At 46.0% G+C, this 57,671-nt stretch carries 52 protein-coding genes, 1 tRNA gene, 1 other RNA gene and 1 riboswitch (2 of these 55 cut by a window edge); of the genes, 37 read left to right on the top strand and 17 right to left on the bottom strand.

Going from position 1 to position 57,671, the window contains the following annotated elements:
* From RS891_RS10090 to RS891_RS10105, 4 genes are all read right to left on the bottom strand, one after another.
* On the bottom strand, nucleotides 1-978 hold the 5' portion of the coding sequence (locus tag RS891_RS10090) for an oligosaccharide flippase family protein (protein ID WP_315795197.1). It extends 492 nt beyond the left edge of the window; 978 of the gene's 1,470 nt are visible here — the first part of the coding sequence; its start codon is at nucleotides 976-978; the stop codon falls past the left edge of the window.
* 83 nt (nucleotides 979-1,061) lie between these two features.
* Nucleotides 1,062-2,162 carry an amidase domain-containing protein gene (locus RS891_RS10095; RefSeq protein WP_315795198.1) on the bottom strand — a complete coding sequence of 367 codons (1,101 nt, stop codon included), beginning with the start codon at nucleotides 2,160-2,162 and terminating at the stop codon, nucleotides 1,062-1,064.
* Nucleotides 2,163-2,181: 19 nt separating this feature from the next.
* Complete coding sequence (locus tag RS891_RS10100; protein ID WP_113052782.1) at nucleotides 2,182-2,796, bottom strand: class F sortase; 615 nt, start codon at nucleotides 2,794-2,796, stop codon at nucleotides 2,182-2,184.
* 77 nt (nucleotides 2,797-2,873) lie between these two features.
* Complete coding sequence (locus RS891_RS10105) at nucleotides 2,874-3,155, bottom strand: hypothetical protein (RefSeq protein WP_113052781.1); 282 nt, start codon at nucleotides 3,153-3,155, stop codon at nucleotides 2,874-2,876.
* Nucleotides 3,156-3,460: 305 nt separating this feature from the next.
* On the opposite strand from RS891_RS10105, the gene RS891_RS10110 reads away from it, so the two are divergent.
* Both RS891_RS10110 and pfkA read left to right on the top strand, forming a co-directional pair.
* Nucleotides 3,461-4,540, top strand: a complete 1,080-nt coding sequence (locus RS891_RS10110; RefSeq protein WP_181586527.1) for a tetraprenyl-beta-curcumene synthase family protein — start codon at nucleotides 3,461-3,463, stop codon at nucleotides 4,538-4,540.
* Between the two features lie 54 nt (nucleotides 4,541-4,594).
* On the top strand, nucleotides 4,595-5,566 hold the full coding sequence (gene pfkA / locus RS891_RS10115; RefSeq protein WP_076292040.1) for a 6-phosphofructokinase: 972 nt from the start codon (nucleotides 4,595-4,597) through the stop codon (nucleotides 5,564-5,566).
* A 79-nt stretch (nucleotides 5,567-5,645) separates the two neighbouring features.
* On the opposite strand, the gene RS891_RS10120 is transcribed toward pfkA, so the two are convergent.
* The 4 genes from RS891_RS10120 to RS891_RS10135 form a co-directional block, all read right to left on the bottom strand.
* Nucleotides 5,646-7,007 (bottom strand): MATE family efflux transporter, encoded by a 1,362-nt coding sequence (locus RS891_RS10120; protein ID WP_315796260.1) that lies wholly within the window; start codon nucleotides 7,005-7,007, stop codon nucleotides 5,646-5,648.
* Nucleotides 7,008-7,217: 210 nt separating this feature from the next.
* Complete coding sequence (locus RS891_RS10125; RefSeq protein ID WP_315795199.1) at nucleotides 7,218-8,399, bottom strand: putative glycoside hydrolase; 1,182 nt, start codon at nucleotides 8,397-8,399, stop codon at nucleotides 7,218-7,220.
* A gap of 160 nt (nucleotides 8,400-8,559) precedes the next feature.
* Nucleotides 8,560-8,748, bottom strand: a complete 189-nt coding sequence (locus RS891_RS10130; protein ID WP_029880762.1) for a hypothetical protein — start codon at nucleotides 8,746-8,748, stop codon at nucleotides 8,560-8,562.
* 175 nt (nucleotides 8,749-8,923) lie between these two features.
* The gene (locus RS891_RS10135) at nucleotides 8,924-9,745 is read right to left on the bottom strand and encodes a YitT family protein (RefSeq protein ID WP_181586526.1); all 822 of its coding nucleotides are present in this window, start codon (nucleotides 9,743-9,745) and stop codon (nucleotides 8,924-8,926) included.
* A 303-nt stretch (nucleotides 9,746-10,048) separates the two neighbouring features.
* Between RS891_RS10135 and RS891_RS10140 the strand changes: the two genes are divergently transcribed.
* From RS891_RS10140 to RS891_RS10155, 4 genes are all read left to right on the top strand, one after another.
* A complete protein-coding gene (locus RS891_RS10140) occupies nucleotides 10,049-11,632 on the top strand; it encodes a degradosome RNA helicase CshA (protein ID WP_090895601.1) in 1,584 nt (527 codons plus the stop codon).
* A 183-nt stretch (nucleotides 11,633-11,815) separates the two neighbouring features.
* Nucleotides 11,816-12,652, top strand: coding sequence for a YesL family protein (locus RS891_RS10145; RefSeq protein ID WP_315795200.1), 837 nt, complete (start codon nucleotides 11,816-11,818; stop codon nucleotides 12,650-12,652).
* Nucleotides 12,653-12,703: 51 nt separating this feature from the next.
* Nucleotides 12,704-12,896, top strand: a non-coding RNA gene (gene ssrS / locus RS891_RS10150) — 6S RNA.
* Nucleotides 12,897-13,081: 185 nt separating this feature from the next.
* Nucleotides 13,082-13,474 (top strand): DUF1499 domain-containing protein, encoded by a 393-nt coding sequence (locus RS891_RS10155; RefSeq protein WP_024629239.1) that lies wholly within the window; start codon nucleotides 13,082-13,084, stop codon nucleotides 13,472-13,474.
* A gap of 72 nt (nucleotides 13,475-13,546) precedes the next feature.
* On the opposite strand, the gene tpx is transcribed toward RS891_RS10155, so the two are convergent.
* On the bottom strand, nucleotides 13,547-14,065 hold the full coding sequence (gene tpx / locus RS891_RS10160; RefSeq protein WP_315795201.1) for a thiol peroxidase: 519 nt from the start codon (nucleotides 14,063-14,065) through the stop codon (nucleotides 13,547-13,549).
* 148 nt (nucleotides 14,066-14,213) lie between these two features.
* Between tpx and RS891_RS10165 the strand changes: the two genes are divergently transcribed.
* Nucleotides 14,214-14,840 (top strand): rhomboid family intramembrane serine protease, encoded by a 627-nt coding sequence (locus tag RS891_RS10165; RefSeq protein ID WP_076292034.1) that lies wholly within the window; start codon nucleotides 14,214-14,216, stop codon nucleotides 14,838-14,840.
* A gap of 70 nt (nucleotides 14,841-14,910) precedes the next feature.
* Complete coding sequence (locus tag RS891_RS10170; RefSeq protein ID WP_024629242.1) at nucleotides 14,911-15,822, top strand: glutamate biosynthesis transcriptional regulator GltC; 912 nt, start codon at nucleotides 14,911-14,913, stop codon at nucleotides 15,820-15,822.
* A 33-nt stretch (nucleotides 15,823-15,855) separates the two neighbouring features.
* Here RS891_RS10170 and RS891_RS10175 read toward each other — a convergent pair whose 3' ends face one another.
* Nucleotides 15,856-16,536 (bottom strand): zinc metallopeptidase, encoded by a 681-nt coding sequence (locus RS891_RS10175; RefSeq protein WP_113052777.1) that lies wholly within the window; start codon nucleotides 16,534-16,536, stop codon nucleotides 15,856-15,858.
* A 29-nt stretch (nucleotides 16,537-16,565) separates the two neighbouring features.
* Entirely contained in the window at nucleotides 16,566-16,994 is a 429-nt protein-coding gene (locus tag RS891_RS10180; RefSeq protein WP_076292098.1) for a MerR family transcriptional regulator, read from the bottom strand.
* A 354-nt stretch (nucleotides 16,995-17,348) separates the two neighbouring features.
* Here RS891_RS10180 and RS891_RS10185 point away from each other — a divergent pair, with 354 nt between their 5' ends.
* Genes RS891_RS10185 through RS891_RS10195 form a run of 3 tightly spaced genes read left to right on the top strand, consistent with a single transcriptional unit; the run spans nucleotide 17,349 to nucleotide 20,611 of the window.
* Nucleotides 17,349-18,749 carry an ammonium transporter gene (locus RS891_RS10185; RefSeq protein WP_076292032.1) on the top strand — a complete coding sequence of 467 codons (1,401 nt, stop codon included), beginning with the start codon at nucleotides 17,349-17,351 and terminating at the stop codon, nucleotides 18,747-18,749.
* 33 nt (nucleotides 18,750-18,782) lie between these two features.
* Nucleotides 18,783-19,877, top strand: coding sequence for a DUF294 nucleotidyltransferase-like domain-containing protein (locus RS891_RS10190; RefSeq protein WP_397386943.1), 1,095 nt, complete (start codon nucleotides 18,783-18,785; stop codon nucleotides 19,875-19,877).
* Nucleotides 19,874-20,611 carry an exonuclease domain-containing protein gene (locus RS891_RS10195; RefSeq protein ID WP_113052776.1) on the top strand — a complete coding sequence of 246 codons (738 nt, stop codon included), beginning with the start codon at nucleotides 19,874-19,876 and terminating at the stop codon, nucleotides 20,609-20,611. Before RS891_RS10190 ends, RS891_RS10195 begins: the two co-directional genes overlap by 4 nt.
* Here RS891_RS10195 and RS891_RS10200 read toward each other — a convergent pair.
* Nucleotides 20,597-21,085 (bottom strand): Mov34/MPN/PAD-1 family protein, encoded by a 489-nt coding sequence (locus RS891_RS10200; RefSeq protein ID WP_315795202.1) that lies wholly within the window; start codon nucleotides 21,083-21,085, stop codon nucleotides 20,597-20,599. The genes RS891_RS10195 and RS891_RS10200 overlap by 15 nt on opposite strands.
* 184 nt (nucleotides 21,086-21,269) lie before the next feature.
* Between RS891_RS10200 and RS891_RS10205 the strand changes: the two genes are divergently transcribed.
* A complete protein-coding gene (locus tag RS891_RS10205; protein WP_315795203.1) occupies nucleotides 21,270-21,821 on the top strand; it encodes a TlpA family protein disulfide reductase in 552 nt (183 codons plus the stop codon).
* Nucleotides 21,822-21,914: 93 nt separating this feature from the next.
* Here RS891_RS10205 and cimA read toward each other — a convergent pair whose 3' ends face one another.
* On the bottom strand, nucleotides 21,915-23,534 hold the full coding sequence (cimA, locus tag RS891_RS10210; RefSeq protein WP_315795204.1) for a citramalate synthase: 1,620 nt from the start codon (nucleotides 23,532-23,534) through the stop codon (nucleotides 21,915-21,917).
* 546 nt (nucleotides 23,535-24,080) lie between these two features.
* Here cimA and RS891_RS10215 point away from each other — a divergent pair.
* The 3 genes from RS891_RS10215 (at nucleotide 24,081) to RS891_RS10225 (ending at nucleotide 27,358) form a co-directional block, all read left to right on the top strand.
* Nucleotides 24,081-25,385: a DNA polymerase IV gene (locus tag RS891_RS10215; RefSeq protein ID WP_315795205.1), complete on the top strand. Its 1,305-nt coding sequence runs from the start codon at nucleotides 24,081-24,083 to the stop codon at nucleotides 25,383-25,385.
* 119 nt (nucleotides 25,386-25,504) lie between these two features.
* Nucleotides 25,505-25,747 (top strand): ferredoxin, encoded by a 243-nt coding sequence (locus tag RS891_RS10220; RefSeq protein WP_053783645.1) that lies wholly within the window; start codon nucleotides 25,505-25,507, stop codon nucleotides 25,745-25,747.
* 171 nt (nucleotides 25,748-25,918) lie between these two features.
* On the top strand, nucleotides 25,919-27,358 hold the full coding sequence (locus tag RS891_RS10225; protein WP_315795206.1) for a L,D-transpeptidase family protein: 1,440 nt from the start codon (nucleotides 25,919-25,921) through the stop codon (nucleotides 27,356-27,358).
* Between the two features lie 86 nt (nucleotides 27,359-27,444).
* Here the strand turns inward: RS891_RS10225 and RS891_RS10230 are convergent, their stop codons facing one another.
* Entirely contained in the window at nucleotides 27,445-27,582 is a 138-nt protein-coding gene (locus RS891_RS10230; RefSeq protein ID WP_162842436.1) for a hypothetical protein, read from the bottom strand.
* 255 nt (nucleotides 27,583-27,837) lie between these two features.
* Here RS891_RS10230 and RS891_RS10235 point away from each other — a divergent pair, with 255 nt between their 5' ends.
* The 3 genes from RS891_RS10235 to RS891_RS10245 all read left to right on the top strand — a co-directional run bounded on the left by RS891_RS10235 (nucleotide 27,838) and on the right by RS891_RS10245 (nucleotide 30,367).
* Nucleotides 27,838-28,935, top strand: a complete 1,098-nt coding sequence (locus RS891_RS10235) for a quinone-dependent dihydroorotate dehydrogenase (protein WP_113052771.1) — start codon at nucleotides 27,838-27,840, stop codon at nucleotides 28,933-28,935.
* A gap of 135 nt (nucleotides 28,936-29,070) precedes the next feature.
* The gene (locus tag RS891_RS10240; RefSeq protein ID WP_113052770.1) at nucleotides 29,071-29,886 is read left to right on the top strand and encodes a GTP diphosphokinase; all 816 of its coding nucleotides are present in this window, start codon (nucleotides 29,071-29,073) and stop codon (nucleotides 29,884-29,886) included.
* On the top strand, nucleotides 29,873-30,367 hold the full coding sequence (locus RS891_RS10245; RefSeq protein ID WP_315795207.1) for a DUF309 domain-containing protein: 495 nt from the start codon (nucleotides 29,873-29,875) through the stop codon (nucleotides 30,365-30,367). The genes RS891_RS10240 and RS891_RS10245 overlap by 14 nt, the downstream gene beginning before the upstream one ends.
* Nucleotides 30,368-30,582: 215 nt before the next feature.
* On the opposite strand, the gene RS891_RS10250 is transcribed toward RS891_RS10245, so the two are convergent.
* Entirely contained in the window at nucleotides 30,583-31,131 is a 549-nt protein-coding gene (locus tag RS891_RS10250; protein ID WP_113052768.1) for a thioredoxin family protein, read from the bottom strand.
* Nucleotides 31,132-31,353: 222 nt separating this feature from the next.
* Here RS891_RS10250 and RS891_RS10255 point away from each other — a divergent pair, with 222 nt between their 5' ends.
* The 6 genes from RS891_RS10255 (at nucleotide 31,354) to RS891_RS10280 (ending at nucleotide 38,189) form a co-directional block, all read left to right on the top strand.
* A complete protein-coding gene (locus RS891_RS10255) occupies nucleotides 31,354-33,051 on the top strand; it encodes an RsmB/NOP family class I SAM-dependent RNA methyltransferase (RefSeq protein WP_113052767.1) in 1,698 nt (565 codons plus the stop codon).
* A complete protein-coding gene (locus RS891_RS10260; RefSeq protein ID WP_113052766.1) occupies nucleotides 33,048-33,794 on the top strand; it encodes a pseudouridine synthase in 747 nt (248 codons plus the stop codon). Before RS891_RS10255 ends, RS891_RS10260 begins: the two co-directional genes overlap by 4 nt.
* A 270-nt stretch (nucleotides 33,795-34,064) precedes the next feature.
* Complete coding sequence (locus tag RS891_RS10265) at nucleotides 34,065-34,868, top strand: Cof-type HAD-IIB family hydrolase (protein ID WP_315795208.1); 804 nt, start codon at nucleotides 34,065-34,067, stop codon at nucleotides 34,866-34,868.
* Between the two features lie 99 nt (nucleotides 34,869-34,967).
* Nucleotides 34,968-36,023 carry a hypothetical protein gene (locus tag RS891_RS10270; RefSeq protein WP_113052765.1) on the top strand — a complete coding sequence of 352 codons (1,056 nt, stop codon included), beginning with the start codon at nucleotides 34,968-34,970 and terminating at the stop codon, nucleotides 36,021-36,023.
* A gap of 101 nt (nucleotides 36,024-36,124) precedes the next feature.
* Entirely contained in the window at nucleotides 36,125-36,679 is a 555-nt protein-coding gene (locus RS891_RS10275; RefSeq protein ID WP_113052764.1) for a GNAT family N-acetyltransferase, read from the top strand.
* A 379-nt stretch (nucleotides 36,680-37,058) separates the two neighbouring features.
* Entirely contained in the window at nucleotides 37,059-38,189 is a 1,131-nt protein-coding gene (locus RS891_RS10280; RefSeq protein ID WP_315795209.1) for a glycosyltransferase family 4 protein, read from the top strand.
* A gap of 87 nt (nucleotides 38,190-38,276) precedes the next feature.
* Here RS891_RS10280 and RS891_RS10285 read toward each other — a convergent pair whose 3' ends face one another.
* Entirely contained in the window at nucleotides 38,277-39,335 is a 1,059-nt protein-coding gene (locus RS891_RS10285) for a YkvI family membrane protein (protein WP_113052762.1), read from the bottom strand.
* A 204-nt stretch (nucleotides 39,336-39,539) separates the two neighbouring features.
* Here RS891_RS10285 and RS891_RS10290 point away from each other — a divergent pair, with 204 nt between their 5' ends.
* The 4 genes from RS891_RS10290 (at nucleotide 39,540) to RS891_RS10305 (ending at nucleotide 41,337) form a co-directional block, all read left to right on the top strand.
* The gene (locus RS891_RS10290; protein ID WP_063564778.1) at nucleotides 39,540-40,121 is read left to right on the top strand and encodes a xanthine phosphoribosyltransferase; all 582 of its coding nucleotides are present in this window, start codon (nucleotides 39,540-39,542) and stop codon (nucleotides 40,119-40,121) included.
* Nucleotides 40,122-40,219: 98 nt separating this feature from the next.
* The gene (locus RS891_RS10295; protein WP_024629266.1) at nucleotides 40,220-40,549 is read left to right on the top strand and encodes a hypothetical protein; all 330 of its coding nucleotides are present in this window, start codon (nucleotides 40,220-40,222) and stop codon (nucleotides 40,547-40,549) included.
* A 123-nt stretch (nucleotides 40,550-40,672) separates the two neighbouring features.
* Entirely contained in the window at nucleotides 40,673-40,891 is a 219-nt protein-coding gene (locus tag RS891_RS10300) for a hypothetical protein (protein ID WP_076289379.1), read from the top strand.
* 116 nt (nucleotides 40,892-41,007) lie between these two features.
* Nucleotides 41,008-41,337, top strand: coding sequence for a carboxymuconolactone decarboxylase family protein (locus RS891_RS10305; protein WP_113052760.1), 330 nt, complete (start codon nucleotides 41,008-41,010; stop codon nucleotides 41,335-41,337).
* A gap of 79 nt (nucleotides 41,338-41,416) precedes the next feature.
* On the opposite strand, the gene RS891_RS10310 is transcribed toward RS891_RS10305, so the two are convergent.
* Nucleotides 41,417-41,881: a C40 family peptidase gene (locus RS891_RS10310; protein WP_090895654.1), complete on the bottom strand. Its 465-nt coding sequence runs from the start codon at nucleotides 41,879-41,881 to the stop codon at nucleotides 41,417-41,419.
* Nucleotides 41,882-41,886: 5 nt separating this feature from the next.
* Nucleotides 41,887-42,018: riboswitch (cyclic di-AMP (ydaO/yuaA leader) on the bottom strand.
* Nucleotides 42,019-42,431: 413 nt separating this feature from the next.
* On the opposite strand from RS891_RS10310, the gene pelA reads away from it, so the two are divergent.
* The 9 genes from pelA to RS891_RS10355 form a co-directional block, all read left to right on the top strand.
* A complete protein-coding gene (gene pelA, locus RS891_RS10315; RefSeq protein WP_315795210.1) occupies nucleotides 42,432-43,391 on the top strand; it encodes a pectate lyase in 960 nt (319 codons plus the stop codon).
* Nucleotides 43,392-43,507: 116 nt separating this feature from the next.
* Nucleotides 43,508-43,591 (top strand) — tRNA-Leu (locus tag RS891_RS10320).
* A gap of 332 nt (nucleotides 43,592-43,923) precedes the next feature.
* Nucleotides 43,924-47,853 (top strand): X2-like carbohydrate binding domain-containing protein, encoded by a 3,930-nt coding sequence (locus RS891_RS10325; RefSeq protein ID WP_315795211.1) that lies wholly within the window; start codon nucleotides 43,924-43,926, stop codon nucleotides 47,851-47,853.
* A gap of 465 nt (nucleotides 47,854-48,318) precedes the next feature.
* On the top strand, nucleotides 48,319-50,433 hold the full coding sequence (locus RS891_RS10330; RefSeq protein ID WP_315795212.1) for a helix-turn-helix domain-containing protein: 2,115 nt from the start codon (nucleotides 48,319-48,321) through the stop codon (nucleotides 50,431-50,433).
* A gap of 355 nt (nucleotides 50,434-50,788) precedes the next feature.
* Nucleotides 50,789-51,643: an ABC transporter permease gene (locus RS891_RS10335; RefSeq protein WP_024629272.1), complete on the top strand. Its 855-nt coding sequence runs from the start codon at nucleotides 50,789-50,791 to the stop codon at nucleotides 51,641-51,643.
* Between the two features lie 15 nt (nucleotides 51,644-51,658).
* The gene (locus RS891_RS10340; RefSeq protein ID WP_315795213.1) at nucleotides 51,659-52,558 is read left to right on the top strand and encodes a carbohydrate ABC transporter permease; all 900 of its coding nucleotides are present in this window, start codon (nucleotides 51,659-51,661) and stop codon (nucleotides 52,556-52,558) included.
* Between the two features lie 97 nt (nucleotides 52,559-52,655).
* A complete protein-coding gene (locus RS891_RS10345; RefSeq protein WP_113052755.1) occupies nucleotides 52,656-54,299 on the top strand; it encodes an extracellular solute-binding protein in 1,644 nt (547 codons plus the stop codon).
* 113 nt (nucleotides 54,300-54,412) lie between these two features.
* The gene (locus tag RS891_RS10350; protein ID WP_315795214.1) at nucleotides 54,413-56,176 is read left to right on the top strand and encodes a right-handed parallel beta-helix repeat-containing protein; all 1,764 of its coding nucleotides are present in this window, start codon (nucleotides 54,413-54,415) and stop codon (nucleotides 56,174-56,176) included.
* Between the two features lie 29 nt (nucleotides 56,177-56,205).
* Nucleotides 56,206-57,671 carry the 5' portion of a glycoside hydrolase family 95 protein gene (locus RS891_RS10355; RefSeq protein ID WP_315795215.1) on the top strand. The gene runs 910 nt beyond the window's last position, so only the first 1,466 of its 2,376 coding nucleotides appear in the window; its start codon is at nucleotides 56,206-56,208; its stop codon lies beyond the right edge, outside the window.

Below are 57,671 nucleotides of genomic sequence, written 5' to 3' on the forward strand. Positions count from 1 at the left end.
GGAGCTGGAGGTCAGTCCCCAAATCCACACTATTTCCATGGTTAGTCGGCTTTTCTTGGCAAAATAATTATAACGAAGCTCCTTCCAGGAGAGAGCCAGCTTCATGGTCAGGGTATGTGATATGGCCGCGGTTACGATGGTAGGCATATACACTACCAGCATGGCCATACCCATAAGAAGACCGTACATTGCAGTGGCTTGTGTGGAGGTATAGCCAGCGGTTTGCAATCGAGAAGGGATAATGACCGCATCAAGCATATCGGAGAACGGAATCAGTAGCCGTGTGAGGGAAATGACTATGGAGCTCTTAATAAACCAAGAGCCGTCCGATCTCTCTATGGGAACACAATCTATTTCATTCTTTTGACCGGTATGGCGCAAGAAAAGAAGCAGCATAACAAAAGCGACAATCCCGCCCATTGCTGTTCCAATCAAACTTCTCCCCACTGCATACATTACACCTTCAGAAAGCCACAGCCATGTGATACCTAGCATCAGACCGATCCGAACCGCTTGCTCCATTACCTCGGAGACAGCAATGGCGCCGTAATATTCAAGACCTTGCATATACCCCCGCAGCAGGCTTAGAAGAGGTACGACGAGTATAGCAAGGGACAATGAGCGCAAAAACGGCTCCAGAACTGGATTACCTAACCATGTGGAAATGGTTGAGGAATAGGCGAGGGTAAGTAAACTGAGGATTGCACCAATAAGCGAGAGCATGATTGACAATCGCTTGAACCAGAACCAGCCATTTGCTGGCTGTCTGGCGGTGTACATACCCAGGGAGGTAGGAATCCCTCCTGTTATTAGCATAAGTATGAAGCCAAAATAGGAATAGGCGATCTGAAATAATCCTATACCTTCAGGCCCCGCCATGCGGGTAAGGATGATACGTCCGGTCAGACCTATCACTTTGACCAGAGAGACAGCACCGATACGAATACCCGTCTGCTTGAGACCGGGAGGGATGTTCATCCAGTTCACTCCATCCAACACAAACACATCTTGTCCAACATTTATATGAGCAAAGGAGGGCAAGTATGTGTGTTGTGCTGCGATCAGTCCCGAATATGAATGAGGATATACTTTGTTTTATTGTCCCAGCCCAAGTCAAACGGCGCCTGAAATCGGTCGGCAGTGTGGGAATTGACGAGAGGATAGCCGCGTTGATCGAATCCGGTAACTATGGAGAAATGGTCTACATCGTTATGCATGACATGGGCGATCAGATCGCCAGCCGCGAGTTCGCCTATTGACCCGTGGGGGTGAGTCTCTGTTTTTTCCACCAGCTTCGAAAAAGATTCTGTCGCGATTCGTTTCCCATACCCGGAATACAGAATGAAATTTTTGAATGCATCCGTTTGTACCCATGTTCTGGTGCCACCCTTGGGAAAATGGTATCTCCACGCGCCTTTCATCGGTAACCCGCCGCCTTCCGCCTGGTCTCCAAGAGCCTGGGAAGCAAAATTGGTACAGTCGCCCCCGAGATTATTGTAATTTTTATATTTGGCATTATATCTGACATTATCGTTCACTCTCCAAGCGATCCCTGCATATTTGTTTGCGTAGGCCACCGCTTGTTTTCGTTTGTAATTCTTGCCGTCCTTCAGTACAGGACGATGGGGCGGTGGAGAAGGCATTCCCTTTGCAATCATACTAGGGTTTTCTTCCAGAGGATCGAGGTACCATTCCTTCCAAACGATCCATTGATCATTCATTTTTTTCAGTGTGACCGCATGCCACGTTCCGAGTCCAAACGAATGGGTTGATGATAACTGGTCATTATAGGCGTATGAGATCTGCTGCGAATGCCCCAAAGAAACGGTTGCCGTGTTATCTCTAAGACGAATTTTGGAGATATGGATTTTGGACAGTACATCGGTAATTTTCATGTTACGATGATCAGCCCATGCATGAAGATAGGTTTTGCGATTGACTTCCATGGTGTGAGCGTGACGGCTCAAGGGAGATTTAATATCATAATAGCGGTCCATATTATTATTTTGTGCGGCTAAGTATTTCGATCTTTCTGAAAAAAGGGATTCAAGATGTTGAGTGATTTCACGTTCTGTTGGGATGGAAGAAGCCTCGACAGGCCTTATTTGTTGCATATTCATAAACAAACAGCTAACCAGGAGTATGATTATCCATTTATACATGGTTATCTCCTCTTAAATGTTATTCAACCCATCGGGTATACACGACGAGACGCTTTTCGTGCTCTTTTTTTCTGCGATCGTACTTTCCAGTACATGTGATCAGATTCAACTGTTTTTCAGGGCTGTCACCAAATATTTTGTCCAAAGGAGCTTCTTGCGTATAATAAGATTGAACCTCCAGGACCTCGTATTTCATATATTGGTTGTTCTGGTCAAACAAAAAAACAAAAGCACCTGGTTTCAGATGTTTGAGTGGGTAGAATATGGCTGGACCTGTGTAGTTGTCCACATGACCGGCAACAATTGCATTTCCGTTTTCTCCCGGCAAAACTCCATCTGCATATAAGCCTGCCACCTCACTGGACTTGGGTGCTTTCAGTTGTCCATCCTCTGAAAGATGAATAGGAATAATTGAAGTACTCAAATGAACCGATGGAATGCATAAACGGACCGGCTTCTTCATGACCATGGTTTGGCGAATCTTTGTTTTTATCTCGGTACCAGCACCAATGTGATCGTTAAGAGCTGTTATTCGGAAAGCGGTCTGTTCCTTCAAGCCATGTGCTGGAGATAAGATCAGGGACATGATAATTACATAAATGACAATAGCGGCTAATGAAGTGTAGTTTTTCATGCGCTTCTCATCCTTATTAATAAATTAAAGAACAAGAGAAAAGAAAATAGCTTTTTTCTTTTCTCTTGTTACTTTTTTTACTCGCTTACACCGCCATATCCTGTTTTGGGAAGGGCTTTTGGTGTAACGCTTTTCGCATGGATTTTATGCTCTTTGCTGACCGATTCCTGATGTAACTTGTGTTCCTTGCCTTTATGCGATTTCATGTGCATCTTGTGTTCTGCCTTATGCTCTGCTTTGTGTATGGATTTCTCCATTTTGTGCATTGGTTCAGTTGCAGCGGATGCAGATGCACCAGATGCACCAGATACAGCCAGCATTAGGCAAGCAGATAGAGAAACAATGGTTGCTTTATTCATACTTGAATTCCTCCTTGTGGGTAATTTGCAATGCAGAATTTAATATCCCCGAGTCGCGCATGATTATGGATTGTATTTTTTGACAGCTATTGTGGAAGTAGTCCATGTCAATCGTGAATGTTGTAAAGTTGAATTACGAGTGACGCAAATGGGTGATGAGTGATTTTGCAAAAAGTTGTTCACGAATGTGATTTTTTGCTGTGATTATGCGGGAGATCATTTGTACAATTAAGGGGATCATATTATAATAGGATTGGTTAAAAATCGCTCTAATACGTATTCAACCAAGTGGAGGCACATTTATTTTGAGCCAATCAAATCGAAATCGTCATCAATATCCGCGTGGACCGTTGGCATTGATGAGAGGGGTGTACAAATACACCATTCCGGAAACGCGGAAGGAATTGGATGGATGGCGTGCCCAAGCTGAAAAAATTCCGAATGAGGAATTGCGCAATCAGGCACTGGCCAGTCTCAGGGACAAGCAGTTCCACTGCGAAGGCGGGACCGTTTATGCTTTACCTGATTTGCCGAACAGGCACATTCTGATTCCACTGATCGTTTCATATCAGACTATTAGTGATTATTTGGACAATCTGTGTGATCGCAGTACATCGATGGACCCGAATGACTTTCGGCTTCTCCATCAATCTATGCTTGATGCGGTAGATCCCGAAGCAACCCCTGTCAATTATTACGCGCTCCGTGAGGAGCAGGATGATGGTGGATACCTAAGGAATCTGGTTACCTCATGTCAGGAGCTGACTCGTCAGCTGCCAGGTTATGCATCCGCCAAGCCTCAAATTCAGGATCTGGCAGGCCTATACACGGACCTGCAGGTATATAAGCACATCAAGCCGGAACTGAGAGAAACAGCATTGCTGGAATGGTGGTCGGAACATCGCCACCGCACACCTCAGTTCCGTTGGAACGAATTTGCCGCCGCAACCGGCTCTACGCTGGGCGTATTCATGCTGTTTCTGGCTGCGAGTGATGAACAGCTGACAGAAGAGCAGGCGGCTTCGATCCACACTGCCTATTTTCCTCATGTATGCGCACTGCACATCATGCTCGATTATTTAATCGATCAGGATGAAGATCGTATCGGAGGAGATCTCAACTTCTGCAATTATTATGAGAATGTGGAGACAATGCTGGACCGAATTGCTTTTATTGTGGAGATGGCCCGCAGTGATGTGCAGAAGATTCCGGGAAGTTCGTTCCACCGGATGATTATCGAAGGACTGCTTGCCATTTACCTGTCTGATCCCAAAGTCAGCGAACAGCAGGAAGTTCGCGTCGTTTCCAAGCGTTTGATGAAGAATAGTCCGATGACAAGAGTATTTTTCTTTATCTTTAGCCGCTGGATTCGTAAGCATATGTAAGTCAGGCGTGATTTGGTGGGAGCCTGAAGTGAAACTAGAGGAGGAAGAAACATCATGACAGCAGTAAAGAAAATCGCAGTTTTAACGAGCGGTGGTGATTCACAAGGGATGAACGCGGCTGTTCGTGCGGTTGTTCGCAGCGGACTGTTTCACGGTCTCGAAGTGTACGGGGTTCAACGTGGATACCAGGGGCTTTTGAATAACGATATTTTCCCAATGGACTTGCGGAGTGTAGGGGATATCATCCAGCGTGGGGGAACGGTTCTGCAATCGGCACGCTGTAAGGAATTCTATACCGCTGAAGGTCAGCAAAAAGGTGCAGACATTCTGCGTGCACGCGGCATTGACGGCCTGGTTGTTATTGGTGGGGACGGTTCATATAACGGCGCCAACAAACTGAGCAAGTTGGGCATCAACACGATGGGTCTTCCGGGAACGATTGATAATGACGTTTCTTTCACCGATTACACGATCGGATTCGATACAGCAGTAAGCGTAGTAGTAGATGCAGTTAACAAATTGCGCGATACCATGTCTTCACACGAACGTTCTTCCATCGTTGAAGTCATGGGTCGTCACTGTGGCGATATCGCTTTACATGCAGGACTCGCTTCGGGTGCAGAAACAATTCTTGTACCGGAAGTTCCGTTTGACATGGACGAAGTGGCAGATCGCATGAAAGCCAACTTTGCACATGGCAAACGCCACAGTATCATCATCGTTGCTGAAGGTGTGGGTAAAGGTGAGGATGTAGCGAAAGAACTGATGGAACGCTGCCCAACATATGAGCCACGTGTAACTGTCTTGGGTCACATTCAGCGTGGAGGTACGCCAACTCCGTTTGACCGTAACCTTGCCAGTCGTTTGGGAGATTTCGCCGTACGCAGTCTGATCGCAGGAGAGACAGACAAAGGTTGCGGTATTATCAAGGGTGAGCTGACCCTGACCGACATTGATAAAGTTGTTAATACCAAAAAAGACTTCGATATGGAGACTTACCAGCTTGCACAGCGTTTGTCCCAATAATCAAGTCATCACCAAAAGTTAAAATCAAAGGAGCACAGCCCGTTTTATCACGGGCTGTGCTCTTTTTGTTATATTTCCATTATTTGTTTTCAGCCAAACGTACCGATGCTTGTTTCTGCACAAGGAACAATCTCCAGAGAAGCGCTGTTGCTCCAACGGCGAGGCCAGTAATGAGTCCAACCCAGTATCCAAATGCACCGAGTGAGGTATACGTAGCCGTGATGTAGCCGACAGGTAGACCGATGATCCAGTACGCAACAAACGTTATAATCAATGCAGGATTCACGTCTTTGTAGCCCCGAAGTGCTCCCTGTGTTGGGGTGGCAATGGCATCAGAGATTTGAAAGAAGATGGCGTAAATCAGGAAATGCTGTGTCAAAGCAATAACTTCACGATCATTCGAGTACACGCCCGCAATTTGTTCCCCGAATACCAGTAATACCACAGCGGTTAACAGAGAAAGCCCAATGGCACCTCCGATACCAAGGAGACTGTATTGCTTTGCATCTCTCACACGCCCTGCACCCGCCTCATAGCCGACAAGAATCGTAAGGGCCATACATATGCTCACAGGCAGCATATACAGCGTAGAAGCGAAATTCAGGGCCGCCTGGTGTGCAGCAATCGTAATGGTGTCGAACCGGCTCATTAATAATGTAACTGCTGCAAAGATAGAGGTTTCAAAAAAAGTAGCGAAACCGATGGGAACGCCGATCTTGAGCAGCTCTTTCCATTTGTTCAATGAAATTTTGGGCATTTTTCGAAAAATCCCATATTGGGCAAAGGGCTCAATCCGGTGTACGAAAAAGAGGCTGAGGAGAAAAATGAGCCAATATGTACTGGCAGTAGCCACCCCTGCTCCGACACCTCCCAGTTGGGGAAAGCCCCAGCGTCCAAAGATAAGCAAATAGTTCAGAAAGATGTTTACAGGCAGCGAAACCAGCGTAATCATCATGGTGATCCGTGTCTGGCCCAGTGCATCCATAAAACTGCGCAGCACAGTGTAGCCGAAAAGGGGGATAACCCCAAAAGCCAAAGCACACAGAAAATAGAAGGCGACTTGGGCAACCCGCGGCTCCAAAGGCATTCCGTTTAGAATCGGACTAAGCAGCAATGTGCCTGCTGCAAGAACGACGATTCCGACCGCCACACCGAGATATAAGGCTTGAATGACGCTATGACCGATCTTGTCGTTATGCTTTGAGCCGAGCAGGTGGGAGACGACAGGTGTAATGCCAATCAGTATACCACTTAGTCCTGTTTGCACCGGCAACCACAGACTTGTGCCAATGGCAACACCCGCGAGATCAGCCGGGGAGAACTTGCCTGACATATTCGTATCGAAAAACGACATCGCAGATAGGGCAATTTGTGTTGTAAAGATGGGTAAAAATATAATCAGAAATTGCTTTACTTTTTGAGAAAAACTGGTGGTGGTCATGTTCACTGGCAGTGCCTCACTATTCTTAAGAGTTATCACTAAACTGTCATGTACGGACAGCTATTTATTGTAGTGGATTTTGAGCGATTTGAATAGGGAGGGGGGGATGTGGTTGTGCGGAAGGTAAGGTTAAGAGAGTAGTAAAAAACCTCGCTCCAGATGAGGACGGAACGAGGTTATTGGAGTAAACTGAACAAAAATAAGAGTGCATTATTTATAGTTTACGTCTGGCGTATACCGATTGGACGCATTCCAGAGCAGGTACTCATTCACATTCATGTCCTTCATCGCACGAATTTGGTCCTCTACCTGTTTTTTACCGTATTTGATGTAATGTCCACTGCCTAGCCAGCTTGCGGTAAAGTCCTGAATCCATGGGCGGATAACGGGTTTTAGCTCTTTGGTTGGATCAAGTTTCTTATGTGTATCTTTCATGGAGCCTTTGATGGTTGTATAGGGATCTTTGTCTGGGTCCTTTACACCGTACCAGCCGGTGGAGTAGTGACTTGGGTAAACCATCGGCGAGATGACATCCACGTTTTCAGATATCTTCACAAAATCCTGTCCAATACCTTCGGCTGCGGGTACTGAGGCCGCGTAACCGAATATATCAACCGAGACTCGGACACCCAGCGGTGCCAGCTCCTTGCGTGCATACTGCACGAATTCGGCTACAATGTCGACCCGGGACTTGTCGGACTTAGTGTATTTTAATGCGTCTGCACGTGTTTCAAAACCTTCCGGAAAACGAACATAGTCGAACTGAATTTCTTTAAATCCCAATTTAGCAGCTTCCTTGGCGATCTCTATGTTGTAATCCCATACTTCCTTGCTGTAGGGATTCACGAAGCTGTCGCCTTTGCCATTGGCCCATACAGAACCGTCCTTGTTGCGGAAAGAGATCTCCGGATTTTTTTTGGCGAGAATTGTATCCTTGAATACAACGACTCGTGCGATCGGGTATACATCATGTTTTTGCAGACGTTTCATCAAGGCATCCATATCACGGATAAAAGGCTGAGATTTGCCCATTTTCTGTAACGTCTTGTTCTCCGTAGGGTAAGTTATGTATCCAAGATCGTCTTTGATATCGATGACCATGGAATTGAGCTCTGTGTTATCCATTAGATCGAGTAATGATGTCATGCGTGCGCCACCGGCGCTGTAAGCCGTCACATAAATGCCTTTGACAACGGGTGCATCAGGCTGTGGGTCAATTTTGGCAGGCGGGTTATCCGCATCAATAACGATCTGATCTTTTTGAGATTGAATGATGGCCGTGTTGAAACTGTTCGTTAATGATTGAAAAGGTTGATTCCCTTGATCCGCAGTAGCTGGTGTACCACTGAAGGTTCCCCACGCCATAGCCAGTAAAGCCCAAAACAGGTTCATTCATTTCCACTCCCCTATGTGCATTCCATGTTTGAATTATACAATAAAGCCTCTGGGCTTTTAACCATATTATTCAAGGGATGAAACACATGGGAAAAATGAAAACCGCTTCCTGTTGAGGGTAACCCCCACAAGAAGCGGCGTGATCAATCTAAAAAAATTATTGAATGTAAATCTCATTTTGATGCTCACAAATACTGTACTGAATGATTTCCATTGCGTCTCCCTGTTCCAGGATGCCCAGCCCATCCCGGAGAACAATCAGTGAGTCGAGCTCATTCGGTTTTAAGAAAGGGAGCATTTCCGGGCACCATCTGTTGACGATTTCAAACAGTTTTACCGTTTCCATATCCACAATAATCACCCTTCCCTACTCGAATTCCAAAATGGTAAGTCATTCGGCGCGATTCGGAAAAGCACATGGTTCTGTGAAATTGAAGGGTACATCCTGCTATACAACATATTTAGGAGCCGTACACCGTTATTATACCACAATGTTTAGAATTGTTAACCGTACATCTGTCTCAACTTCGGCGGAAAGAGCCCATAACTCCAACCGTTTCCACAATATTAACAAAAGCGTTCGGATCCGTTTCCTTGATAATTCGTTTGATTTCAACGAGTTCGTAGCGAGTAGTCACTGTCATTAACATGTCCTTTTCGATGTCTGTATATGCTCCCTGGGTTTTGATTTTGGTGACCCCACGAGGGCGAACAAGCAATTTTTTCAACATCGCTTCGGTTTCATTGGTAATGATGTACAAGGTGACTTTGACATGGCTGATGTGAATCAGATCCAGCACTTTGCCTGTGATATAGATCGATACCATGGAGGCAAGCGCGATGTTCCAGTCATCATTCAGATACCCTGCTAGCATAATAATGGCTCCGTTCATGCCAGCCATTACCGTACCAATCGGGAAATCACGATTACGGGTGAAAATGGAACCAACAATGTCGAGCCCGCCCGTCGAGCCGCCGACTCGGAAGGAAACTCCTGTACCTAATCCCACTAAAACACCGCCAAAAACACAGCTCAGAAGGGGATCTGTTGCCACAGCAAAAACAGGCAGAAGCCCGATGAACCATGAAGTGGCTGCTACCGAAACAATACTTAATGTAATGAAACGTCGTCCAAGAATAAACCAACCTGCAATGAGCAGAGGAATGTTTAGAACAAAATACATTATACTAAGATTCAAATTCGTAAAATAGCCGAGAAGCATGGAAATACCGGATACCCCGCCGCTGAGAAGCTGATGGGGAACCAAAAACCAGTTGAAGCCGCAGGCAATAGCTGCAGCACCCAATACGATCACTAAACAGTGCCAAACCATTTTGGGCAATTTAATCACCTCATTTATATTTAAAACCAGATTGCTGGTAATCTTGAATTGTTTTGTGATATAATGATTTGTGGATATTCTTGAGTAGGAAACTTTTTCCAAATGGAACGATAAAATTTGAAATGTTTCAAACGCATGTATGTAGTTTTAGTCTTATGTTGGGGACCCATTCACGAATTATGTTCGTTTGTGAAAATAATTCGACTTGATGGGATAACCTATAAATATTAACGCTACTTAAGAATACAGACAACAAAGTGGATTGTCCACCATGTCCACCATATAGAAGGAGTATGAATAATTTTGACAAATTTAAATTTCACAGATTTCAATCTTGAACCACTGGTGCTGCAAGCGATCACCGAACTTGGTTTTGAAGAGGCAACTCCGATTCAATCCAAATCAATCCCTCTTGCTCTTGAAGGAAGAGACTTGATCGGTCAAGCTCAAACGGGTACTGGTAAAACCGCTGCATTTGGTATTCCATTGATCAGCAAAATCTCCAAAAGTGATGAAAAAATCCGCGCCCTCATTATGGCACCTACACGTGAACTCGCGATCCAAGTTGCCGAAGAAATCGAAAAACTCACCCGCTTCAAAGGTTTGCGCTCCCTGCCAATTTACGGAGGACAAGATATCGTTCGTCAAATCCGTGCACTGAAAAGAAAACCACAGATCATCATTGGTACACCAGGACGTCTCTTGGACCATATCAACCGCAAAACAATCAAACTCGATGATGTACAAACTGTTGTATTGGATGAAGCAGATGAAATGCTCGACATGGGTTTCATGGAGGATATTCAATCCATCCTGAAACAAGTTCCAGACGAGCGTCAAACGATGCTGTTCTCAGCAACAATGCCTCCTAACATTCAAAAATTGGCTCAACAATTCTTGAACAACCCTGAGCACGTTTCCGTGATCCCTAAACAAGTAAGCGCGCCTTTGATTGACCAAGCTTACATCGAAGTGCCTGAGCGTCAAAAATTCGAAGCACTCAGCCGTTTGTTGGATATGGAATCTCCTGAATTGGCGATCGTATTCGGACGTACTAAACGTCGTGTTGACGAATTGGCTGAAGCTTTGCAAAAACGTGGATACTCTGCTGACGGTCTTCATGGTGACTTGTCGCAAAACCAACGTGATACAGTAATGCGTAAGTTCCGTGACGGCAGCATTGATGTACTCGTTGCAACTGACGTAGCTGCACGTGGACTCGACGTATCCGGCGTAACTCACGTTGTGAACTTTGACCTTCCGCAAGATCCGGAGAGCTATGTTCACCGTATCGGCCGTACAGGTCGTGCGGGTAAAGAGGGTGCTGCATGGTCCTTCGTTACTCCGCGTGAGATCGACCACCTGCACTTCATCGAGCGTGTAACACGTCACCGTATTCCTCGCAAACCACTGCCAACAATGGCTGAGGCTGTAGAAGGAAAACAACGTTTGACAGCTGAGCGTTTGCTCGAAATCGTACAATCTGGCGAACTGAACGAATACAAAGGTATCGCGATTCAAATGCTTGAGCAATATGATTCTGTTCAACTGTTGTCGGCTGCTCTGAAGCTCCTGACAGGTGACAAAAAAGATGCTCAAGTTGATCTGACTCCTGAAGATCCGATTCGTGCGAAACGTCGTAAACCAGATGTTCGCTCTGGCGGACGCAAACCATCTGGTTACAGCGGCAACCGCAGCAGTGGTGGTGGCGGTGGTTACAACCGTGATCGCAACAGCAGTGGCGGCGGACGTGGTGGATACAACCGCGATCGTAACAGCAGTGGTAGTGGAAGTGGAAGCAGAGAAGGTGGTTACAACCGTGACCGCAAACCACGTCCAAGCAACAATGAAGGACGTCGTCCTGCCAAAGATTCTTCTTTCGAATAATATACAAGTGTGAACTGGAAAATGGAGCAGGGCGACTGCTCCATTTTTTTATGTGCAGATTATGCCAAACCAGTATGCTGGTGATCTCTTTTCGGGAAGGGCTGGCTTTTCCTATCTATAATAAGGTATATTAATATTATTAGAATTAAGGCTAGACGCAAGGCTGCGGAGGAGGAGAATTGTTTGGAATTTAAAGGAGCTATGGGTGGGATCTACCGACTTACAGAGTGGATTACGAGACTGGCCGCAACCAATCTGTTGTGGGCTATTTGTTCGTCTCCGTTCTTGTTTTTCTTGTTTATGAAACTGCTCGTGATGCAGCAGAATCTGGCTAACGAATCACTACAAATGAACTGGGCTATAGCCATTGTGGCACCGCTTACACTATTCCCGGCGACGTCAGCGCTGTTTACGGTTGTTCGTAAATGGAATATGGGTGATACGGACGTGCCGATCTTCCGTACTTTCTTTGTAGGTTACAAAGAGAACTACAAACAGAGTTTAGTTGGAGGCATCTTCTATACGTTGCTGTTTGCCATCATGTATCTGGATTACACAGTATACATGACACAATTCAAGAATATGCAGCTGGTCGGAATTATTATGCTCGTACTGTTGCTGCTGCTGTTTGTTTCTCTCTTTAACTTCTTCTCGATGGTTGTGCACTATCACATGTCGATCGGAATGATTATCAAAAATGCGGTTCTATTGACGCTGATTAGACCATTCCGTGTATTTTCCACGTTGCTGGGAAGCGGATTGTTGTTCTATATCGGTTTTCGTTATCCGGTCTTGTTCATCTTCTTCATTATTAGCATTGTTGCCTGGTTTGCTTTCTTCAACTTCTACGCTACGTTTAATAAGATGCAGGAGCAGATGGAAAAGATGCAGCTGAAGAAAGAAGAAGAGGAAGCTGCAAAAGCCGCTGAACAGGCAGGGGAGTCTGTTGAGACAATAGAGACGGCTGAACCATCTGAAATTAAGCCATCTGACGAAAAGCAAGATAATATCCAAAAATAAAACATGAGCTGTCACCATTTACTTTTTACACAGTTAGGGATATAATAATTGTACATCCTGCGATGTACGTTTCGGTTATTCGTTGTTTTGAACCAATGATGATGTCTTCGGGAGATCAAATACAGAATGTTGCTGAAACGCCCTGTCTATATGACATGGGGACTTCAAAAAACATTTTTGCGGCCACCCACCTGCTAAGCAGGTTCATAAGACAATGTAGCCGGACGGCATAGGCGGGTTCCTATTTTATCATGTACAGCACCCTGACTCTTCCTCTAATCCAGGAATTTCAGGGTGCTTTTTATTTGAGCTTATTTTGTTGATTTGGCTGTATTTTGTTAAAAGTGTCGCTTGCCCTTTTGTTACTACATGAACAATGTTACACTAGTATACATAAATGGAACGGTTACATTCAAAGGAGGAAGGGTCTTGACCTTAAAGAGAACGCTCGTCGGTATCATCCGCAGCATGGAGGGAACCAGCGATCGAGCCAAGGATCCCAAATTAAAAACACGGTATTATAACTTATCCAAAGACAGAGCCTGGGAAGAGGTTTCTTCGACACTCAAAAAGATTCCGGGTTATAAAGTATTGCATGAAGTGCCTTCTGTGGGAGAGGTCATACTGGAGAAGCGGACTACCTTTGGACGGACGATGGATATTACGGTTTCCATTATATCGGTAAGTCCTGTACGCAGTGCGGTCGATATGTATTCGGCTTCACGTGGTTCACTGGGAGATCTGGGTTCTAATTATCGCACGATCATGAACTTGTTCTCCGTATTGGATAAGAAGCTGAGTAAGTATAAGTCAAATGATTGAAATAGATGGGTGAATAACAAAAAGCGAGAGAAGGTTAACCTTCCTCGCTTTTGTTCTGAACGTGAACTACTTTTACAGCAAGGCTTTTACAGCGGAAATCGCTTGCTCGAAGTTAGGGGAGTCTGTCATTTCAGGCAGATATTCCACATATGTAATTCGGTCTTCAGCATCCACCACGAAGATGGAGCGCATGTCCAATTGGAATTCTTTGATCAGAACACCGTAGTCTTCACCGAATGAACGAGCTTTGTAATCGGACAGTGTTACGACGCGGTCAACTCCGGCTGCTCCGCACCAGCGTGCTTGTGCAAATGGAAGGTCAACGCTTACTGTCAATACGACAACATTGTCTCCAAGATCTCCTGCTTCAACATTGAAACGACGGGTTTGAGCATCGCATACGCCAGTATCCAGTGAAGGAACAACGCTGATTAATTTGATTTTACCTGCGAAGTCTTTCAGGGATGCATCTTCAACCAGGTTTTTACTTAGTGTAAAATCGGGTGCTTGATCGCCCACTTTCAACTCGGGTCCGATCAATGTAATAGGGTTGCCTTTAAAGGTGGCTGCGCCTGTACGTTCTTGTGCCATAATAATGTTCCTCCTTATAAGTTGGTGATCCGTGCCAAAATCCATTATAATCTTTTATGAAAGGCATTGTCCAATTCGGACGAAGGATCATTAGAATGGGTCAGACTTAAAGGCCGATCTGAACAGGGTGGAGTGAAAGCAGAAACGTATGATATTTATAAGGTATGAGAACTGGAAAAGTTATTTAAAATTTTTCCCTTTGACGTCGATTCTTTTAATTGCCAATGTTGTTATGTTTATTGTGTTGAGTTTGAACGGCGGTTCCACTAACAGTATGACGCTGCTTAAGTTTGGAGCTCTTGTTAACCATGAATTATTTGCAGCAGAATGGTGGCGTTACATTACCTCGATGTTCCTGCATGCTGGTTTCAGCCATTTGTTGTTTAACAGCTTTGCTCTCATTGTATTTGCACCACCAATGGAACGGTTACTTGGTTCGGTAAGATATGGTGTGTTGTACTTGGGGGGAGGCATCTTGGGCAACATTCTGGCTGTTGCGTGGTATAACTCGGTTGGAGCAACGACAATTTCAGTGGGTGCTTCAGGAGCAATCTATGCAATCTATGGTGCGTTTCTGTATGTGGCTTTGTTCCAGCGGACAATGATGGACGAAACGTCACGTAAAACGTTGTATACACTGCTTGTATTCGGAATTATTTTTTCCTTTGCGATGACAGGCATTAACTGGATGGCGCATTTGGGTGGGTTGTTAGGTGGATTTTTCATTTATGGACTTCTCATCCGCTTGTGGAAACCTCGTAGCTTTAAGCAGTAGTCGGTTTGATCTGAAGACGGAATGCAATCAAGGATAAGTAGGGTATAGCAGATTGGAGAGATCAGGGGCAGTGGAATTAAGACAGTTGCATTACTTTTTGAAAGTGGCACAGAAGGAGCATGTTACGCAGGCGGCGGAGGAATTGCACGTAGCGCAGTCTGCAGTGAGTCGTCAGATTCATCAGCTGGAGGAAGAACTGGGAGTGGACCTCTTTATGCAAAAAGGGCGAAATCTGCAGTTGACCGCAGTTGGGCAGCTCTTTTGCAAACGGGTTGAAGGCATATTAAAAGATCTGGACAAAGCGGTCGGGGAGGTTCATGAGTTTCTCGACCCGGAGCATGGTGAAATTCGTATCGGTTTTCCTCATAGTCTCGGTATTCACTTGATTCCTTCGGTTGTAGCAGCGTTCCGTCAGCGTTATCCTAACGTTAAATTCAGATTCAAGCAGGGCATGTTCCCGACGCTCATTCGTGATGTGTTATCGGCTGAAGTGGACTTGGCGTTCATATCTCCATTTCCGGAGAAGCACGACCAGGTGGATGGAGACATTGTGCTTACGGAAGAACTGCATGCAATCCTTCCGCCTAATCATCCATTGGCCGGTGAAGAGAGTATTGCGTTAGAACAGCTTAAAGATGATAAGTTTGTATTATTCAGTAAAGGCTATTCTTTGCGTCCGATTGTTTGGCACGCGTGCCTTGAAGCCGGGTTTACGCCCAAGATTGCTTTTGAGGGTGAAGAGACTGATACCATTCGTGGACTGGTTGCCGCTGGCATGGGTGTGAGTTTGTTGCCGGAAATGGCACTTTTCCAGACGAATCCGCTGCAACCGGCGCATGTAGCCATTTCTCATCCAAAAGTGACGCGTACAATCGGGTTGATCCATCGTGCAGATGACAAGCTTCCGCTTGTTGCGCAGTCATTTCGTTCATTTTTGCTTAATTATTTTGGTTTACAGCAAAACAATACCCCATCCGATTAACGGTGGGGTATTGTTTTTTGTTTGTGTATTCAATTAGTCCCGGCTATTAAAAATTCCGATGTAACGAATCAGTTCCAGCAAGGAGATAAGTGCTGCTGCTACATAGGTCAATGCTGCGGCGTTGAGTACTTTGGCAACGCCTCTTTCTTCTTCATTACGGATATAACCTTCCGATACCATAATCTCTCTTGCGCGGTTGCTTGCATTAAACTCAACCGGCAACGTAATGAGCTGGAATGCAACAGTTACGGAGAAGAAAATAATACCAATGCCGACTAAGTTCATTGCATTAAAGATGATTCCGGCAATGAGCAAGAAGGGTGCAAGTCCGGATGCGAAATTGACGATTGGGAAAATCCGGTGACGTAGTGCCAACATCGGATAACTTTCCTTATGCTGGATTGCATGGCCAACTTCGTGACATGCAACAGAGACAGCCGAGATTGAATTTTCATAATATACAGGCTCAGACAACCTCACGACACGATTGATTGGATCGTAGTGATCGGAGAGTGCTCCACGCACGGGCTCAATAGGAACGTCGTGTAGGCCATTAGAGTCCAGCATGTGACGGGCAGCATCATACCCGGTCATTCCATTTAGGTTTTTAACATCTGACCAACGGTTGAAGGTACTCTTAACGCGAAATTGCGCCCACAAGGAGAGCACAAAGGCGATAATGATCAAAACGAACATACCGTTATTAAAACTCATATTCATTCCTCCGCTTTCAAAATAATAAGCTACATCATGGTGTTCTCAAGCAAGATCTTCAAGGCTTCCATCGTACCAGCACTTTTGGCGAGCAGTCCGGCCATCATCTTACGTGCTTGTACAGGTTTCATCTCGCCTAGCAGCGGTTTAAGCTCATTTACCTCTCGCTCAAGCTGTTGCACATGGAGCTCCAATGTTGTCAGTTTGCTGGCAACCTGTTCTTCCGTGCTCACCATACTCCACTTCTCAAGAGATTGCTTAATCTCGTCGAGACTATACTTCTCTTGTTTCATGTGTACAATACGTTCGAGCCTGGTTAAAGTTTCATTACTATAAAGACGATAGTTTTTTTCTGTGCGCTCTTCAGGAGCGATGAGACCGAGCTTTGTGTAATAATCAATCGTCCGTTCGCTCACACCTGCAGTTTTGGCAAGTTCGCCAATCCGAAACAATTTCATATCCCCAATGATATTCACCTCGCTTGCAAGTTCAAATGTAGGGAATTGTAGATTCCAGTTGCGGCTTTGCATAACCCGCCCAATTTTTTTCTTACTATTAGTTATGATACATGATCTTTAACCATACAGTCAAACGTTACGCTTTGACGGCTGTCAGGTTGCGTTTCTATATCTATGTGCTCATAGGACATGAATATGTACTTAAGTGCAAGAAAAAGACGTAAGACTTTATTCCCAGAAATATTTTTCATTTTTGCTGAAAATACTCTTGTCAACTTTCCTGTCTTCTGCTTATAATGGCATTAAGAGTTTCACGATATGTGAAGAAACTTAACATAAGAGGGAGTGGGGTATATGAGAAAGAAATGGTTGGTTTCGGTGTTAATAATGCTTACTTTATTGGCTTTTCCGGTCAGCGCATTTGCAGCTGCGGAGGGGCCGACTAACATCGAACTTCAAAGCGGTCTGAACTCAGCCTTTACGTTTCTGGCTGTTGTGCTGGTTTTCCTGATGCAAGGGGGATTTGCTTTACTTGAAGCAGGTTCGACTCGAATGAAAAACGCAGGACATATTGCGGGTAAAACAATCCTGACATTGGGAATATCGGTTATTGCCTTCTGGGCTCTTGGCTTCGGTCTTGGTTTCGGTAATGGTAACAGTTTCTTCGGAACAACTGGATTTTTCCTGAGTGGGGACGGAATGGCGGCTTCGTTCGAATCATTGGCCTTCTCTGATGTTCCGCTAACAATTAAGTTTGTATTCCACCTTGCCTTTGCAGCAGTATCCCTGGCCATTGCCTGTGGCGGTATGGCTGAACGTGCAAAGATGAGTGTATATATCGTTTTCGGTACGCTGTATACCATTATCATGTATCCGGTTGTTGCTCACTGGGTATGGGGCGGCGGCTGGTTGGCTGAGCTTGGTATGCAAGACTTTGCAGGTTCAACGGTTGTCCACTTGACGGGTGCAACTGCTGCACTGGTAGCTACCATCTTGTTGAAGCCGCGTATCGGAAAATATAACAAAGATGGTAAACCTAACATCATTCCAGGTCATAACCAAGTTTACTCCGTACTCGGTGTAATTATCCTTTGGATTGGATGGTTCGGTTTCAACCCAGGTAGTACATTATCTGCCATGGGTGATGGATTCTTCGGTTATGTTGCATTGACTACAAACGTAGCTGCGGCTGCTGGTGGTGTTGCGGCACTGTTGATCTCATGGGCTGTATTGGGTAAATCCGATATTCCTAGTATGCTGAACGGCGTGCTTGCGGCACTCGTTGCCATCACAGGTGCTTGTGCTTTCGTAGAACCATGGGCAGCGCTGGTTATTGGTGCTCTGGCAGGTATTATCACATTCTTTACTGCTCAATTCTTTGAACGTAAAGGAATTGATGATCCAATCTATGCTTTCTCTGTACACGGTATTGCCGGTATGTGGGGAGCGATCTCCACAGGTTTGTTCGCAACACCGGAACTTGCTGAGAATGCAGGCGTAGGTCAAGCGGGTCTGTTCTACGGTGGTGGTTTCCACCAACTGGGCGTTCAGCTTTTGGGTCTGGCAGGCGCATTTGCCTTCGTACTGATTATGTCCTTCATTATTCTTGGTGGTATGAAAGCTGTCATGGGAATCCGGGTAACGGAAGAAGAAGAAACGATGGGTCTGGATTTAAGTGAGCATGGTACTTACGGGTACCCTGAACAAATGAAGAATGTAGAAACTAAATCCAATGGCGGTACGTTCAGCTCCTAAGAGGAATGATTGCTGAATCATGCTTCAAGGAGGCTGGACATGATGGAACCCATCCCGTATATAAATCAATCCTGGTCCTATCAGGGAATAGATGGTGCGGCATCTTCTCAAGAACTGCGCCAGGCACGTGTGATATTGCAGAATGAGCTCCAGGAACTGTTGTCCGCTTCCTTGTCGCCGATTGAATGGTACCAGACGGTAAATGAACTGCATGACCGGATTGCTCGGCGGGCAGTGGAGTTATGCATCCAGGGGATGGTAGAGGAAGGCTTAGGCCGACCTCCCGTCCCCTATGCCTTTATCGTTTTTGGCAGTTCCGGCAGGCAAGAAGCGACGTTATGGAGTGATCAGGATAATGGCATGATTATCAGTGATATCCCACATGAGGGAAAAGAGGCATATTTTGCCGAACTCGGACTTCGAATGACTGACATGTTGGAGGCACTTGGTTACGCCAAATGTGAAGGTAAAGTGATGTGTTCAGAGCCTTTATGGAGAAAAACACTGGAATCATGGAAGGAACAACTGAAAGCATGGGGATCGGACCTGTCCTGGGAGCCGGTTCGCAATCTAATTATTGCTTCTGACATGCGTTTTGTTGCGGGTGAGCCTGAGCTTGCGGAGGAATGGATTTATGCATTTTACGAAGGGTTCAGATCGGTTCCTGAGCTTTCCGATGCCGTGCTGCGCAATACCGTTAAACACAAGGCGACACTGAACATCCTCGGAAGGGTAGTGACCGAACGATTTGGTGAACATGCGGGTGGATTTGATGTGAAATATGGCTTATATATTCCGCTAGTGAACAGTGCGCGTTTTCTGGCTTTGCAGCATGGTATCAAAGAAACGTCCACACTCAAGCGGATTCAGAGGTTGGTCTCACTCGAAGCAGTTCCACTTACTCTGCTGGACGCAGCTCAGCGTGCATTTATGACGGCTTTGAAGCTGCGACGCAGTACACCCATTGTGGTCAAACAAGGGTTGCAGCATAGCGGTGGTTACCTGAATGAGAAACAGTTGAAGGAAAAACAAATGCTTTATGAACTCCGGGATACGTTAGGGTTGGTGCGGCGAGTACATCGTGCGCTGCAAAGACAACTTCGTTTTGCAGAAAGGAGACGTCCATGAGAGAGCCGGCAAGGGGCAATACTGGATTCTGGAATTCGCTGCGCCAGGGAGGGGTTCCTTCCGCCATCGCTTCCATAATGGGAGCCCCTACGGCGCAACATATGGCGTTTATCCGTTCGATGATGAGAGAACAGCGCAGACCCGAGGTGTTGCACACGCCCTTGAATGAATTGAATGCTGTCGTATTCGATCTGGAAACGACAGGCTTCTCTCCCCAGCATGGGGATGAGATCCTTTCCTTTGGGGCGGTGCGTATTAATGGGGGTGTGATGCTGGAGAATGAGCAGTTCTACACGTTGGTTCAGTCCAAAGTGTCCGTTCCGGAACACATTACCGAACTGACGGGAATTACACAGGAAATGACCATAGAGGCTCCGTCACTCCTGGAAGGCTTGCATGACTTCATGTCTTTTGTTGGCGGAAGTGTACTGGTTGCCCATGCAAGCGCGCATGATCGGGCTTTTCTGAATGCGGCATTGTGGCGGACATCCAAAGTAAGGTTAACGCACCGGCTCATTGATACGATGATGCTGGCACGTTGGCTTGAGCCGAGTAGACCTGGTTATGGACTGGATGAATTGCTGGAATCCAAAGGCATTCCCATCTATGGGCGCCACCACGCTTTGGAGGACGCTAAAATGACTGCGCAGCTATGGTCCTGTTATCTGGAGGATATGTCTCGCAAAAATGTAGAAACATTGGGTGATCTATACACTCAGTTAAGTCACGCATAGCCGGGCGAGCTGTAAGCTGTATGGTTGGACATGGCTCATTCTAACGCTTGAAGCAACATTTGAATGAATTTGAAAACCATTTAGAAGCATCTTTGATTGTGTGTCAGCTGTAAAATCTGGTGAGCCTATAAAATAGACCTGGAGTAGTCCAGCGAAAATCGGTAGGTTTCGCAGATCCTCATTGGAAGGTACGGGAGTGGATCTAGGGTGGGAGTGAAAGAGCCCGATAAGTTGCGGCTCATTGAACACACATCGGATCCATTCTGCATCTTCCAATGCGAAATGGTGCAGCGGGTCAGGCGCTACGTTACGAATGGGCTGAAACCGACTGATTCGTATGCCGCCCGCTGCGGCTTCACCCAGCACAACCCCGCAGGCTTCCAATGGCAGCGAAGCGAACATGTACTTAGACATCTCCTGCTCTACGGAGGAAGGGATGTAGAAGGTGTTTTGCTGCCCGTGAGGTGCTGCCATTTGTATTCACCCCTCTCTCTTTGGCTCTTGCTTCGGCAGGAGTCCTTTTTTATTTTATTTTGTGTGACCCGGATTGTAAAATTTTAAAGGAAAAGGGTACAATATGAGAGAGAGCTTGAAATATCTCACATGTTAGAAGGACGTAAATCTCAATATGTTTGATTATACAAAAGGGTGGCTGGTCATGAAACGAAATATATACATACTGCTGGGTGTTGTATTGCTGGTGAGCATTGCTTTGGCTCAAAATGCAGACAACGGAATCGCAGCCGTGTTTAAGCAAGAGGAGCCGATGCCCACGGAGACGGGCCCGAAAGCGGGTTTACTGGCACCAGCGTTCTCTTTGCGAGCTATGGATGGAAAAACCTACTCTGTAGGCGGAGCCAAGGAAAAGGCCATCTTCGTCAGTTTCTGGGCATCCTGGTGTGAACCGTGCAAGCAGGAAGCTCCTGCGCTCAATACATTGGCAGCAAAATACAAGGATAAAATGGACCTCTATGGTGTGAATGTAACCACGTACGATAAAATCAAGGATGCCAAAGCTTTTGTAGATGAATACAAACTGATGTTCCCTATTCTGCTTGATGAAGACGGAACAGCATATGCCAAATATAACGGTTTAGCTTTTCCGACGAATGTACTGATTGATTCCCGAGGAGTCGTTCAGGAAATTATCTTGGGGATTTTGCCAGAGAAAGAGCTGGAGCGAAAAATCAAGGAGTTAATTGTGGATTAACCAAGCAAGAAGCTAGCCAAGTCAGAAGCAAAAGCGCCTGTCTTCCAATGTTTTTTGGAGAAAGGCGCTTTTTTATTTTCCGGGAAATATGCATTAATGGTTGCTTAGACCGTGAGCTGGAATATTGACTACATCAGGCTCGTCCTGCAATTTTTCCTGAAGAAGGGCATAACGGAAACTGTGTACGAGAGCTTCCCAGCTCGCTTCAATCACGTTCTCGGATACACCGACCGTATTCCATGTGTTTTCTGTGTTTTTGGATTCAATTAATACACGAACTTTCGCGGCAGTAGCATCTTTTTCATCCAGAACACGTACTTTATAGTCGGACAGATGCATGTTGGCAAGGGAAGGGAAGTATTGCACAAGTGCTTTCCGAAGTGCGTTATCCAGTGCGTTGACCGGACCATTGCCTTCAGCTGCGGTATACGCACTTGTTCCGCCTACGTTAAGTTTAACAAAGGCTTCCGAAACAACAGACTTTCCAGCCGCTTTTTCAACAAGCATCTTGAACGATTCAAAGGTAAACAATTCTTTCATGTCACCGTTGGCTTCTCGGATCAACAATTCAAGAGAGGCATCGGCGCCTTCGAACTGATAACCCTGATGTTCCAGATCTTTGATTTTCTCAATGATCTGACGTGAGTTGGCACTGCTTGGATCAAATTCAAGACCCAGTTCCTGTGCTTTGGACACAATGTTACTTTGTCCGGCCAGTTCGGAGACGAGCACACGTTGTTTATTACCAACCAACTCAGGAACGATGTGTTCGTAGGTCCGGGAATCACGAAGGATGGCAGAGACGTGAATACCGCCCTTGTGAGCGAAAGCAGCATTTCCGACATAAGGCTGGTTGATTGGCATATTTACGTTGGCAATCTCACTAACATAACGGGCAACATTCGTGAGCTGTCTCATCGAATCCTCAGAAACGCATTCATATCCAAGCTTCAGTTGCAGGTTAGGGATAATCGAAGCCAGATTGGCGTTGCCACATCGCTCTCCATACCCGTTCATTGTACCTTGAACCTGTCTGGCACCAGCTTGTACTGCGCTTAAGGTATTGGCTACAGCAAGTTCACAGTCATTATGTGTATGAATGCCCAGATGGGCTTGCGGAAGCCGTCCAGCGAGTTTAGATACGATCTCGTACACTTCATGCGGCATCGTTCCACCGTTGGTGTCACACATCACAAGCCAGTCTGCTCCAGCTTCATGGGCTTTGGTCAATACAGCCTGTGCATATTCTGGATTGTGCTTAAATCCATCGAAGAAATGCTCTGCATCAAAAATGACTTCCATACTGTTTTGTTTCAGATAAGCAATGGAGTCGTAGATCATGGACAGGTTTTCTTCCAAAGTGGTCTGCAAAGCAGTGTGCACGTGGAAATCCCACGACTTGCCTACCAGAGTCGCTGCCTGAGCACCGGATTCGATCATGCGCTTCAAGTTGGCATCTTCACTGGCGATGCTGCCTTTACGACGTGTACTGCCAAAAGCGACAACCTTCGCGTTCAGATTCAGTTCCTTAACTCTTTTGAAAAACTCAATGTCCTTGGTGTTGCTGCCTGGAATTCCGCCTTCAATATAATGAGCACCCAGGTCATCGAGCTTCTTGGCAATTTTGAGCTTGTCATCTGCCGATAAGCTGACTCCCTCCCCTTGTGTGCCGTCACGTAAAGTCGTATCGAAGATGGAGATGGCCTTTGACATGAAGATCCTCCTTTAAGATGAAGCGCTTTTTTGGAAAGTTTAATGGTGTGTTTAAAAAACATATTAGAATGTTGGTGACGAATCCTTCGATTCTGTACCGCTACACTGTATTAAATTCAAAGTGTAGATTTGTCCTAAAATCGTGAATTTGTATAATTAATTATTATAGCACCATTATCGCCAAATGCTACATCGAATTCACCATTTGGTGTAACAAATGATGGATTGTAGAGTAAAGTGAGCTGTAAACGTAGTCTTGTAATATGTTATGCTTCATCTAAATACAAGTATTCCAGGATCGAACATGGCTTCAAATTTTGTCTTTATAAATGGAGGGGAAAGAATGAGCTTTGTTTGGGAGAATATAATTATTTCACTCATTATAATCGCTATTATCGTTGTTGCCGTGTGGGGTATCATTCGATCGATCGTAAAGGCTCTCCGAAAATAAGGCGACATAAATGATTTTTACATAAGGGATTTTGATATAATAGAGTAGAGATAACATTTAACGGAATTGTGTATACGAAAGGGCGGTGGTGGATCATGTCTTCAGACCAGACGCATAACAACATAAATGTAGATCGATATTATCCTACCGCCGGTCGAGTGATTTTGCATGTCGATATGAATGCTTTTTATTGCTCTGTACATGAAGCCGAGGAACCGGAATTATATAGAGGAAAAGCGACGGCCGTTGCTGGCAGTAGTGAAGTGCGCAAAGGTGTCATAGTAACTTGTTCATACACAGCTCGAAGAAGAGGTATTTCTACAGGCATGGTTGTTCATCAAGCATTGAAGAAATGTCCTGACTTAATTGTGATTCGTCCGGATTTTCATTTATATCGTCGGTATTCGAAAGAATTCATGAAAATAGCTTACAGTTATACACCGCTGCTTGAAGCGACCTCAATCGATGAGTGTTATCTCGATATTACGGGGTCCAGACAGTTCGGTACACCGCTGGAAATTGCGGAAAGTATTCAGAATAGAATCCGGGATGAGCTGGGAATGCCTTGTTCAATCGGAATTGCCCCAAACAAACTGCTTGCCAAAATGGCTTCTGATTTGAAAAAACCTAATGGCATTTCGATTTTGAGGATGAGGGATGTACCTCAAATATTGTGGCATAGACCTTGTAACGAGATGTTTGGGATCGGCAAAAAGACAGCGGAAAAGCTGAAGAAACTGGGTATTGAAACCATAGGACAGCTGGCCAAATCAGACGAACGGATGTTAACCGATGTGTTTGGAATTAATGGCTCCTGGTTAAAAAATTCAGCAAACGGCATTAATGATTCAGCAGTTCAGGCTGAACGTGAAGCGAACAAATCGATTGGACACACGACAACATTACCTGCGGATATATCTGAAATGGATGATGTACATCGGGTGTTACTGAATATAAGTGACCAGGTTGCAAGACGATTGCGCAAACACGAAATGCTCAGTCAAGGCATTCAGATTACGATTCGTACACCGGATATGAAGACAATTACGAGATCGCGGATGATGGAGGTGCCTACTGAAGATTCCTCGATCATATACCGGGAGGCCTGTGCTTTATTTGCAAAACATTGGGGCGGCGGGAAGCCTGTTCGTATGTTGGGTGTGACCCTTCAAACCCTAATTCCACGTGAGGAGTCGGCGATACAGCTTGATCTGTTTGAATATGAGCAGAAGCCGAAGAAGGAAAATCTGATTCGCATCATGGATCAGTTACGTGACAAATTTGGCGAAAATGCTGTCGTTACTGCTGGCATGCTGGGGGATGATCCTTCCGTATTACTGCGCAATCATAAAGTCCGAGGAACATCGCTGCAAAAAGATAATTTGCAAAGTCTCGATTAAATAGGGCATAATGGAGTCTTGAGGCTGTTAAAATTATTTGTAATAACTCTTACTTTGTATTAATATGTTTCTAGATAAAAATACTGTACGTTTTTGAATAATAGGAGGAGAGATTGGTAATGAGTAAATTTACTTGGGTAGAAAAAGATACATGTATTGCGTGCGGAGCATGTGGAGCAACGGCGCCAGACATTTATGATTATGATGATGAAGGTTTGGCAGAAGTAATCTTCGATGGAGATGCCAACCAAGGGATCAAAGCAATTCCGGATGACTTGTTCGACGACATGCAGGATGCTTGTGACGGCTGCCCTACGGACTCCATTAAAGTTGCGGATGAACCTTTCAACAAAGAAGGTTAATTCCTTTCATATGAACATACAAAAGCACATTCTTCTGTCTTTGGGACAGTGGGGTGTGCTTTTTTTGTCGAATATTGAGGTTTAGATCCGGGTACTCAAGTCCTATGGATTTCTTGTCATCATTTGCCGATATATATATAAACGGAAAAAGGCGAAATGATGGAGGATCGGATGCAAAATACTCACCTACGAACATATGTAAAGAAACATCCCGATAATAAAATGGCCTGGTATTTACTCGGTAAGGAATATTTGGCTGAAGGGCAGGAAGCCAAAGCGAACTATTGTTTTCAACAGGCGGGTGAAGTCTACGAGGCTTTCGAGCGAAGCAAGGCACCGGCAGATATATGGGTGGATTATCAGGAGAAGCTGGTTGAGATGGCTGAGCAAAAGGAGAAAAAACATCGTGTTCGCAAGATGTGGCTCACCCTGCTGATGCTGCTTGTACTGGCAGGATTACCACCTGCGGATGCTCCTGGTTTCAATCGTGATGCAGCCGAGGCTTTGGCTTCAGCTTTGGAATCGACGGACGATTCCATGGATAACGAGTCAGGGAATAACCCGAAGGGAGACTTGGCTCTTGTTGCAAACTCCAATGTGTTTACAGCTGGAGCATTCGGTGGAGGCAACCAGGGGGAGGCTGCACTTGCAGCTGCATGGTCGGGTTCTGGTGCGAAAGTGCAGACATCGGCTGTGCTTGGAATGGAGGTCGCAGATAACTGGACATTATGGAAGCGAAACATGGAGGTGAAATATATCGTTCAGACGAACAGCAGTGGCAAATTAACGGCACAGAGTTATGATGCCAAACAGTGTAACTGTGAACCACCGGAAGTATCACCGGAGATCAAACGCCTGGCACAAGCCTGGACAGTCAAACAGGAATCCGCGGCAGCTCTGTCGAGTGCAATGATTACATATAAGAAACGAAACGGAAACTGGCCGAAAAGTGTTGCGCAACTTGCCCAGCCATTTCCAAATAATATTCTGGGTGAAACTGCACCTGGCATGACCGGGATGTTTCCGGCACTACTAGCCATGCATCAACAAGGGCAAATGGGAATAGGAAAAAACACAGCTAAGGGAACACATGAAGGTTCAGATTTGCCGGAAGGCAAAAACGCTGCATTTGTGGATACGTTAGGCGGAAAGCCTTTTTTGCAGGATCGGCTTGAGATCATCGTGGACAAGAGCAGACACAAGCTTGCACTGATTAGTGGCGACACCATTATTCGAAATTACGAGGTGGGGCTTGGGGGAGATCGCACTCCAGAGGGTTCGTTTGTCATTTCAGACAAAGTTGTAAATCCCAATGGTCGTTCCAATGGCGAATTTGGAAGTAGGGGCATGCAGCTATCGGACACGAATTATGCCATCCATGGGACCAACGAGCCAAACAGTATCGGGCTGGATGAATCCCTTGGATGTGTGAGAATGAATACTGAAGATGTGGAAGAGCTATTTGCTCTTGCTCCTCAGGGAACTCCGGTACGCATCGGGAAAGATCTGCTGCCAGAGCCAGCTATGGTTCCAGAAGCGAAGGATCGCTACCGGTACACACTTGTTCCCAAGCAAAATAATCCGAATAAGACGTATCATTGGTTGAATTAAACGATAAACCAAATGATTCAGACCGAAGAGAACGTAAAATCCGTGCTGGATTGGTATGTAGATGCAGAAACAGTCGATTGAATCATTTACAGGTTGGCGATAATAATAAGCGCACCAATGATAATGATCAGTCCACCGACGCTGGCTGCGGTCCAGATAATGGCTTTCCGGTTGACTTCATCTTTCTTTTGCTGCAAAGTAGGTGGTTTGCGTTTGGGAGCCATGGGCTGTTCCTCCTTCATGGAATAAGGCTATATAGATGTAGCCATGCTCCCATTGTAAAGAATTCAACTCGCCATTTCCAGTAGGCGGGTGGATTTCTTGTGAGCATTTTGCATAATAGGATTCCTTCTGTCTATGCTCAAACTACTTTCCTTTTGAAGAAGAAACGGATAGACTTGTGTATAGAGTGTTTTTTTACATATGAAAAAGACGGAAAGCATTTTTTCAGCGTACCGGACCAGAACGGAGTGAGTGATTTGTTATACAGAAGTCTTGCTAAACCTTTGTTGTTCAAAATGGACCCTGAGCAGGCCCATCATCTAATTATCGGTGGCCTCAGTGGAATGGGGAGTATTCGCCCGGTTCCTTCCGGTTTGCGTGTCATGTATGGCGTGCGTGAAACATCGGATCTGGCTGTGGATATGTTTGGATGTCATTTCCCTACACCTGTAGGACTTGCGGCTGGTTTGGATAAAAACGGACAGGCTGTAACGGGCTTTTCTTCCATCGGGTTTGGCTTCATGGAAGTGGGCACAGTCACACCGCTTGCACAGCCAGGTAACGACCAGCCAAGGTTATTCCGCCTGCCTCCCGATGAGGCATTGGTGAACCGGATGGGCTTCAATAACCTTGGAGCCGAAGCGATGGCGGGTGAATTGGCACGCCTCACAGAGCGCCGTATTCCAGTGGCCGTAAATATAGGTAAAAATAAGGCGACACCGAATGAAGAAGCGCATTTGGATTATGCGAAATGCATTCGGGCGCTATACGATTATGCGGACCTGTTTGTGGTGAATATCAGTTCACCAAATACACCGGATTTGCGTAATCTGCAACATGGGAATGAATTGAAGGAATTGCTTGCTGCAGTGATGGATGAGATGGAGACACAGCGCAAAAGAGCGGGTGGTTCCGTTAAGTCGGTCTTGGTCAAAATCGCACCTGATGTGAATGACCAGGAGCTTGAATATATGGTGAGCACCATTGCAGATAGTGGAGTTGCCGGAATCATCGCAACAAATACCACGATTAGCCGGGAAGGTCTGTCCCATCAGCATGCCAAAGAGACAGGCGGACTAAGTGGCAAGCCGCTGCGTGACCGTTCAACGGAAATCATTCGCCAAATTTATCGCCAGACCGAAGGCAAACTGCCAATCATCGGATCGGGGGGCATTTTCACAAGTGAAGATGCTTACGAAAAGATTAAAGCAGGTGCCAGCCTGGTGGAAATATATACGGCATTGATCTATGAAGGACCTGAAGTGAACCGGCGCATTCATGCCGGACTGCGTGAATTGCTGCGCAAAGACGGTTATAGTCATATTTCGGAAGCTGTCGGTGCGGAGCATCGTTAAGCAATGTTTCGGAGTTCCCCGGATTGAAAATTAGAAGCGTGGAAGAGGGCAATGTCGCACGGGACTCTTCCCCCCGCTTAACATCATGTATAATGGATAAGAACAGGGGAAGCTATAGAGACAGGAGGCATAAGCATGGACGGTAGAGACTGGGGTACATTTTTACTTCCTTATGAACAAGCGGTAGAGGAATTGAAAGTTAAGTTTAAAACGATGCGGGCGGAGCTTAAGAAAAGGGAAGAATACGCCCCGATCGAATTTGTTACCGGTCGTGTCAAAAAAATATCCAGCATTCTGGAGAAATCCAGACGCCTGAATGTGCCGCTTGATCAGGTGGAAACAGGCATTGAGGATATTGCAGGTATCCGCATTATGTGCCAGTTTGTGGATGATATTCGGCGGGTAGCCGAGTATATTCGTGGTCGTAAGGATTTGACGGTATTAATTGAAAAAGATTATATCACCAATTTCAAAGAGAGCGGCTACCGCAGTTTCCATATGATTATTGAGTATCCTGTTCAGACGGCTCTTGGGCAGAAGAATGTGCTGGCCGAGATTCAGATTCGGACGCTGGCGATGAACTTCTGGGCCACGATCGAGCACTCCCTAAGCTACAAGTTCCGGGAGAGTCTGCCGGATGATATGCGTGCACGATTGAAAAAGACGGCGGAAGCCGCTTTTGTACTCGATAATGAGATGTCGGCGATCCGTCTGCAAATTCTGGAGGCGCAAAAGGCCTTTGAAGATGACTCCAATATTGTATCAAGAACGTTGAACATCATACATCAATTGTACTTCTACCACCTTGTGAACGAAGCGATAGATGCACAAAAGCGTTTCAATGACTGCTGGGAGCGTCATGATATGGAAGGGTTAAAAGACCTTCTGGATGATGTGAAAGCACTTCTGAATGCGGCTAGAAAGGGCGAAAACCCGGATGAGCAGCTATGAGCCGCTGTATGTTGACTATCTAATCTACTTCAACCGCGATCAGGACTACTTTGAATGCCATGAGGTATTGGAAGAACTGTGGCTTGAACGGGATCGGGATTCTCTGTACAAAGGATTGCTGCAGATTGCAGTGGGATTGTATCATTTCAGGAATCATAACCTTCGCGGAGGACGCATGATGTTACAGAGTTCAGTAGATCTGTTAAAGTCATATCCGGAAACTTCGCGAGGCATTGCCCTTGGGCCGTTGGTGCATGAAGTACAGGAGCTGGTTCATGGGCTTTCGGGTCCTGAGCCGCAGAATTTTCCTTACAGAGACTTGTATATTCAGATTCAGGATGAGGTGCTTGTACAGGAGGTTCGAGAACGTGCTCTTGAACTGAAGCCTAATGTTCCCCAACGCCGAAGCCCTACACGTGGACGAATCTATGAAGAGAAGATGAAGGCAATGCAGCAGGAGCAGGGTTTGCAGAGCGAGTAAACTTGTAAAGGAAAGTCATCATCCGCTTCATTTATTAACATACTGTCAGACATATGATTTATAAAAAAACACCCCGACTGTTCCTCTAGAGGAATGGGCCGGGGTGTTCGGTATTAAAGGACATCATTAAAAGTTAGGAATAACTCAGGAGCTTGTCCATGCAATGGACAATATAATCCATGCGGGTCCATCAAATCCGCAAAGGGAAGATACGATTAGCTTGCTGATGGAGTAGCACTGCCTTTATATTTCTCGAAAAATTGCTTGTAGTCATCCAGGGTATAACCGTTGTCACTGCCATTTTCCTGAAGCCCGCCAACCATGCGGTCTTTCTCAACACCATCTTGATAATATACCAGAGTTGGTGTGTACTCAATGTTATAATCAGTCCAACCGGAATCGAATTCACGCAGATTGAACTGTGGTAGTTGAATGCCTTCCTCATCGACCAGTGGCATCAACTGAGGTGTAGTCGCACGGCAGTGTGAGCAGTCGGAGGCAAAGAAATAGACAAAGAAGCTGTCTTTGTTATCAATTCTGGCTTTCAGATCGTCAGGCAAAATAATTTGTTGGTAGTTCGGATCGTTCAGCAGTTCGCGTGTTGCAGGATTAAGCTTGGAGGCGGCGATGCCATAAGCATTCCCCACGGCGTCCATTTGTTTCTTGGATTGCTGGTTCACCAGGACAAGTGCTGCAATCAAAACGACGAAAATACCCAGGAAAATAAGGATCGCAGCGCTTTTCTTTTTCTTCTTGGATTTCATTAAGACATCCCCCATCGATCATATCGGAATATAGTTTTGGCAAAAATACGGGATGGGATAATATGCATAAACACCCGAATTTTTGCACATCAATCAATCTACTTGCCATTATACTACATTACACGCTGTAGTGGAATAGATACGATATGATAGGAAAGCAAAGCTTGGATATGATAAAATAAAACGATATTGCAATCTTACCAAGACAGGATGAGTGGGAATATGGGTGTAAAGTTACCTTTGATATTTGCTGAGCGAATGGAAAGTTTGCTGGGTGATGAGTTCGAACAATTTATGAAATCGTATGAACAGTCTCCCCATGCGGGATTGAGAGTGAATACGCTGAAAATATCGATGGAACAATTCGATGGGATTGCTCCGTTTGATCTAAGACCTATTCCTTGGTGTGAGACAGGGTTCTATGTACCTCATGGTGTTAAACCGGGGCTGCACTCTTATTATCATGCAGGCCTGTATTATATACAGGAACCAAGTGCAATGGCTCCAGTTGAATTATTACAGGTGGAGCCTGGAGATCGTGTGCTTGATCTGTGTGCTGCTCCGGGAGGGAAAACGACACAGATTGCTGCAAAGTTGCAAGGTAAGGGGGTGCTTGTCACCAACGATATCCATGCTGAACGCACAAAAGCGCTGGCCAAGAACGTGGAATTGTACGGGGTGAGGAACGCTGTTGTTTTGAATGAGTCACCCGAGCGGATCGCGAACGCATTTCCTCATTATTTTGACAAAGTATTAATTGATGCGCCTTGTTCAGGTGAAGGTATGTTCCGCAAAGATGAGGACATGGTGAAATCGTGGGAACATCATTCGGTGGAAAAATGTGTACTCATGCAGCGCGATATCCTTGAGACTGCGGCACGATTGCTGGCTCCGGGAGGTACAATTGTATATTCAACCTGTACCTTTGCGCCGGAGGAAAATGAAGCGATGATTGCGGAGTTTCTGAATGTAAACCGTGATTTCGTTGTCAGGGACATTTCTGAAGAGACAGGATTTGCTCCAGGGCGTCCGGAATGGGTGCGTCAGATGATGCCTGAGAAGGCCGATGAGACTAAAGATGTGCTGGATCAAACACGTGGTACCGCAAGATTGTGGCCACACCTTCTAGAAGGAGAGGGGCATTATGTCGCTGTATTACAGCATCGTGCAGGGCAAGGATTGGAAACAGATCAACTAGGAGTAGTTAAAGAAGGAGCAATGGAGTATGGACAGGTCGGGGATGTGTCCAGGATTGAAGTAGAGGGGAACAAGGATCACTCTATTGCTGCTTCTTCAATTGCTATGACCAAGGCTGATCGTAAAAAGGAACGTCTGTTGCGAATCGAATCCAGAGAGTCCCATGACAGACAGGCTGGTGGCAGCAAGAATCCGGGTAGACCGAGCAAAAAAGGTAAAGATCACGGTGGACGTAAATCGGAACGGGGTCAGGGACGCGGAGCTGATCCGGCAAGTATGGATCCGGTTGGGATCTACACTTTGTTTATGAAAGAACAATTAGAGATGGAGTTAACCGGAGAAACGGTATGTTACGGAGATCGTGTGTATCAATCATCGGTTGGCGCAGCACGGCTGGAGGGACTGAAAGTCATTCGTCCAGGCTGGTTTATGGGTACCGTGAAGAATGGGCGATTTGTGCCCTCTCATCCGCTTGCATGTGCTTTGAATGCAGCTGAAGCCCAGAGATCCGTTAACCTTTCTTCAGCAGAGGGTGAAGCAGTAAGGTATCTCAAAGGAGAAACGTTGAACATCGAAGAAGCACGAGTTGAACGTCAAGCAGATACGGCGGCCAAAGGTTATGTGTTGGTGTGTGTGGACGGTTTTGCGGCTGGCTGGGGGAAATGGCTGGATGGTGTACTGAAAAATGAATATCCGGCAGGCTGGAGGTGGACATCGGTATGAGTGGAAAAGGCAAACAAACGCTGCGTCTGGATAAAATATTGAGCCATATGGGCGTGGGGTCACGAAGTGAACTCAAAAAGATGGTGAAGCAGGGCAGAATCCGTGTGGACGGGAAACCGGTGAAAGACAGCGGCGTGCAGGTTAATCCGGACATAAACGTAATTGAAGCTGACGGAGAGCGGATTGTGTATCGGGAAATGATCTATCTGATGCTGCACAAACCACCTGGCGTGGTGTCGGCAACTGAAGATAATCGAGATAAAACGGTGATTGATCTGCTGCGTAAAGAGGAGCGTGTCTTTGATCCATTCCCAGTAGGACGACTCGACAAAGATACTGAGGGCCTGCTCATTCTTACCAATGATGGCCCACTTGCCCATGATCTATTATCCCCGCGTAAACATGTGCCCAAGACGTATGAAGCCCGTGTACTGGGGAACGTTGATGAAGAAGACATCGAAAAATTCAAAGCCGGCATTCAGCTGGATGATGGATATGAGACTTTGCCTGCGGAACTGACTGTGCTGGATCGTGAGGAAACGGAAGAGGGCGTGTTTTCCTCCATCTCATTGATCATTCATGAGGGCAAGTTCCATCAGGTGAAAAGAATGTTCCAGGCCGTAGGCAAACGCGTGGTTTATTTGAAACGTGTTGCCATGGGTGACCTGGAGCTGGATGCCAATCTGGAAATTGGCAGTTATCGCGAATTAACCGCTAACGAGTTAGATCGTCTGCGGAAGTAACAGTTCCCGTCCTTCGCGAAGCGAAGCAGGAAGTCTGGGCAGAAGGTGAAGCCCTGCCCGTAATGGTTCCGCTTGAGCTTGGGCGGGACCGGCGCTGTCAAGCGGCAGACCCGGCAACCAAGCGCTCCCACATCGACCGTCACATAGCAAGATCCTAACCTGCCGCCGGTAAACGAGACGGGAGTCCAGAGGGCAGAGCCCTCTGGGGCCCTCCCTCGGAAGGGAGGGGTTGGGTGGGTGCGACTCTTTTACAGATAAGGAATGAAGACAATGACAATTAAATTAATCGCACTGGATGTTGATGGAACGCTGCTTAATGATCATCATGAACTTACTGAAATGACGCAAGAGACCTTAATTCGTGCTTCCCGTCAGGGAGCTGAGATTGTCCTGTGTTCAGGCAGAGGTCCTGCGAACACGATTCCGTTTATGGAGCAGATGGGACTTGACGGATATGTCATTACACATAATGGGGCGGTAACTGCTCATGTTCAGACTCGTGAGGTGGTGCACCATTTTGCTATGGATGGACAAGGACTGGAACCTTTCATAACCTACTGCCGAACGCAGGGTGTGCATTTTGATATCAACACGGCGTTTGGACTCTATGTGGATCAGCCGGAAGGGTTGGAGTTGCAGGTACGCGAAATGTATCAAAACTTCATGGCAGAGCCATTAAAGCTGCCTCAATGGGCTGATATGACAGAGCCACTTGCGAAATTCACTGCGTTTGGACCCATCGAGCAGATGAATGCGGTGCAACAGGAGTGGTCGACTTGGAATCTTCCATATTATATGACGCGCAGCGGTGATTTTTTCATTGATCTGATGCATCCTGAAGCCTCCAAAGGTGCAGCTCTAAAAAGACTGGCTGAAGCAAAAGGAATCCTGCCTTCAGAGATCATGGCGGTAGGTAACTACTATAATGACATCACAATGTTAACCTTTGCAGGCAAAGGTGTGGCGATGGACAATTCCCCGGAGGAAGTTAAAGCTGCTGCGGATGAGGTTACACTTTCGAACAACGATCAAGGTGTGGCCCACGCTATCCAAAAATATGTGTTGTCTGTCTAATCGTACACTCTTAAATCTGAATAGACGCTGTATCTTATAAAATGCCGCTCTCAGGGGTAACCTAACAGAATAACGTTAGGAACTGAGGGGGACAGGTACATGGAACTGAAAGTAGAGCTGATTCCTGATCTTCGTACTTCAGGTGGTGAAGTACAGGATATTATGGTGGACGGTCAATATGTGGGTTCGCTGCTGCTTGTGTTCAGGGAAGGGGATCGGGTATCCGGTAGCCTTCAGATCGAGCAGAATTCGTTACCTGACGAGACAGAGCAATATATTGTGGAGCAGGTGCACGAATATATTCGTTCTCTTGCGGATGCGGTAAGCGCTGCTGAATATGAAGTGCTTGTAAGCTGGGGTACACTGTACTCTGTGTTACAGAAGTCAGAGTCTCAAACGGATGTGGTAATTCAGCCGTCACAGTTTGAAGATATGTATGATCACAATGGACAGAATGGTCGAGCTGATGTAAATGAAGTACACTTCATTCCTGGCTCACAAGCCGAATCATTTACATATGAAGACCCCGAACATTTGCTCGAGATGGAGCTTGTAAGCGCCGGACGCAGCATTTCCACCTATGTATTTAATGACGCCAATGGACAGGAACTGGCTGAAGCCTCTCTGAAACAATATGGTGCTGATGTGCAGGGTGAGATCCATTGGTATGATGAACCAGCTGAGAATTATCAAGATGCTGCTGCCGAGCTGTTGGTACGAGAGCTGGATGAAGAAATCATCGATACGATTACGATCCGCATGTGGCATCAAGGTCAGGAGCTGGAATCGGCGGAATGGGTACACCGGGATTTTGCGGATGAGGATGAGATAGAGTCTGAAGAAGATCTCGAAGAGATTGAAGCTGCTGAAGAAGCCTGTTACGTAATGATGGTGCGGAAAGATCGGGAGTTTCGGGTATACGAACTGTTTCTACAAGAACGCGGAGGGTTACCTGTAGGAACAGCAACGATTGATACCTCACAAGCGGATTTGTCAGGTTATATAGATTATCAGGTTCCCGGTACAAGCGTTCAGCGAAAGAGTCTGGTTGAAGTTCTGATGCGAGAGCTGGACAAAGAGCTTGAATTTGATACATTACATCTCACGATGTTATACCGAAATCAAATTATCGATGAAGCGAAGATTGAAGGGTAAGAGGCACAGCCTCTTGCCTTTTTTGTTTTCTTTTTGACGAAAAAGCCATTTCCCGGTATAGTACCATTAGTTTAAGAGAGACTTGGAAGTGGAGGAGAATCATGAAGCGCTCATTTAGTATCACAACAGACTACATTAATGATGAATTTAAGGCATTGCGGGCTCAGCCAGAAGACACGGAGGATGTGATGTCTCTGCTTATGGAAACAGCCGAATGGCTGCGGAGCCAGGGGTCTTCTCAATGGAATGCGTTGTTAAAAGGTGAGGATTCTCATAATACGGCGGAGGCCATTCAGCGTGGCGACGTATTTGTATTTAAAAAGGGATCTGACGTAGCTGGCATGGTCATTTTGATGAGCCAGCCAAGTGCATGGGATGTGCATTTATGGGGAAGCAAAGCGCATGCCGGGGATGGCGCGCTTTATCTGCACCGATTAGCCATTCGCAGAAAGTATGCCCAGAGTGGACTAGGACGGGCGATTTTGCAATGGTCCAGCAGCGGGATACAGTTTGAGGACAAACATATTGTCCGATTGGATTGTGGAGCCAAGAACGCAACATTGAACGCATTCTACGTGCGTAATGGCTACACTTTTGTAGGAGAGACAGACGGCTTCAGTACGTATGAGAAGGCGGTCACACATCAATCTGTATAAATCGTATGCAACATATCTGCTGCATTCAAAAAGCCGGGAGCTTCCACTGCTCACCGGCTTTTATTTGCATGTGGGCAAAGAGGTTTAACTTTCAAACCATACATCCGCTTCTTAGCCAAGCATGTTCTGAATATGTTGTATATACGACTCCGTAGTAAGGGCGTACGCAATTATTTTCCCCAGTACCTAACAGTATACGTAATGTCGTCATCGTCAGATGCAACATGGTACAATTGTTATTGAAATGAATTCTATTATTCGGCAGTAAATGAGCGAGTGATAAGGAATCTCATTTTGTACCTTTACTGAACATATGTTCTGATATATCATGATTGAAGATGTAATGAAAAGATCTATGCTAGAAAGGGGGAAACTAACGGTGAGATTGCTGCAGGCGCTTTTCTTTCCTCCGGAGCAGCCCGGAGGTGTATCCTCTATGATTCCGTATATGCAAGAGAGGTTTACAACCCCGAGGTGGGAGATGGATCTGTTCTCTTTGCCTAAGCGAATTCGCAACAAAGGCAGGGAAGATATCCAGTTTGAGACGTTCGATTGGACTACGTATCAGGATAGTCCTGTCGTGCAAAAATATATGCAAACCTACCGGGATTATTTGTGGTGGACCAAGCTGCGTATTCAGAAGCCTTACGATCTGATTCATGCCCATCACCCTATTGCGGGGCTTGCAATGAAGAAGGTTTTCCCGGATGTTCCTCTCATTCAAACGATTCACTCCAGTTATGAGCGAGAGCTGATACTGAATGGACGCATTGAGCCGAACGGACCGGAGCATCAATTCCTGCTGGCCATCTATGGTGAGCTAGAGCACCAGGCAGAGCGATTATTAACGGTATCGGATTCTTTCCGTCGTTATCTGGCGCCTCATGTACAGCATCCCGATGTTATCGGTGTGATTCCGAATGGTTTTGATGAGAAAAGGTTTAAGCCAATCCCCCATGAGAATGCGATACCACAGCTGGTCACCGTATGCCGTCTGGTTCCGGCGAAAGGGCTGGATATTCTGTTCAAAGCCTGTGCCGAGTTAAAAGCGCGGGGACATGATTATGTGCTTCATATTATCGGGGACGGACCCATCCGTCCAGATTTGGAAGAATTAGCTCAGCGGCTGGGCATTTATAATGAGACTATTTTTTATGGTTACACGCTGCACCCCGAGGAATTCATGCCATTTTTTGATATTTTTGTACTTCCTTCACGGGCGGAGGCGTTCGGGTCTGTTTTCGCGGAAGCAGCGCTTAGCTGTCTTGCTCTTGTAGGTACAGATGTTGGCGGCATACCAGAGCAGATCGAGAACGGCAGTAACGGCTTGCTGGTGCCTTCAGAAGACCCTTCTGCACTGGCAGAAGCACTGGAGAAGGTGATGGTTGACCCGGCGTACCGTTATGAGCTCGCTCGTTCAGCATGTGAGAAGGCCAAAACCCATTACTCTTTGGGAAGATCGGTCAATGAACTGAAAAAAATGTATTTGCAATTCCCGAGCCAGTTCTAACTTCTGGAAGGAAAAGAAAGAAGCCGCTGTATGAACAGCGGCTTTTTTATGTTTAGGGAAATGATGTTTCGCATTAAAAATACGTTGTTATAGGTGTTTGTTACGACCTCGAAAGCTTCCCCATCGATCCATTACCAATTTTGCCCCCCAGATTAGTGCCAAACTGCCGAAAATGGGGTAAAGGATAGAGAGCAGGGAACTAAATCCAAACTGGCTGAGCGAATAACATAACAGCATGATGGCCAGTATGATTAGTTTGGGATGTACGTGGACGTGCTGTCTGAGTTGGAGGGTCATTCCATAAATATCGGCTACAAATGTACTGAAGATTTCCATAAAAATCAGGGATACATAGATAGACTGGACTACCCATCCAAGTTGAAAGGCAATGCTGCCCATCGGAATTTCAAATTGTGTGATGCCAGGCATCTGGGCTGACATGGCGAAGTGAGCTGCCATAAGCATGAATCCTACACCAATCCCGCCCAGAACGCCGCCCCATTTCAGTACCTTTCGGCTTCGAATCTGGTTCCCCACCGGAACGAGTACAGCTTGGGCAAGTGCCAGGTTGAATGAAGTATACAAAAGAGGAGATAACCAGACCTGGATTGGATTGCTGTCTGTGGTTAATGTAACAAATCGGTTTGCGCCGGGATGATGTATGGTGCTGGTGATCATAAGCAGAGAGAGCAGGAGCATCATGGGCACTACGATACTGTTCATTTGCAGAATAGCCTGAATGCCCCGTCCAAGCAGTAGATAAGTACCGATAAGGGTAACAATCAGTCCGGTCTGGTAATGAAGCCCCAGATGCTCTACAAAGACCGAGCCTGCTCCAGCCAGCATGACACTGTTTACTCCGATGAGAATAAGAAGGGTAACCCAGGTAATCCAGTTTCCTGCTTTATGACCGAATAGATGCTTGTTGAGATCTTCGTATGAGCGTGAGCCGGTATCATGGGCAATCAGCATCATTTTTGTACCTAACCAGACAAAGAGCATGGTCGATAAGCCAATGGTAATGGTGGCCCATTTGCCATACTGGGTAAAAAACTGCAATATCTCCTGTCCTGTTGCAAAGCCGGCTCCTACTACCGTTCCAATGTATGTAAATGCGATCTGCAGCACCCGAAATGCCTGTTTCATGCGTTTCCCCTCTCAGGCCCCTGAATAGTTTGGACATGCGGGTGCCATGGTACAAGGTATGCTTGACCCATCAAAGTCATGACAATTGAAGTGTGACCTGGGGTCATTTACATGCTCTGGACAAGAGTTAAGGCAATTTCGCTTGAACTGATAGCCGGATCTATGATACTTTTACGTCATAGGATAGGCTTGGGAGGTCAAATTATGGAAGTATTGAAACAACGAATTTTACAAGAAGGCGTAGTCATGTCGGATCAGGTGCTGAAGCTGGATGGTCTGCTGAATCATCAGATTGATCCTGCATTGACGATGGAAATGGGACGTGAATTTGCCGCCCGTTTTCGTGAAAGTGGTGTAACTCGGGTCATTACAGTGGAGTCTTCCGGGATTCCGGTCGCTTTTGCTGCCGCACATGAACTGGGTGTTCCGCTGGTATTTGCCCGTCGCAAAAAAACACTTTTGGCTGACCCCGATGCCTACTGTGAAAGAGTGCCTTCTTTTACCAAAGGGATCGTAACGGATATTATGGTGTCCCGTGAATATATTCATGAGAATGACCGTATTTTGTTTATTGATGATATCATTGCGAATGGAGATGCCGCTCGCGGTGTCATCAAAATTATCGAACGTTCGGGTGCAGAACTGGTCGGATTCGGTGTCGTGGTCGAAAAATGTTTTCAGGCCGGAGCGCGCACCATTCGTGAGCAGGGTATCCCGGTTGAAGCGTTGGTGCGCATTCGTTCACTGAACGATGGCACCGTGCAATTTGACGATAACGAATTGTGACTTTTTAAAGGAAAAAGTGCCTATTTTTATAACAATGCCTTTGCATGACCGCTGATTTCATTTATAATGGGGTTATGTTAGGGAGAGGAGGCAACACCATGGGTAACCAACCGGCAACAGAACAATTTTTTATTGATAAGCTGGCTGAATCGAAAGTACATTTTGAGCGTGCCCTGGATTGTAAACATACGGAATTCGATGACCTTTATCCCTATATGATTGAACATCCTCAATTTTTCTGGTACAAACGCTACGTAGCCTGGTCAGAATTGCTGACGATTGTAGGCTTGTGCGAAGAGTTGTCCTTCTCTTGGAAAGAACAATTTACACCGCATCAAGTGGAGTACCTTGAAGAACGTGTGATGTCCGCCAAAGTGCTTGATTTTTGGTTTGAGAAGAACGACAGCAAAGAGCACGCGCAGCGGTAACTTTCAGTCGGGACATATTTTCGAATGACATGACAGTCCAATACAGTCACGTGAGACCTAAATGACTTTTCATTTAGGTCTCTTTTTGTAAATAATTTTTTTGGGAAAGTAGGCGCCATGAATATGATCAGTGATGCAGAATTGGATGCACTGCGTTTATCGGGTGAAAAAGTAAGGGTAGTACGGGACGAGATTCAGTCCAATGATGTGACAGGCATTGTAGTGGCCTGGGACGGGGAGCAGGTGCTCATTCGCCGTCAGAATCGTCGTGTGGTTAAGCTTGATCGGAATTATCAGTATCAGCTGTTCAGCGAACCACGCAAGAGCCCGCTCGAAGAATAGGACAGGCGTTTTTAGGTTCATTTACCATGGATGTATTGGCATAATTGCACCTCTCGGGAGAAAAGATAGGTACAGTGAGAGCTTGTAACATATCAGCCGAGAGGATGTGCGGTACCATGACATTGATGAATGATAAGGTTCATGCCTATAAAGATCAGATTGGTGAATTAAGCGACGTGCTTCCAGCTGTGGTGAAGTCTTATCATGAATTCACTGGAGAATGTTTTCAGGCAGGTGAGATTGATGCCAAGACCAAACAGCTGATTGCGCTGGGCATTGGTTTGTTTGCAAACAATGAGGTATGTACGTTTTACCACGTGGAAGAAGCACGTGCCAAAGGAGCGACCGATCAGGAGATTATGGAGACGGTTGCTGTGGCTGGAGCAGTTGGCGGAGGCCATGCGTTGTCTCAGGGTGCATTGAGAGTACAGAAGGCTTTACATTAAAATCAATTTCAATATCACTGTAGACAAAGATAGACGAAGAAAAGGCTCCGGTTATAACCGAAGCCTTTTCGTGTTTAACTTATATTTTGCCCAGCATCTTGTTATACATAAACTGTCCCGTTACCCGGCGTGCTGTTACGTAACGATCATTGAAGTAAGGATTGGATAATTGAGTGATGCTGACACCCTTGCTGCTTGAAGCATGAGCGAATTGTCCGCCCCCGATATATACACCTGTATGTGAAATGCCATTGCCCATCGTATTAAAGAATACCAGGTCACCCGTACGCAGATTAGCTTTGGATACCGGAGTGCCGGCCTTAGCTTGTTGCTGGGAAGTGCGTGGTAATTCAATGCTATATTTGTTGAAAATATATCTCATAAATCCAGAGCAATCAAATCCGGCCAATGTTGTGCCGCCCCATTTGTAAGGTATGCCTGTCATGTTGTTAACGACGGTGTTAATACTGCTTGCCTCTGTGCTTGCTGCACCGGATGTAAATAGAACTGCTGCTCCAAAAATGGAGATGATAAGCTTTTTCAAAATTTTTGTTCTCCCTTCGATGCCTACGGAGTTAGCTAAGGGTTCGGTAGAAGGTTCCCTATATTTCCTATGTATAAGAATAATTCACCCAAAATGGTTCCCCCGTTTTCAAACATGAAACTCGGCAAATGAATAATTAAGTTTTTGTAACCTTTTGAAACTATATTGCATAAATGCGAAAATGTCAAACCGTTCTTGAACACTTCTTATCATCTCAATGTTAACGGAATTATCGCTTTTTATGTAGAAATAACTCGAATGAAGTGTTTTAATAGATGACAAAAAAGTAACTACTGTTTCAGAGGGAAAGAAATTGGACAATTTATTGGCTTTCTCACATACGATTAGACTAGAATTAGTAGGTTAAGCCAATGAATTTGTTACATATTGTTGCAAATATTGACAAAATACAACTTTTTGCATAGACTTCTAATTATGAGTTCCATTTATTGGATTTAAAGAAATAGTTTGAGTTTTAAAACAAATATAAGGAGGAAGTAGGCGCAAGGAAAACAGTTTGCAGAAAATGAATTGGGGAGTGTTCTAAACGATGGTGAAGGAACAAGCAAGGTTTGCATCTTTGGTTATGGCATGTACAATGGTTTTCTCTGTTATCGGAATGGTATTTCAGCCTGCTGTTAAGGTATCTGCTGCAGACGCCTCTGGAACAACAGCAAGTATCTCAGATATTTTGAAGAATCAACGTCCTGACGGGGGATGGAAGAAGGATTACAAAGAAACAAGTGGTGAGTGGGCCAAATCTACGATTGATAACAAAGCTACATACTCAGAAATTAGAAGACTAGCCAAAGAATTTAAAAAGACGAATGATCCGCGATATTCGGCTGCTGCCATCAGAGGAATCAACTTTTTGTTAGATATGCAGTACTCCAATGGAGGATGGCCGCAAGTATACCAGAGCTCAGGCTATCACAAACACATTACCTTCAACGACGATGCCATGATTAATGTCATGTACATGCTGGATGAAGTAGGTGCACGTAAAGGTGATTTCTCATTCATCGACAGCTCTCTTGCGGATCGCAGTAAAAAATCAGTTGCCAAAGGTGTGGATGCTATTCTCAATACTCAGGTTGTAGCAAATGGTAAACTGACTGCATGGGGACAGCAGCATGATTCCAGCTCCCTAAAACCTGCAGGAGCAAGGATTTATGAAGTGCCTTCTCTAAGTGCTGGAGAGAGCAGTACGATTGTAAAGTTTTTGAAAACAAGACCGTCGAACTCGAAAATTAAGGCTTCAATTCAAGCAGCAGAATCCTGGTTCAACAACGTTAAAATTACAGGATACAAGTATGTCAGAGAAAACGGAGATAGCAAACTCGTAGCTGATTCAGGTGCAGCGCCAATTTGGGCACGTTTTTACGAAATTGGAACGGATAAACCGATCTTTGTAGGACGTGATGGGGTTGTGAAATACAAACTCAGCGATATTGATAAGGAAAGAAGGGGCGGGTATGCCTGGTACGGCAACTGGCCTTCTAAGATCTAATTTATAAAAAGCTTTACACGTTAGAAGAGGATTTATTTATTTGTTGACACTAATTACCTGCACATGATATATTATCTCTTGTCGCCGCGATGTAATTTCTCGGAGATAAGAGATACGCGGTCGTGGCGGAATTGGCAGACGCGCACGGTTCAGGTCCGTGTGGGCTAACCCCCGTGGAGGTTCGAGTCCTCTCGACCGCATCATGTGTAACACCAAGAAAGGTTCCTAGAATGGCATTGTTGCCACTTTAGGAACCTTTTTTTATTTGTTTGCAGATTTTGATATTTGCTCATCCTGATTTTTTTCTACCCATTCCCTCGACTTGAGCAAAGATGAAGTTTTCATTTGTTTATTTATCCATTAATGGAAATATGTTTGTTCTGCGACGGTTTGCCCCTATAATTCAGGTTAATTGTACGTAAAATACCGAATTGTACCTATCTTGGGAATGCATCATCCACTATTCTCTTCTCGTATGGAAGCGCTATCAACAGGAATTTGAATGACCAAATTCAGAGGGGGTAGGGATAATTTGAAACGAATCGGAAAAAGGATTGCAATGTGTTTCATGGTATTCATGATTGCGGCGGTGCAGTTCGGGATAACCGGAACAACAGGTAATGTGGCACAAGCAGCAGATAAGAGTCTGGCCCAAAAGCCGTATATGGGTTGGAGCAGTTACAGCATGCAGGTATATGACGGGGCGGGTAACTGGACATCGGCCGAGAGTATTAAGAAGCAATCGGACGCCATGCGCGAGAAGCTGCAAGCCCATGGATATGAATACATTAATATTGATGCTGGCTGGAACGGTGACGAAGATGAATACGGCCGTCCAATTCCGAGTACTGTTCTTTATCCAAATGGATTTCAGGAGGTCATCGATTATGTCCATAATAACGGACAGAAGATCGGGATCTATCTCATTCCGGGATTATCCATCACAGCCTATGATAAAAATCTTGAGGTGTATGGGACGGGCGGGGCATGTCGTATGCAAGATATTGCAGTAAAACCGCTTGTTGTTATGGATGCTTGGGATTCGTACACGTACAAAATTGATTTTTCAAACCCTTGCTCACAGAAGTACATTGACTCCATCGCGGATCTTCTGGGCGAGTGGGGTATCAACTTTGTCAAATTCGACAGTGTGACGCCAGGATCGGGAATTAATAACCTGAGCCGGGATGCACGCGGTGATGTGGAGGCTTGGTCCAAAGCCCTGGATAGAAATAACATCTGGTTTGAGCTTTCCTGGGCGCTTGACCACAATTACGTGGACTTCTGGAAAAAGTATGCGAACGGCTGGAGGATCGACTGGGATGTTGAAGCCTATGACAGCAGTAAGGGATTGACCGAATGGTCAAGTATTTCCCGCTTATTTCCCATAGCGGCCCTCTGGTGGCGTGATGCAGGTCCAGGAGGCTGGAACGATTTTGATTCCCTGAATGTCGGGAATGGCTCGATGGATGGTCTGACCAGGGACGAGCGGAAGACCGCTACCACGTTCTGGGCAATCTCTTCAGCACCGCTTTATACAGGTAATGATCTGACCAGACTGGACAGCTATGGACTGGAGCTGCTGACGAATGATGAAGTCATTGCGGTCAATCAGGCCGGACGTCCAGCGCATCCCGTTTCCATGGACACCAAACAGCAGGTTTGGTATGCCAATAACGGAGATGGTACGTACAACGTAGCTCTGTTCAATCTGGGCAATCGGAGTGCCGAGGTCAAAGTGAAATGGAGTGATATTGGCCTCGAGGGTCCGGCTTCGGTCCGTGATCTCTGGAGCCATTCCGAACTGGGGAATTTTAATCATGAATTCAGTGGCGGCGTACTGGAACCCCATGCTTCCCGGATGCTTAAGGTAACCGCACTGAGCGGCACATCAGCTGTTAATGATGATGATACGGGCATGCGCTATAGTGGGGATTGGAAGCGGAACGGGGGCAAGGAGCAAATCGATGGCAGACAGGATCTGAGCATCGCCATTACGGATTCCTCGACTACTGGTCCAGCGAAGATGAATACGCAGCAAGGAGCTGACTTGGAAGCTGGAGTTGACCCAACCGCGAATACAGAAAATGTAGCAAATGCTGCTTCCATGGATGCGGCTGCTGTTACCGAAGTGGTTTACATTAATGATGATGATAGCCATATTCAGTACAACGGTTCATGGAGTCAAAATAGCGGCAGAGGTTTCGGAGATTACAAAGATGATGTACATTTTACTGAGGATGACGGCGATTATTTTGAATATACCTTCACGGGCACAGGTATTGATTTGCTGACGGAGAAGGACAAGGGTCTGGGAGACATGATAGTCACACTCGACGATGGAACGCCTGAGACGGTTAGCGCTGATACCGATGGTGAACGAGAAGTCCAACAGTTGCTGTATAGTGCTGCTGGATTGACTAACGGTTCGCATACCCTGAAAGTCGTCAAACAATCGGGCCAGTATATGCTGCTGGATGCGCTTAGAGTAACAAGGGAAATTCCCACCGGAGGGCAGAACAGCACCATTAGTCCCCCTTCTGCTGACTTTGACAAGGCAACAGAACAACAGAAGGACATTACTGTCACGCTCACATTGAACGGTAATACATTAACTGGCATTGAAAATGACGAAGTAATGCTCAGTGAAGACGACTACACGGTGGTCGATGACCAACTGAACATCAAGAAAGAATATCTCACCCAACTGCATGTAGGAACAACGGACTTCATTGTCAATTTCAGTGCTGGTGATCCGCAAACTCTTACTGTTCGAGTTAGCGATACAACGGGCATTCGTTATGTCCTGATCAATAACGACGATCCGGCAATTAAATATAATGGCTCATGGTCCCGCAGCACGGGGCGAGGTATGGGCGACTATAAGGATGATGTACAGTATACCGAGACGAATGGTGATTCCTTTGAATATACCTTCAGAGGAACTGGGATCCAGCTGTTCACGGAGGTGGACCAGTCACAGGGAGATATGGATATCTATGTGGATGGCCAATTCAAGGAAACGGTCAGTGCGTATCGCAACGGAAGATTGGCACAGCAGAATCTATACAGCATATCGGGCCTGCCTGATGGGCAGCACACGCTGAAGGCCGTCAAGAAATCAGGTAGATTTATGCTGCTTGATATGCTCAAGGTTGAGCTCCCGAATATGATTAATCCGGTGAATGCGAGCTTTGACAAATTAGCTTCTGCTCAGGCTGACATTGATGTCACGCTGCTGATCCAGGCGGGAAGCTTTAAGGGCATTACCAACGGTTCCAATGAACTGACACGAGGTACTGATTATACGATTAATGGCGACCGCGTTACACTGAGCAAAACGTATCTTGCTGCCCAGCCTTTGGGAACGTTAAATCTCAGTTTTTCCTTCGGTGGTGATTATCTCAATGACGTACATTCAACGACGTCGGATGGAGATTTCTTCGAATACACCTTCAATGGTACCGGAATAAGCTTGATTACACCTATGGGACCGGAGCAAGGGGAAGTGGATATCTATGTCGATGGACAGCTGAAACAAACCGTGAATGCATACAGTCCGAGTCGCCAAATGATGCAGGAGATATACAGCATCTCAGGACTGGTGAAAGGTCAACATACACTCAAAGTTGTGAAAAAATCTGGTGATCTTATGCTGGCCGATCAACTGAAATTTACTGTCCCTACTGGAAACGGAAACGGTGAACCGACGAATCCGTCCAATCCGTCGAATCCAGGTGGTCCATCCAATCCAGGCGGACCATCGACTTCAGTCGCGCAGCCTTCAGACACTTCTGTGCCAGCGCCAACTCCTGAATCCGGAACAACTGACGGGACAACAGGAACGGATGATGCTCAGGATATTCCGTATAAGAAGTATATCCAAGGCTATCCGGGCGGGTTGTTCAAGCCAGATAACGAACTCACCCGTGCAGAGATGGCAACCATACTCGCAATGGTATCTGAGAAAGAAGCCACGGGATCTGCTGTTGCATTCAGTGACGTTAAAACTGAATATTGGGGAGCCGACGCCATTGCTAAGGTAAGCAAGATGGGGCTTATGAATGGCTACAAGGATGGCACGTTTAAGCCAAATCAGCCATTGACTCGTGCGGAGATGGCCACTCTTGTGTCCCTTCTCGGTCCGGCTTCCGAGAATTCAGGCGATGGATTCTCGGATATCGGTGGCCACTGGGCCAAGGAAGCCATTTTGAAAGCGCAAAGCGCAGGCGTTTTGAAAGGTTATAGTGATGGAACTTTTCGACCGAATGCCTTACTGACAAGAGCGGAAGCCGTTGTAGCAATCAACAGAGTTTTGGGCAGAGCACCGCTCACGAACGTTTCGCAACCGCAGTGGAAGGATGTTCCTTCCACGCATTGGGCCTTTGGTGATGTTGAAGCAGCATCCGCTGATCAGATTGTAAAACCCCGGACAGAAGGGGAAGAACCGAAGAAGAAATGATGTGAACTAGGATTGGGGGGCCATCTCGGCCCCTTTTTTCTGAATGTTAAGGAGTTATGGAAAAGGAGGCTTACTATAAAAAATACACTATTGGAGTCGCAGATCATCTCAAACCAAAGAGCTTCGGAAATGTTAAAAAAAGCAATGATAATCGTCTTTTTATCGTTGCCTTTTATTCATTCCCGAATGAAATACGATGGAAGAATGAGATAAAACAATTGACTAACCCGGAAAATATTATTATCTTTGATAACGCTACCAATACCTCAAGGAGGGGGAGGAGGGTTACCCATTAAATATTCCAATGTTTTTCGTAAATTTTTAATTTCCTACGTGATCATTTTGGTGATACCCAGCATTGGCGGTTATATGTCTTATCTGACGTCCATCTCCGTAACACAGTCCATTTCCATTGAGAATAGTGTTATCCAACTTCAGAAAAGCCAGGAAATATTGGAGGGCCGCATGGCGGAAGTGGAGGGTTTCACCCGACAGCTTGCGGTCAATCAGGAATTGAACGTTCTTATGAATGAAAGGGACAACGAAACCAACGTATATGGGATATGGAGAACGATGGAGAATGTGTTGACCTTTGGACAGACCAATGATTTTCTGCAAAACTATTATATTTATCTTGCGAATTACAATCTAATTTTGACCCCGGGCTCTTCTTACAGACCGAATCACTATTACACTGATTTTCGTTATAACGATCTTTCGTTGGAGGAATGGATGAAGGATGTGTTGGGGAAGACTCACCGGAGTGAGATTAAACCGCTCAGTTCCTATGTCAGTAGGGGGAAGCAGACTTCGGTAATCACATATATGCAGTCATTACCTCTGGACAGCTTCAAAGATTCTTCACCAGCTGTCGCCGTTGTGATCATTGACGAGAAAATGATCCTTAGTCTGTTGTCCAGCCTGAATGACCGATACGGTGGCTGGGTTCATATCAGCGATGCGGAGGGAAATACCATTGCGCTGCAAGGGAGCTCCGAGCCCGAGATGGTGAAAATGGCCTCAGACTCTCATTTTGATCCAAGCAGAGTCAGCCAGTTCTATGGAGATGATCTTGTGATCACTACAAGATCTGATAAGAACGGATGGGTATACCAAGCGGGCATTCCCCGTCATGTCCTGATGGAGAATGCAAACAGGATCAAGGGGATGACGATGCTGATCACAGGCAGCACACTGCTCATCGGACTGATTGTTGGACTTGTGCTGGCTTATCGCAACAGCGTTCCAATCAATCGACTGTTAAGTGTAATGAAAGAGCAGTTTGGGAAGGATGAGCCGGCTCCCAAAAATGAATTTGACTTTTTGAGTGGAAATATCGCTGATATGCTGACCAAGAACAAGCTGCTTGAATCCGAATTAAATCGCCAGCTCCCACTGGTCAGGGATGCCTTCCTGAAGCGGCTGATCTCCGGCGAATTCAAATCGCGGGATGAGATTCTTTCCGCGGCCGAACAGGCAGATATTAATTTGTATCAAGGCACGGGATATGCGGGAATTGTCCAGATTAAGGGTTATGCCAGTATGGACAGCGTTGAGATCCTGAATGAACTGAATGCCTCCCGACTTCTGTTGAAGCAGGCCTTGGCTGAACTGGGCGTAGATGTCCTGATGACGGACATGGGCTCGGATAAAGTGGTCATCCTGTTCTTTTCCAAGGAAACTGACTCCGAAAGGGATCGTGAAAAGGAAGATATCACGCATATCATGGAGAATGTGGCACAGTATGTCTTCAATGAATACAGGATCACCATCCAGTCAGGATTCGGAAATCTCTTTACATCGTTGACAGAGGTCAGTCTTTCCTTTGATCAGGCCAATCAGGCACTGGAGTATGCAGTCTATATGAACAAAAAAGGCATGATGTGGAACAACGAAGCCCAAACTGAAAATACAACGTATTATTACCCGCTGGATTCGGAGCAGCGACTGATTGGCACGATTCGTGCAGGAGAACTTGAAGAGGCCAAACGGATTGTCGATGCGATCATTGTGCAGAACATGGAGCAGCGGGAGTTGTCCATGGAAATGAAGCATCAACTTGTTGGAGAAATGAAGGGTACTTTTCTCAAGTTGCTGGATCAAAAGGCGTTTACGGAATATGCCTCCATCGAGAATGTGAAACGGCGGGTCATTGATATTGGTTCCTCGGAGCCGCTTGAAACGATAAAAGCTGAGTTTTATGAAATCATGGAAGAGCTGTGCTCCGTTATTGCAAACAAGAAGAAGGATGCTCATATTCAAATCATCAAACAGATTAAGGAATATACAGCGAAAATGTATTCAGATACAGAGCTGACTCTGTATAGGGTGGCAGAGCATGTTGAGCGGCCCGAGAAATATATTTCTCAATTATTCAAAGAGTTTACGGGTGTTAATTTCTCCGATCACCTGATCAAAGTCCGAATGGACCAGGCTGTGATTTTGTTAAAAGAGAGCAATTATACGGTGGACGAGATTGCGTCACGGGTAGGTTATAATAGTTCTCACTCCTTCAGGAGGGCCTTCAAACGATTGAATGGAGTTTCACCTAGTGTGTATAGACAATCGGTTGACGATTAATGTAAGGAAGACCTTTAGGCTGTGTTGTCCGTGTTCCGGACAATGCGGTCTTTTTTTGTGAATCCGCCCCCATAATGGAAAAATGTCTGTCGTACTGCGGATTTGTGCCCCCAAAAACAGGATAACTGTACGTTTAAAGGCGCAGGTGTACCTGTTTATGGGACATTAAAATCGAATATGATCAGATATAAGAAAGCGCTATCATAATTTACGCATAACAGACAGCTGGTAAGGGGGGATTGTTCTGGAGAAGGAAATCGTATTAAATCACAAGACATCAACACAGCCGAAGGCACCTGGTTTTCTGACCAATGCCCGCAAAAGAATGATGAAGCACTGGCAGTTACATCTACTGGTGATTCCGCCCTTGCTATTTTTTCTCATCTTCAAGTATTATCCGATGATCAATGCGGTTCTTGCCTTTAAGGACTATAACGTCATCAAGGGAATATGGGGAAGTGATTGGGTTGGTTTTCAAAACTTTCGTCTGTTCTTTGAGAACCCATTATTCTGGACCCTGGTGAAGAACACCATTTTACTTAGCGGTTATTTAGTGTTGGCCGGATTTCCAATTCCGATTGTGCTCGCACTCATGATTAACGAGGTGCGCGGAGCCAAATTCAAGAAATTCGTCCAACTCGTATCCTTTGCACCCTATTTCATCTCAACAGTCGTGATGGTGTCCATGATTATGCTGTTCCTGGCACCACGGCTTGGATTTGTGAACATCGCCATGAACTTCTTTGGGTTGGATTCCGTGAATTTTCTGGGTGAGCCAGGCATGTTCCGCTCAATCTACGTCTGGTCCGACATTTGGCAGACTGCGGGCTACAGTGCGGTTATTTATTTGGCAGCACTTGCCGGAATCGATCCCACATTGTACGAAGCGGCTAAAGTCGATGGGGCCTCACGTTTTCAAAAAATCCGTCACGTGGATCTGCCAGGGCTGGTGCCAACCATTGTCATTATTTTGATCCTGAATGTCGGAAATGTCATGGCAATAGGTTTTGAGAAAGTCTACCTGCTACAAAATCCGCTTAATCTGGCTAATTCTGAAATCATTGCAACTTATGTCTACCGAGTCGGCCTGTTGAATGCCAACTATAGCTTTGCAACTGCCGTAGGGCTGTTCAACTCACTAATCAATCTGGTTTTACTGGTTACGGTGAATGGTTTGGCGAAGAGAGTTACTAAGAATAGCATTTGGTAGGAAAGGAGTTCACCTATGGCTGCAAATGTTCAAACCAAGATTAAAGAGTCCGCCGTGGACAAAACGTTTCTGATTACAATCTACATTTTGCTCAGTCTCGTGGCGCTGGTGGTCATTTACCCACTGATATTTATCGTCAGCAGCTCAATTAGCAGCCCGGCAGCAGTAACTTCCGGCCGGGTATGGCTATGGCCCGTAGATATTTCCTTCAACGGTTACAAGGCATTGTTTAATACACCTGAGATTCTCATCGGCTACGGTAACTCCATTTTCTATACTGCCGCCGGGACGCTGATTAGTGTAGCATTAACCATCATGATCGCCTATCCGTTGTCACGCAAAACCTTTTTCGGCAGAAACACCCTGATGATGATCATCACCTTCACCATGATTTTCAGCGGAGGGCTGATTCCGACTTATATAGTGGTGAAGCAGCTTCATCTGATTGATACCCGCTGGGCGTTACTGATCCCGAATGCAATCTGGGTATGGCAGGTTATCATTGCTCGCTCGTTCTTTCAATCTTCTATTCCCGGGGAGCTTCTGGAAGCAAGTGAAATTGACGGCTGTAGTGATATGCGGTTCATCTGGAGTGTTGTACTCCCATTATCGAAGCCGATTATCGCCGTCCTGGTTCTCATGTATGCTGTGGGACAGTGGAATGCGTACTTTGATGCCCTGATCTATCTCAAATCGGCAGACCTGTTCCCGCTGCAACTCATCTTGCGAAGCATCATCATTCAAAACAACGGTTCTGGTGCCATGGATGTGGCGAAAATGGTGGAAAGACAGCAGCTTACCGAACTGTTAAAATATTCGTTAATTGTGGTCGCCACTTTGCCTGTACTTGTCATCTATCCATTTGTACAGCGTCATTTTGTACAGGGGATGCTGGTCGGTTCTGTTAAAGGTTGATCCTTAGATTCGGTGTATGGAGAAAGAAGATATAGACAGTTCATACGCAAGGTACCATCGTCTCAACTGGTAAACTACAAAAAGGGAGTGATCAGATTTGAAGAAAAGTATGGTAACGTTATTGATGCTGGTAGTGGCATTTACAGTTGTCATGAGCGGGTGTTCCAATGGCAGCTCATCTACTGCACAACCAGGGAGCTCGGAAGAGGGCGGCAAGGTGAATATCAGCGTGTTCGCGGTTCAGGATTCTAGCATTGATATTCCGACCAATAAATTCACTGCATTTGTGGAAGACAAATTCAATATCAAATTCAATTGGGAGATCAATCCATCAGATGGGGCCAAGGAAAAGCGCCAAATCTCTCTTGCAAGCGGCGACTATCCCGATGCCTATCTGCTGACCCACTATATAGACCAATTCTCTCAGGCAGATCTGCTGAAGTATGGCAAGCAGGGTGTGCTCGTTCCTTTGAACGATCTCATTGATCAATACGCTCCCAACATCAAAGCGGCCATGGAGAAGAACCCTAATTTGAAAACGCTTAATACAGCGCCTGATGGTAATATCTATGGACTTGTTGCGTATACGGAATGTTTCCACTGTTCCTATCCGAGCAAGATGTGGATTAATACAGAGTGGCTGAAAAAGCTGAATCTGGAAATGCCAAAGACTACCGAAGAATTCAAAAACGTGCTGCAAGCATTTAAAACGCAGGACCCGAACGGAAACGGCAAAGCAGACGAGGTACCGCTGAGTGGTTCCATAGAGGAGTTCGGCGTACGAATTATTCCGTTCCTGATGAATGCATTTGTCTATGACGATGACCGGAACTACCTGCAAATGGAAAATGGGAAAGTTCAATCTGCGGCAATTACACCTGAATGGAAAGAAGGATTGACTTACATCAAGTCCCTCTTTGATGCAGGTCTGATTGACCCTGGCGCATTCACACAAAACGCAGAAGCGTTCAAGAAAATCGGTGAAAATGCTGATGCTGAAATTTTGGGTGCTGGTGCAGCCATGCATCCCGCAATCTTCGTAAACATTGACGAAGGCAATACTCGTTCGGCGCACTATAACCCGCTGCCGCCGATTTCCGGACCACAGGGTGTGTCCTATGCAACGCATGATGCGGGCGGTGTATCTCCAGGAGCGAAGTTTGTAATCACAAACAAGGCAAGTGAAGAAGCACAGATTGCCCTGATCAAAATGGTTGACTACATGTTCACACCAGAAGGCCAAACGAACGGTGCGAGCGGTATGAAAGGGATTGACTGGACTGACCCGGTGGAAGGTGATGTGGCACTGGGTAAAGACGTTAAACCTGTAGTGAAACAAATTCCTATGGCTGAAGGTGAGGCACCACGTAATGCGGGCTGGAGCGGCATGGCTCACTTCTATATGCCAAAAGAATATCGTGATACCTTCGTACAGGGCACAGATATTTATGCATCCAATGGTTATGAGCGCAGATTATATGATGCATCGCTGTTGTACGAAGGGCATGAACCTAAAGAGCTGTTCCCAATCTGGTCCGTCTGGATTGATCCAAACGAAATTGATGAAGCCAGCTTGCTGCAAACCAACATCAGAAACTACATTGAGCAAAATGAATTGCAATTCATCACAGGCAACAAGGACTTGAATAAGGACTGGGATGCTTATGTGAAAGGTTTACAGAACCTGAAGCTTGATCGTTATCTGGAAATTTTGCAAAAAGCATATGACACAAGCAAGTAATTAACAGGGATATCGGAATCAGGTGCCTATGATGTACCGGCACCTGATTTTCCTTGTATATAGGCAGAAGAGAAGTATGATGATGGAGTATATGTGATGATAGAAGATAAGCAATGGATGTGTTACATACCAAGAAGGGTGGGATCAACATTCCTGTGACTGAACAAGAACATATCACGAATTCCACGACGATAAGACTGACGGATTATGGCGCTGTGCCTGACTCTGAGTTGGACACCCAGCCAGCCATGGTTCGTGCCATTCAGGCGGCGGCCGAAATTCCTGGTCCGGTCGTGCTGGACTGTGCGAGAGGCCGGTATCATTTCTACCCGGAGGAGGCGATTCGGGCTCCCTATTATATCTCCAATACGACGAGTGAAGAAGAAAACCCAGACGTAACCAAGACCATTGCCATTCTGTTTAAAGGAATGACAGATGTAACACTGGAGGGCAACGGCTCCCTGTTTATTTTCCACGGCAAACAGACCCTGTTTTTGCTGGACAATTGCATAAATGTAGAGATTCGCAACCTGCGTACAGACTATCACCAGCCTACGGTGACCGAGATGACGATTATCTCAAGCGGAAAGCATTATTTCGATGCCCGGGTTCACCCCGATTCCCGTTATCAGATTCGGGACAACAAGCTAACCTGGCTCGGTGAAGGCTGGAGTTTTGCGGAAGGTCCCATGCAAACCTATGATCCATTACGGAATACAACCTGGCGAATCGACAATTGGCTGGAATTGGCCCAATCTGTGGAAGAGCTTGAGCCTATGACCATCCGTTTGCATTTTGATTTTCAACCTGCTGTGGTCCCGGGTCATGTACTACAAAATCGCGACGGCATTCGTGATCAAGTTGGAGTTTTTATGACCGAATGTTCAGATATAACGTGGAGAGACGTGAGTATGCATTTCCTGCACGGACTAGGTGTCGTCGGCCAGTTCAGCACAAATCTGACCTTCTCACGAATGAACCTGGCTCCCCGCACTGAAACGGAACGCACGGTTGCCGGTTTTGCGGATTTCTTGCACATTTCCAGCTGCAGAGGCAAGGTTGCCGTAAGGGACAGCTATTTTTCCGGCTCGCATGATGATCCTGTCAATGTCCACGGTACCTATTTACGAATTGTAGATCAGCCGGCGGTGGATCGTGTGAAGGTTCGATTCATGCATCCCCAGACGTATGGGCTTCCGGCATTTTATCCTGGTGATGAGATCGAATTTGTCCGTTCCGGTTCGTTGACGACCTACGCCTCCAACAATGTGGTTGCGGTAGAACGTTTAAGTACTCGTGAGCTCTTGCTGACTCTTGCTCATCCGGTACCGGACGGTATTGGCAGCCATGATGTCATTGAGAATGTAACCTGGACACCAGAAGTGGAAATTACAAATAATCATTTTGCCCGAGTGCCAACACGAGGAATACTCGTAACGACTCGTCGGAAAGTGCTGATTACCGAGAATACGTTTGAACGCATGTCCATGAATGCTATTTTAATTGCGGTGGATGCTGAGTCCTGGTACGAGTCCGGAAGGGTAGAGGATGTGATGATCTTCGATAACCACTTTATTGAATGTGGCGGCAGTGAGCATCCCGTGATATTCATATCCCCAGAGAATGTGGTGGTTGATGAGAGCGCTCCTGTACACCGACAAATCGTCATCCTGAATAACCGTTTCGAAACTTGTGGTGATGTCCCGATTTTAAGTGCCAAGTCCACTCGTGGGTTGGTTTTCAAGTCGAATAAAATATGTTCCCCCAGCGAGACAGGAAAGTTACCCTGCGTTGAAGAAGCAGTCTATGTGACTGCCTGCAGCGAGGTTGACATTGTAGATAATACCTTCACTAATGTTCCAGAAGGAACTGACTAGTAATTAAGTAATCATAAGGGAGAGTGCACATGAAACTTCAATATGACAAACCTGCACATGTATGGACCGAAGGGCTTCCCATAGGTAATGGCCGTCTTGGCGGCATGATCTTTGGTGGGGTGGAGCAGGAGAAAATCAGCTTGAATGAGGACACATTGTGGTCCGGTTATCCGAAGGATGGCAGTAATCCTGGCGCAAAGGACGCTCTACCAAAGGTTCGCAAGCTGTTACAGGAGGAACGTTATACGGAAGCAGACACGCTGACCAAAGAGATGTTGGGTCCGTACACCCAGTCCTATCTTCCTTTCGGGGATTTACTCCTGCGTTTTGAGCACGGGGACATCCACCATTCCTACAAGCGGACGCTGGATATAGAAAATGCAGTGCACAGCCTTGAATATCAGATTGGCCATGTGATCTATACCCGTGAAATGTTTGCTTCGCATCCTGATCAGGTACTTGTACTGCGGCTGGCTGCAAGTGTGGAAGGTGCGCTGAATGTACATGCGTCACTGGATAGCCCGCTTCGGCATGCGACTAGTGTTAGGGAAGGCCGCTTTGTTCTGGAAGGAACAGCCCCGGAGCATGTCGATCCCAGCTACTTTGCAAGCGACGATCCGATCCGATACGGGGACCCCGGAAATAACAAGGGCATGGTGTTTGAAGGCCAGTTAGCGGTGAGGACAGTGGACGGACAGGTAACGGTGGATGGCAGTGGAATTCATGTATTGGGTGCGACAACGGCAACCTTTTATTTCAGTGCGGCTACAAGTTTTAATGGTATGGATGCCATTCCAGGAGTTGAGGGAAAAGATGCTTCCTTCACTGCAAGTTCATTTCTGAATGAGGCAGTAGCCAAGCCATATGACAGCCTGCTTGACTCACATATTGCGGATTATCGTTTGCTATTTGATCGGGTGAAGCTTCAGCTTGGGAATTCACCTGCTCCAGAGCAGATGTCCACGGAACAGCGGATTACCACCTATGGGGCGGAGGATCCGGGGCTTGTGGAACTTCTCTTCCATTATGGGCGCTACTTGCTGATCGCAAGCTCCCGTCCGGGAACGCAGGCTGCAAATCTTCAAGGCATATGGAATGCAGTAACTCGTCCTCCCTGGAGCAGTAATTACACGTTGAATATTAATACTGAAATGAACTATTGGCCGGCTGAAATATGCAATTTGGCTGAATGCCATGAGCCCTTGATGGACTTGATCAGCCATTTGGCGAAGAAGGGCGTTGAGACCGCACAGGTCAACTATGGTACCCGCGGCTGGACCACGCATCATAACACGGATATCTGGGGGCAGACGGCACCGGTGGGCAATTATGGTGACGGTGATCCAAGCTGGGCTTTCTGGCCGATGGGAGGTATTTGGCTGACCCAGCATTTATGGGAGCATTATGCCTTCAGCGGAGACGAGACATATTTGCGTGATTCCGCTTATCCAGTAATGAAGGAAGCTGCGCTGTTCGCACTGGACTGGCTCATTGA

This window comes from Paenibacillus sp. BIC5C1, from assembly GCF_032399705.1.
Classification (GTDB): domain Bacteria; phylum Bacillota; class Bacilli; order Paenibacillales; family Paenibacillaceae; genus Paenibacillus; species Paenibacillus taichungensis_A.

Excerpts from the sequence above, each read along its gene's own strand:
- RS891_RS10095 (WP_315795198.1), bottom strand. The coding sequence starts at position 2,162 with ATGTATAAATGGATAATCATACTCCTGGTTAGCTGTTTGTTTATGAAT.
- RS891_RS10100 (WP_113052782.1), bottom strand. The coding sequence starts at position 2,796 with ATGAAAAACTACACTTCATTAGCCGCTATTGTCATTTATGTAATTATC.
- RS891_RS10105 (WP_113052781.1), bottom strand. The coding sequence starts at position 3,155 with ATGAATAAAGCAACCATTGTTTCTCTATCTGCTTGCCTAATGCTGGCT.
- pfkA (WP_076292040.1), top strand. The coding sequence starts at position 4,595 with ATGACAGCAGTAAAGAAAATCGCAGTTTTAACGAGCGGTGGTGATTCA.
- RS891_RS10120 (WP_315796260.1), bottom strand. The coding sequence starts at position 7,007 with ATGACCACCACCAGTTTTTCTCAAAAAGTAAAGCAATTTCTGATTATA.
- RS891_RS10125 (WP_315795199.1), bottom strand. The coding sequence starts at position 8,399 with ATGAACCTGTTTTGGGCTTTACTGGCTATGGCGTGGGGAACCTTCAGT.
- RS891_RS10130 (WP_029880762.1), bottom strand. The coding sequence starts at position 8,748 with ATGGAAACGGTAAAACTGTTTGAAATCGTCAACAGATGGTGCCCGGAA.
- tpx (WP_315795201.1), bottom strand. The coding sequence starts at position 14,065 with ATGGCACAAGAACGTACAGGCGCAGCCACCTTTAAAGGCAACCCTATT.
- RS891_RS10165 (WP_076292034.1), top strand. The coding sequence starts at position 14,214 with ATGATATTTATAAGGTATGAGAACTGGAAAAGTTATTTAAAATTTTTC.
- RS891_RS10175 (WP_113052777.1), bottom strand. The coding sequence starts at position 16,536 with ATGAGTTTTAATAACGGTATGTTCGTTTTGATCATTATCGCCTTTGTG.
- RS891_RS10180 (WP_076292098.1), bottom strand. The coding sequence starts at position 16,994 with ATGAAATTGTTTCGGATTGGCGAACTTGCCAAAACTGCAGGTGTGAGC.
- RS891_RS10185 (WP_076292032.1), top strand. The coding sequence starts at position 17,349 with ATGAGAAAGAAATGGTTGGTTTCGGTGTTAATAATGCTTACTTTATTG.
- RS891_RS10195 (WP_113052776.1), top strand. The coding sequence starts at position 19,874 with ATGAGAGAGCCGGCAAGGGGCAATACTGGATTCTGGAATTCGCTGCGC.
- RS891_RS10200 (WP_315795202.1), bottom strand. The coding sequence starts at position 21,085 with ATGGCAGCACCTCACGGGCAGCAAAACACCTTCTACATCCCTTCCTCC.
- RS891_RS10205 (WP_315795203.1), top strand. The coding sequence starts at position 21,270 with ATGAAACGAAATATATACATACTGCTGGGTGTTGTATTGCTGGTGAGC.
- cimA (WP_315795204.1), bottom strand. The coding sequence starts at position 23,534 with ATGTCAAAGGCCATCTCCATCTTCGATACGACTTTACGTGACGGCACA.
- RS891_RS10215 (WP_315795205.1), top strand. The coding sequence starts at position 24,081 with ATGTCTTCAGACCAGACGCATAACAACATAAATGTAGATCGATATTAT.
- RS891_RS10220 (WP_053783645.1), top strand. The coding sequence starts at position 25,505 with ATGAGTAAATTTACTTGGGTAGAAAAAGATACATGTATTGCGTGCGGA.
- RS891_RS10225 (WP_315795206.1), top strand. The coding sequence starts at position 25,919 with ATGCAAAATACTCACCTACGAACATATGTAAAGAAACATCCCGATAAT.
- RS891_RS10230 (WP_162842436.1), bottom strand. The coding sequence starts at position 27,582 with ATGGCTCCCAAACGCAAACCACCTACTTTGCAGCAAAAGAAAGATGAA.
- RS891_RS10240 (WP_113052770.1), top strand. The coding sequence starts at position 29,071 with ATGGACGGTAGAGACTGGGGTACATTTTTACTTCCTTATGAACAAGCG.
- RS891_RS10245 (WP_315795207.1), top strand. The coding sequence starts at position 29,873 with ATGAGCAGCTATGAGCCGCTGTATGTTGACTATCTAATCTACTTCAAC.
- RS891_RS10250 (WP_113052768.1), bottom strand. The coding sequence starts at position 31,131 with ATGAAATCCAAGAAGAAAAAGAAAAGCGCTGCGATCCTTATTTTCCTG.
- RS891_RS10255 (WP_113052767.1), top strand. The coding sequence starts at position 31,354 with ATGGGTGTAAAGTTACCTTTGATATTTGCTGAGCGAATGGAAAGTTTG.
- RS891_RS10260 (WP_113052766.1), top strand. The coding sequence starts at position 33,048 with ATGAGTGGAAAAGGCAAACAAACGCTGCGTCTGGATAAAATATTGAGC.
- RS891_RS10265 (WP_315795208.1), top strand. The coding sequence starts at position 34,065 with ATGACAATTAAATTAATCGCACTGGATGTTGATGGAACGCTGCTTAAT.
- RS891_RS10270 (WP_113052765.1), top strand. The coding sequence starts at position 34,968 with ATGGAACTGAAAGTAGAGCTGATTCCTGATCTTCGTACTTCAGGTGGT.
- RS891_RS10275 (WP_113052764.1), top strand. The coding sequence starts at position 36,125 with ATGAAGCGCTCATTTAGTATCACAACAGACTACATTAATGATGAATTT.
- RS891_RS10285 (WP_113052762.1), bottom strand. The coding sequence starts at position 39,335 with ATGAAACAGGCATTTCGGGTGCTGCAGATCGCATTTACATACATTGGA.
- RS891_RS10290 (WP_063564778.1), top strand. The coding sequence starts at position 39,540 with ATGGAAGTATTGAAACAACGAATTTTACAAGAAGGCGTAGTCATGTCG.
- RS891_RS10295 (WP_024629266.1), top strand. The coding sequence starts at position 40,220 with ATGGGTAACCAACCGGCAACAGAACAATTTTTTATTGATAAGCTGGCT.
- RS891_RS10300 (WP_076289379.1), top strand. The coding sequence starts at position 40,673 with ATGATCAGTGATGCAGAATTGGATGCACTGCGTTTATCGGGTGAAAAA.
- RS891_RS10305 (WP_113052760.1), top strand. The coding sequence starts at position 41,008 with ATGACATTGATGAATGATAAGGTTCATGCCTATAAAGATCAGATTGGT.
- pelA (WP_315795210.1), top strand. The coding sequence starts at position 42,432 with ATGGTGAAGGAACAAGCAAGGTTTGCATCTTTGGTTATGGCATGTACA.
- RS891_RS10330 (WP_315795212.1), top strand. The coding sequence starts at position 48,319 with ATGGCGGAAGTGGAGGGTTTCACCCGACAGCTTGCGGTCAATCAGGAA.
- RS891_RS10340 (WP_315795213.1), top strand. The coding sequence starts at position 51,659 with ATGGCTGCAAATGTTCAAACCAAGATTAAAGAGTCCGCCGTGGACAAA.
- RS891_RS10350 (WP_315795214.1), top strand. The coding sequence starts at position 54,413 with ATGGATGTGTTACATACCAAGAAGGGTGGGATCAACATTCCTGTGACT.